Genomic DNA, 57,671 nt, shown 5'->3' with positions numbered 1-57,671 from the left:
TTTTGGCTGGCGTTTAACATCGCCGGTGTATCCTGTATGGGACTTTATCATTCCCTTATTTCAAAACTCACATCTCTCCTATCCCCAGGAGATGAGTTCAACCAGTTAACCCGGGCTCTCTCCTACAGTTTTCAGAATAAAACGCTGCTACGGCAGGCCTTAACCCATCCGTCAATGATACAGGAATCCTCCTCCGGGAGTGTATCATATGAACGCCTAGAATTCCTTGGAGACGCCGTTCTCGAGCTAGTCATCTCAGATTATCTCTACCATCGATTTCCCTATATTTCCGAGGGTGCCTTGACTCAAAAACGGGCGACATTGGTGAACCAGACTGCCCTTGAGCGGATAGGCCGGCGGCTCCACATCCCGGACTATATTTTGAGTCAGGATGTTCCTGACCGCCCAATTGAACAGTCTAGCGCAGTCATCAGCGACGTCGTGGAATCAATTCTTGGCGCAATTTACCTGGACGGTGGCTTACACGCCGCCGAACAAACCATCTATAAACAGTTTCCCCTGGCAGAAGCGGCGGAGGATCTCGACGACCAGATTAATTATAAGGGCAAACTCATAGAATACTGCCACATGGAAGGTTTGTCGGAACCGGTGTTCGAAACAATTGATAAATACGGCCCGGATCACTCCCGCCAATACAAAGTTGCGGTCAGATTGAATGAGGATATTGTGGCTGTCGGGGACGATTCTTCAAAGAAAAAGGCGGGACAAGGTGCGGCGAAGCAAGCCCTCTCCCGCCTTCAAAAGCGTACAATAAGCACTAATGCTCTAAACTAGTTTTTCTGTTCTTCTATCTGTTTAATTTTATCCCGTAATTTTGCCGCTTTTTCATACTCTTCGGCGTCTACAGCTTTTTTTAGCGCATCCTGAAGTTCGTCGATACTCTGATCGCCGGAAGAGGTTGCACTAATCCGCTCCTCCGTCAAACCTTCGCTCTCTTCTCCGACGGCATCCAGTTCGTCTGCAACTACGCCGGCTTCCTCCATAACTTCGCTCTCTACATAAACCGTCGCACCTACCCGGAGCGCAATTGCAATAGCATCGCTGGGGCGGGAATCAATTTCTTTATCGGAAAAGTCGTAGGAATCCAGGAAAATCTTTGCGTAAAACGTTCCATCTATTAAATCGGTAATAACGACTTCTTTGATGTCCGCGCCCAGGTCCTCCAGAATTGTGCTAATCAGATCGTGAGTCATAGGCCTCGGCATCTTCATCCCTTCCAGTGCCAGGGCGATTGCCTGTGCCTCAAATGCCCCGACAATCACTGGTAACTGTCGATCTCCGTGCACTTCACTCAAAAGGACAGCATACCCTTTGCTCGGCGGATAGAATGCGATTTTGGCAACTTCAACTTCAACCATATTCAAATATCACTTCCTTTATTCAGTTTGTGCAAAGTTACAAAGCCGTATTTTGTTGTGTCAAGGGGGATTCTATGGTATCTCACCCCAACACACAAGCGTTAATTGCTCTCTGCCAGCCTGGATTTTAATAGCGAAATCCGCTCCACGGGGGTTGGATCAACTTCCTGCAGCAGCGCCGCATACAAACTGATCCAGTCGCCCAAATGGATTAAGGAGATGAGCCGACTCATCCGGTTTGTCCCTTCCGTGGAAAATGTATGTTCTGACTGCGGGTAGTCCCGGAGCAGCTCGCTGGTGACTTCCCGCCGCCTGTTCACTTTTGGATGAGCCTCTTCGTCATATAACCATATCAATGACACAGTCTTCATAAACTCCGGCTGCTGATCCCATCCCATGATTTCGTTATGGTTCATTTCCGGCAGACGATTTTGAAACGCCAGCATCTGGGCATTTTCTGCCAATTGGCCCTTCCAACGTACACCGACCACCTCAAGTTCCGGCGTGGTATAAATAATTGGCACGGTGTTGATGAGTTTCGCCGCTGTTGCAAACGCTGTGTTCTCTTCCCCGGCACTTTGATACTTATTTGAGAGTGGTTTTACCGTTGCGATTGTCTCTGCGATATCCGTTTCGATATTACCCGGGAGTAGGCCGATCTGGTTGAACAATCGCACCATAGGAATAAATGAAAAGCCTAGGGCCGCGCGCGGTTGCATTCCGCCGGGTATGGAGATTAACGGATATCCCTGTGAGTTGAAGCGCTGCTCAACTTCTCCGTTTGAGGAGATACCGACGATTTGCGCTCCGGCTTCTTCGGCCATGTGAAGTGAGCTCAGCGTTTCTTCCGTATTCCCGGAGTAACTGCTAATTACAACCAGCGAATGCTCTCCCACAAATCCGGGTAACGTGTAATTCCGGTTGACGATCATTGGTACCGATAATTCACCGGCGGCGTAGGTTGCGATTAAATCACCACCGATTGCAGACCCTCCCATACCACAAAACACAATATTCTGAATCCGTTCAGAATCTATGGAAGAGGTATCCGGGAGCGATATTTCAGCGGCGTCCTGAATCTGATCGCCGAATCCGGCCACCGCCTCCCACATGTTTTGTGGATCAAGTTGCTCTCTGTTGTTCTCTATCTCTGCAAAATCCATCAAATCTCCTCTCAACAAGCGAATTTTTAGACCTGTTGCGTATTACAAAATTACTTATTCGCTTTTTGGTTAGATGATATTCTAAATATTGATCTGCTCCGGCAAATGTTCCTGGATGAATTGCCGGAGATACCGTTCGATATCTGCCTCCGTGCCGAAGTCCAGTACCGTCTCCGCGAGATGCCGACATTTTTCGAATTCCAGCCCCCGGACAATCTCCTTGATCTTTGGCAACACAACAGGCGAGACGGAAAGTTCGTCCAGCCCCATACCGATGAGCAAAGGAATTACCAGCGGATCTGCAGCCATCTCACCACACATGCCGACCCAAATATCGTGAGAATGGCCGGCTTCCAATGTCATCTTTATGAGTTTCAGGACACTTGGATGCAAACTTTTGTACAGGAACGAGACCCGGTCGTTGCCCCGGTCAACCGCAAGCGCATACTGGATCAAATCGTTCGTTCCGATACTGAAAAAATCCAGTTCCTCAGCCAGAGCATCGGCAATCAGCGCCGCAGACGGAATTTCGATTAAGGCTCCCAGATCGATATCCGGGTTATAATCCACTCCGGCGGCATTCAGTTCTTCATGGACTTCATTTATGTACTCTTTCACCTTAATAATCTCTTCCAGCGCCGAAATCATGGGAAACATCAGTTTGATGTTACCATACGCCCCTGCCCTGTAAATAGCCCGCAGTTGTGTTTTAAACAGCCCTGGATTATCCAGGCAGATCCGAATAGCACGGTATCCCAAAAATGGATTCGATTCCTTGAGACCTTCCATTTCCATGGAAGCGGAAATCTTGTCTCCTCCGAGATCAAAGCTCCGGAAGATCACGGGATCAGGTGCCACTTCTTCGGCGATCTGTCTGTATTCCTTGAACTGTTCTTCTTCGGTGGGAAACGTATTTTTCACTAGGTAGAGATACTCGGTACGATACAGACCGATGCCCTCTGAACCTGCCTTCAGCACATTTTCCAATTCGCCGGGTAGTCCGATATTTGAGGAAAGGATGATCCGGTAGCCATCGCTGGTTTCTGCAGGCAGGTCTTTCCTGGTGTAAAGATTCTCCTCAAATTCTTTGATATGTTCGAGCTCGCCACGGAATTGCTCGGTCGTCTCCTGATCCGGATTAATAAAGACTGTTCCGTGATACCCATCTGCAATAACCGTGTCGTCTTTCCCGATTTTATCGACGATATTCTCGACGCCGACCACAGCTGGAATCTGCATCGCCCGGGCAAGGATAGAAAGATGAGAGGTCCTCCCACCGGACTCAGAGACCAACCCAATCACCTTGGACTTATCCAGCATAATCATATCGCTGGGATTCATTTCCCGGGTGACGAGTATCGCCGGTTTATCCACGTTTTCCAACAGTCCACCGTCCCGGGTCATTAAATGTCTCAGAACCCGTTGTTTTACGTCGTAAATATCGCTGGCCCGGTCGCGGATATATACGTTATCCGCCAGTTCTAACTGTTCACGATAGGCGGTGAGTACCTGCTGAAATGCATACTCAGCGTTTTCCAGGCGTTCTTTTATTCTATCCTTTACCTCCCGGATAACCGATTCGTCATTCAGAGACATGATCTGTGCCTCGACGAGTTCGGCGTAATTCTCGCCGATTCGATTTGATATCATCTGTTGGATGGACTGAAGATCCCGGTGTGTTCTCCGCAAAGCCGTGTCCAGGCGATTGTATTCATTTGGCACATCTTCCGGTTCGATGTTTCGCTCGGTCACAACGATCCGCTCACGGGTAAACTTCACGACCGGCCCGATGGCAATACCTGGCGACGCGTTAATACCGTTATATCGCTGTTGCTCAGTCATGGATATTTATTCCGTTCCAAAATGGTTTTCCGCTAGTTCCAGGATTTGCTGCACCGCATCTTCAGCGTCCTCCCCTTCTGCTTCAACCTTCACCGTACTCCCGTTTTCGGCGGCTAACACCAGCACGCCCAATATGGATTTGGCGTTTACCTTGGTCTCATCTTTAATCAGGAAAATTTGTGAATTAAACTTACTCGTGAGCGAAACAAGGGCAGCTGCCGGTCTGGCGTGGAGGCCAAATTCATTTTTAATCACCATTTCCCCGGTTTTTTTCATGCTTTGCGATCCGAAAGCTGATCAGTCAAATAGCGTAAGTGCGCTACGTCGCCTTCCAAAAAACTGAGGAGTTCCTCCGCCTCGCTGATCTTTTCCTGAATAAATTCTTTGGTGGTCTCCAAGATACCTACTTCGGTAAAAATTTCTTTTAACCTGGCAATATCCTCATCGGAATGGGAGTTCATATCCAGGATATTTCGAATCTGATCACGTGTCGCCTGGTCCGCAAGTTCGAGCGCTTTCAATAAAATATAAGTCTTTTTTTGCTCCGTCAGATCGCTCCCGAGGCTTTTTCCCATTACATCCACCGTAGATGTCAATTCAAGTAGATCATCCTGCACCTGAAATGCTTCACCCAGCAGGAATCCGAATGTTCCCAATTTCTCTTGTTCGTCCTCCGTTACTCCCGCAACGATTCCACCCATAGTACAACAAATCGAAATCAGTCGGGCCGTTTTTTTTCCGATCATCATCATATAGTCATCGATGGTCACATCCGTTCGTTCCTCGAATTCCTTGTCATAAGCCTGGCCCTCACACACTTCGATAACGCCATCTGTGAAAACCCGAAGCAGCTGGGTATGATTTTGCGCCTCCGTATTCAACAGCACCCGATAGGCCAGCGCGAGCAATCCATCGCCGGACAAAATTGCAGTGCTGACATCCCATTTTTGGTGAACCGTCGGACGACCGCGTCGCTGGTCATCCCTGTCCATGATATCGTCGTGTACCAGGGTAAAATTGTGAAGGATCTCCAATGATGTGCCGACATCCAACGCGGTATTGATATCGCCACCGTAAGCATCGGCCACCAGCATTAACAACACAGGCCGTATTCGTTTACCTCCGGACTCCAAGACGTACTGCATCGGCTCGTACAGCGATTCCGGCATGGCATAAGACCGGGCAATTTCGATCAGTCGGGTATTCACCCGTTCGCGAAAACCCTGTACCAGTTCCATGGACTGCATTTGCGTTGTATCTGATCCCATACGCTTTTGTTATGGATTAGAATTTTTGTCCCGTATTAATCACATCGCATACAACTATAATTGCGACAGATTCGCCGGCGTTAATATTCCACCTTGAGTTCGCCAAAGTCCTGGAGTTTTTTAATTACCAGATCCCTGATTTCCTCAAGTCGCTCACTGGTTTTTGCTTCAAACCGGCATACTATCACCGGCTGGGTATTGGATGAACGGACCAACCCCCAACCATCACCAAATTTAATACGGATACCATCAACATCAATGTGATCATACCGTTTGGCGAAATACTCTTGTGCCTTCTGGGCGATTTCAAACTTTTCAGCATCACTGGGACATTCCATCCGGATTTCCGGCGTACTTTCGAAGTGCGGCAGATCCGCCATATGTTCAGAAATGCTGCGCTCACTCCGGCTCAGCGTCTGGAGTACTCTGGCAGATACGTAAATGGCATCATCATATCCATAATATTCGTCAGCAAAGAAGAGGTGGCCGCTCATTTCCCCTCCGAATGGCGCTGCGGTTTCTTTCATCTTCTGCTTAATCAGCGAATGACCCGTTTTCCACATCACCGGTTTGCCGCCCTTGTCGGCGATAGCTTGTTCCAACGCCTGCGAGCACTTGACGTCAAAGATAATTTCATCGTTATTCGTAACCACTTCGTCGAGAAAAAGCGTCATAAGATAATCCGCCCATACGATATTGCCCTGATCATCAATAATACCAACACGGTCGGCGTCTCCATCGTACGCGATACCGATGTCATAATCACCTTCCTGCACCGTTTTAATCAGTGCCGTCAAATTCTTTTTCACCGTGGGGTCCGGATGGTGATTCGGGAATGTAGGATCCACGTCGCAGAATAGTTCAGTGACCTCCACATTTTCCATCTTCTCAAATATTTCGGGAGCCGCCAGCGCGCCGGCTGCATTTCCACAGTCCAGGGCGATTTTCATCGGCTTTTCGATGGCAATTTTGCCCAGGACCATAGCGATATAATCATCCAGGATTTCCTGCTCAGTCAGCTCACCTGTACCGGTTTCATAATCCTCCGATTCAATGAACTTCAGGATCTGTTGAATCTGTTCCCCATAGACGGCACCACCGCTAAGCGTCATCTTGAAACCGTTATATTCAGGCGGATTATGGCTGCCGGTGACCTGCACGGCTCCGTCTATGGGAAGATGGTGCATGGAATAATAGTTCGCCGGCGTCGGCAGTATACCGATATCGATAACATCTACTCCTGTGCTCGTCACGCCATCGGCAAATTTGGATTTCAGGTGCGGAGAAGTATCCCGGACGTCACCACTCAATGCAATTATCTGTGCACCGCCACGTTTGGCCAACGTCCCAAAGCCCTTACCCAACTTCACAACCACATCATCTGTAAAATCTTCAGCCACTTTGCCCCGTATATCATATTCGCGAAAAATAAATGAATTCATGTCATCCCTTCCTTTGCCCTATACTGTCAATTTTCCCATTATCACAGATCGATTTGCGCCTGTCACACCCGGCATATTCGCCGGAATTTCCCGAATAAATGCCTTCGCAAACACAGCGAATCCAATTGCTTCCTTGGCCTCCGCCGGTACGCCGAAATTTTTAGTCGATACAATGTTTGCATTTGAAAAATGAGATGCAAGGCTTTGCATAAAAAATTGGTTTTTTATCCCGCCGCCGGAGACAATAATCCGGTCGACTTCCTCCGGGTTTTCCCAATACTGTTGGACGTTGGATGCGACAGCAGCAATTGTCCACTCCGATCCCGTTGCCAGCAGCCTGGGTTGTTCCCGGGATGATGTTGTTCGGGTGAGGGAAAAGTGCTCCCGGACATATTTGTCGGAATAGCGCTCCCGGCCGGTGGACTTCGGCGGCTCCGCTTGTATAAAATCATCTTCCATGAGATGCGACAGTAGTTCCGCATCAACCTGGCCCTGTAATGCCAATGTTCCGGCATCATCATAATGGGTACTACCATTACTCAGGATTTCCATCAGCGTATCGATAACCATATTTCCGGGCCCCGTATCCCAGCCGCGGACATCTTCTTGTTCAATACCTTGCCACAGGCAAGTTATATTCGCTATGCCTCCGAGATTCAATACCAGCGACTTCCCCGGTAAATTCCGGTATAGCAGCCAGTCCAGAAACGGGATGAGCGGCGCGCCGGTCCCACCGACGGCAATATCGTGTTCTCTGAAGTTGCTCACCACCGGGATACCGGTCTGTTTTGCTAACACTGCCGACTCTCCCAGTTGAAGGGTTGAGCGGCCCGAGTCATGCCAGAGGGTTTGCCCGTGGGAGCCAAGGCAGTTGATCAACTCGGCCGCGATACCGTTTTCTTCCAGGAAACGATTCACCAATTCCGCCCATTGGTAGCCCAACTGAAAATTCAAATCGCTAAGATCCCGGGCGGCTCCACGGGTACCCTCCATTATTCTATTACGAAACTCATTCGAATAATGGTACGTCTCAAATTTTTCGAGTTTGAAATCGTTCAGGTCATCAGAGTTCCACTTTACAAGCGCAATATCGAGGCCGTCGAGCGAGGTCCCGGACATAAGCCCCAAAATCCGGGGCGGTTTTTGCTCTAATCTTCTTTGGGAACTTTTCATGACTCCATCGCCGAATGGATTGCATCTCTCAACATCCCTTGTGCCTCCTCTAGCAGTATTTGGGACTTTTCATAGCCAACACCAACCAGTGCCATTAAAATTGCGTTTTTCACCCGGTATTCGGCGTTCTCGAGCAATCGTGCTGCTTCGCTCCGGGATACATCTGTCACTTCCATCACTATGCGTTGTGCGCGATCGATAAGTTTGTTGTTCACGGCAGTCAGATCTACCATGAGATTGCCATACACTTTGCCCAGCCGAATCATAGTCGTAGTCGTTATCATATTCAGCACTAATTTGGTTGCCGTACCGGCCTTCATCCTGGTGGAACCGGTGACAACTTCAGGTCCCACAACAGGGTTAATCACCACATCTGTCTTTACCTCGAGTTCCTCAGCGGGGATACAGATAACCGCGATTGTCGGGATCTCCTGAGATCCGGCGTGTTTCAGTGCACCTATGACAAACGGCGTACGTCCGCTTGTTGCAATACCGCACACAACATCGTTGGAGGTTACACCATGCGAATCCAGCGCATCCGCGCCATCTTGCTCGTTGTCCTCGGCACCCTCGATACTTCGGACCAATGCATCCGCACCGCCGGCAATAATCCCCTGCACCTGCTCCGGATCACTCCGGAATGTGGGCGGACATTCTGCCGCGTCCAGGACACCCAACCTGCCGCTGGTTCCGGCGCCAACATAAAATAACCGCCCTCCGTTCCGCAATCGTTTCGTTACGATTTCGACTGCCCTGGTAATCTCGGGAATGACCTTTTCAACAGCCTCAGGAACGCCCTTATCCTCTTCGTTAATTTGCCGGAGTATTTCTTCCGTCGATAACGTATCAATGTTATGTGTTCGGGGATTGCTTTGCTCCGTGACCAGATTTCTTGAACTGTCCATTCTATTTTTAATATCCGGTTTCTGCTCAAATTAACGGATTAGAACTTAGACTTGTCCTTATAAAATTACAACCGAAAACGCCGAATGGCAGGGCTCAGAGCGGTAATGAAAAATTCGTGAGCCACGGGAGGTAAATCTCTGTCTTCCCGGACTTAATTCTGGATTTTTGGTATCAGTCAACCAGAAATATCAATGGATAATTCAGGGCGATCCTGTTGATTTTTGATGCCTTTGGTGATATTATACTCTGCAATATAGAGGAGATATTATGATGCTCGAAATAGTGCTGGCTGTGATTGGGTTAATTCTTTCCGCGTTTTTCTCCGGAGCCGAGATCGCCTACGTCTCAGCCAACCCCATGCAAGTCGAAGTCTGGAAACGGCAGGATTTGCCTGGAGCCCGGGAGGCCAGCAAGCTATTGAACGAGCCCTCATCCTTTCTAAACATTACCCTGATAGGAACAAATATCGCCAATATCATGGCGACCTCGTTTGCCACTATCGTCCTCATCGAATATTTTAACGAAATTACCGTTATTGCTCTCACAGCTCTTGTTATACTCACCTTTGGGGAAATCTTACCCAAAACGATCTTTCGCGAGCGTGCCAACGTGCTGACACTGAAAATTACGCCGTTGCTCAGGGGACTCCGATACCCGCTATATCCATTCCTGGTGATCGCCGGCTGGTACAGCCGGTTGCTAACCAAGTGGACAAGCGCTGAAGAAAAGATTTCTGATGCCTTTTCGAAGGATGATCTCCGACTGCTGTTTACCCGGGTTGGTTCGGAGGATGTCATCGACAAGCACGAAAAACGGTTCATCACCAAGTTGTTTTCATTTGGAAATCAAACGGCCAGAGATGCCATGACCCCGCGGACCGACATCTCCGCCATCGATAAAAACCGCACGATTCAGGAGGCCAAAGAAGTCTTCCTGGAATCCGGGCATTCTAAATTACCGGTATATGAAGATACCATAGACAAAATCGTCGGCGTCATCTTCCTCTACGATATGTTCGAGGAACATGAGACGATCCAGGAAGTCATCAAGGACGCCACCTTTGTGCCGGAGTCGAAAAATATCGGTGAAATGCTCCGGGAGTTTCAGGAGAATAAAAACAGTATCGGGATTGTCATTGACGAGTATGGCGGCACGGCCGGGCTAATCACGGTGGAAGATATCGTGGAAGAACTCTTCGGTGAATTTGAGGATGAGTTCGACTTTGATGAAATGACCGTAAAGAAAATCGACAACGGCTTTGTGATTAGCGGGCGGGCTGAAATCGACTACCTGAACGAAACTCTCCACCTGGACCTGCCGGATGGTGAATACGAAACCATCAGCGGCTATCTGGAGGACCGGTTGGGGCGCATCCCGAGCTCTGGTGAAGAGATTGCTCTCGGCGCCCAAAAATTTATTATCACCAAGGCCACGCAGAAAAAGATCGAGCAGGTTAAACTCATACTGGACAACAACTCAGGCTCTTCCATGGGATCATTCAACACCGGGTTTCCATCGTGAGTCCTAAATAGCCGCCTTTGAATGAAATTCAAAGGATAGTAATTCACCTTATTAAATCTCAATATTTTCCCTGGCTTCTACCTGTTTTCCAATAAAAAGAATCACAGCAATGAGGCTCGCTAATCCCAGGCCAAAGAACAGCGGCCAGTTCCAGTGAAGTCCAGCCGGTAAATAACCAAACAGTATCGCAATGATTCCCACTGTCACGGCATACGGAATCTGAGTCCGCACATGATCGATATGATCGGAGCCCGAGGCCATACTGGAGAGGATGGTTGTATCTGATATCGGCGAGCAGTGATCACCAAAGACTGATCCGGAAAGTACCGCCGCAAAGGTCGCAAGAAAACTCTGGGCGTCGACCGTCGTTTCAATCCCCTCAGCCCTGAGCAGTTCTGCCATCAATGGGATTACAATCGGAATCAGGATCGCCATCGTTCCCCACGAGGTCCCGGTGGCAAAGCTGACAATGGCAGCAGTGATAAACGTCAACACCGGAATCAATTCCGGCCGGAGGAGCCCTTCGGTCATCTCGATGATATATTCCGCGGTTTGAATTTCCCCGCATATCCTGCTGAGTGCCCACGCCAGAATCAGTACCGCAACCGCAAGAATCATAGCCTTTGCTCCGCCTAACCAAGCCTCGATACTTTCGGAGATGGACATTATTCGCTGTCCGACTGAAAGTAGCATCGCGACAAAAGAGCCCCCGAATGAAGCCCAAATCAAGACCTGAAAAGAGTCCGCTTCACCGATAATCTCCCACAGTCTTACCGACATTGTCCCATCCATCGATTGCAGTCCGCTATAAAATAGCCCTGCAATCATGATGAAAATGACTGCCCCGATAGGAATAATCGCATTATACCAGCGATACGGAATGCCCGCCGGAATTTCCAGTTCGGACGTATCGGCAAGGGGAGTGGCCCCGTCGCTCAGGACGGCTCCTGTATGAATACTCCGTCGTTCAGCCTTGTACATCGGCCCGAAATCACGCCTGGTATATGCCACCAGAAAGACAAATACCAGCGCAAACAGACTATAAAATCGGTACTGAATCGTCTGAATAAATACGAAATAAATATTTTCCTGGATTCCGACGCTGGCGAATGCTTCCTGCATCAAACCGATTTCGAAGCCTACCCAGGTGCTGATGATAGCAATAGACGTGACCGGCGCGGCCGTGGAATCCACGATATATGCCAGTTTCTCCCGGGAAATTCGGAGTTTATCGGTGAGCACCCGCATGGTATTCCCGACCAGTAGAGTGTTTGCATAGTCATCGAAAAAAATGAGCAAACCCATCGCCATGGTGGAGAGCTGGCCACTGCGATTTCCGGAGGCCAATTTAGATATTTTGTCAACGATACCCTGCATTCCCCCATTCTTGGCGAGGACACCAACCATCCCTCCAAATGCCAAAGTGAACAGGATTATTGACGCGTGGGATGGCTCAGTCAAGGAGTCGACTAAATAGGTATCCAGCAGTCGCAGCAACCCGTCAAGAAGGGAGTAATCATAGACGAAGATCGCCCCAAGCCAAATTCCCGCAAATAAAGAGAGCAGAATTTGCCTGGTCAACAATGCCATCAGGATTGCCAGCAATGGTGGCAGCAGGCTGAGCACACCGGGCAGGACAGTAACTGATTGGGAATATCGGACATTATTCACGGTCCAATAAATTGTTTGCGAGCCGGTTTTAGTCAATTGTATCCCGCTAAGGGTATACTCATTATTGACTAAAATGGGGAACGACAATTCATCCGGTGTTTCAATCTGGTCTCCTGTAATCTTTAGTGCTGCGGTATCAGGCAAGTCAGAGAACGTCATTGAGAATTCGACATCTTTGAGAATAACCGGCGGTAATTCAAGGTTCTGCGCTCTACATTGCTTTCCTGCTCCGAAAAGCAGCAGGGCCACTATCAATATGGAAAGGACTTTTTTCAATTATGGTGGTTGGATTTTAATTCCAAACGAATCGGAAAATATGTTAGAGAAGTCCTCTGATAAAGTAAAGTGGTACTTGCTATCGCCGGGATTGCAGCCGGGAATCCCATGCAAAGTTTCGTTGTCTTTCAAAGGTGGGAATTGTAGTTTTCCGGGATGAAACTCCTGGACAAATACCTGTTACGCAAGTTTATTGCGCTATTCCTCTATTCGATGATCGCCTTTCTGACTATCTTTTTGATTGTTGATGTGGTTGAGAACGTTGATAAGTTCATCGATGCCGGCCTGAACCGTTCGCAGATTTTAACGTATTATGTACTCAACGTCCCGTTTTTCATCAGCACTGCACTGCCGATGTCGATGCTGATAGCCAGTATTTTTAGTATTGGGACCCTGTCCAGAAACAACGAACTCACGGCAATGAAAGCCTCAGGCGTAAGCCTGTATCGAATTACGGCCCCCCTTCTGATTTTTGCATTTTTCATGAGTTGTGGCTCGTTTGTCTTCGATGATCAGGTGAAGGTACATACGGACCGAAAACTGGAAGAGTACAAAGACCAGTATATTAATAAGCGGCCGCCGAAACAGAATTTGCAGCGTAACGATATATTTATTCAGGATACCCCGGAACGCAACCTGGTTATTGACCGATTCAATGGCAACAGTATGGTGGGGAATCAAACCTCTATTCAGTATCTGGAATCGGGGCGAATTACCAAACGCATTGATGCCGAAAAAATATTTTATATCGATTCGTCGTCGAGCTGGTTCGTGACGGATTACGTTGTCCGCACGTTTACAAAGCAGAATTCTGAACGAGTAGTGGAATCGAGCCCCGGGACGTTGAATGTCGCGCTTCAGGTCAAACCACAGGAGATCTTAAAGGAAGCCCTTGATCCGGCAAAGATGGATTACGGTGAGCTGTCTGAATTTATCGAACAGTTGCGTTCCCTGGGTATCGATCCACGGAAATGGGAAGTCAACCTATACTATAAAATTGCTTTTGCGTTTACCAATTTTGTCGTTGTCCTCTTTGGCTTACCGCTGGTTGCGACCCAGCGGAAGGGAGGGTTGGCGTTCGGCGCAGGGCTGAGCCTGTTTATCATTTTTACGTATTATGCGATTATCAAGGTGGGGCAGGTAATGGGATTTCAGGGATTACTGCCACCAATGCTCTCTGTCTGGATGGGCAATATCATTTTTATTATCGGCGGGATTATTCTGTTAATTCGAACCCCGAAATAAACAGCAAAGTACTAGTCAGGTAGTATTCTGTACGTCATCCCAAGGGAAAAGGTCATCCCCTTCAGTGTATGAATCCACATCCCCCGTTCGAAGGATAAACCGAGGTTCAGTTCCAGCAATTCGGTCTCAAAACCGAGACCTAATCCCCATTGGGTAAAACTGCTGCCGTCCCAGGCGATCCCGGTCCTGATTGGGAGCCACGGTTTTCTCCGCCATTCCAGGGCGGTACTCCAAACCCAACGATTCCGGGCAAAGAATCGATCTTCGAACCCTGTGCGGAAATCCATCATCACTTTCAGGTAATAGTCCGGAAGGGCATACGAGCCGCCGAAGCGAAACATTGTCGGATATTTTACGGTGAACTGTTCGGTGCCTTCCATGACAGAGACACTATCAATCACCAGGTCACTCATATCTTTCCGATAAAGCGATTCACCGTTCAGACTATCCAGTCCATAAAAATGATTGGTGGTCCGGGCGATCTCGTCGATGGGGAGCAATTGACTCAGCGTTCCTGAAACAAATCGGGCGGTCGGTGTCGCTTTTCCCCACTTCATCTTGCCACCGAGGTTATTAATCGCCATGCCGAACTGCCAGTCCTCCCGCTCCCGCGTTGTTACCCCAATATCCACAGCAACACCATTACCACCAACGGCCTCCTGCTCCTGATAATGCATCACTCCGGTAATTGCCTCCGGAGTGGTATACAAAGCCCCCTCCTGATAAGTCATTCCGCTATAATACAGACCATTCAGATATTTTAACGAAATTCCCAGAGAAAACGCCTGAAACGGCATCCCGAACGAGAAAGAATGCATCCCCAGGGCCAGCGTTTCCTGTGAAAAATCGAATACCAGGGAATCGTTCTCCGTATTCCCGGTGAAGAGAAATTTAAAGAGATCTTTGGGGATGCTGATGTCGTTGAGTACGATTAGATCGGAGGTAAATGCCCAGTTCGTTACTGAGAAAGAGATCCCCGGGACGGAGGTATGCATATCCATTGTCCAGCGCCATCCATCGCTGGAAATAGATTCCAGCAAATCTGTTTTACGATTCTCGTTTTCCAGATTCGCACCACTGAATCTGTTGTATTGTGCTATGGAGAAGGCGTTGTTATGGGCGGCGCCGTTAATATTTACCAGTGACCAGGAAAAGGGACGCTCTTCAGGGAACCCCAGATTTGCCGGATTCCATCCCACGGCATCCACTCCCCGGCTATGCGTCGTGTACGTGCCTGCCAGGCTGGTCACTACGGCGTTTTGACGTGCCTGCCCCGCCAGCAAGACCGGAAACAACACTCCTCCAAATACTATGAGTATGATTCGACGCATCATTCCTCTTGGGAAGGTTCGCCAATCTGGATGAGAAAAGTCACCCGCGAGTTAAATTCCAGGTAATCTGCCGGTCGAACGGAGATCGGCTCCGGCGTAGGATAGAATTCAATCAACGGTTTGATATAATAGATTTTATCGCTAGTCAAAATATTGACCTTTGTGGTATCGGCAGCCCGGAAAATCATGGTTGTGTCCGACGTCACCCCGCTCTCGACCACATAGTTATAATCGACACTGTCCCCAGGTTCGGGGTCAGAAAATCGCGAGATGGCCGGCAAGGTTACGGTAAACAACGTATCAATGTAGCTGAATGCTTTGCTGCTGTTGTTAATATACAGGGAATCATTTCTCACCTGGAAGGTTGAATCGGACTGGTTATCATCTCCCAGCAACGGGAACAACCCCTTATCTGAGACCAACAGCGACATCGCCCCCTGAAAACCCAGATGATTTGTTATCGTGGTACGGAGTTCGATGGCCTGTAGTGTCTCTCTCAGCTGGTCTCTGGTATCAGGTTGCAGCGTGTCTATTCTGGTGCTGTCCACGGGAATAAATCGCATGGTATCCTTAATTGAGACAAAGAATGGTGCTTCCATAGCGAAATTTCCCCACAGTGAATCGCCTGGCATGAGTGTGGCTTCCCCATTCATAGTAGCATTGGCCGTCACACTTATACTATCCGGAACATCATTGACCAAATCCTGGATTGCCAGGTTGGTCTGGCGTTCTGTGATAAAAACGCCGCCATGAAATACACGAACGACCGAGTCCGCCCCGAAGATAATCTCGGTACCGGCAAAGTCAGCCGAACCTGTTGGTGTATTGGAGGGTGTGGCCAGCGGAATATCTCTCACATCCAATTCCCGGAGCCCAGCTTCCGCGCTGTGGCCGGTAAAATTGATATTAAGCAGTACCGTATCAATCGGGATCTGGTCATAGAAATTGGTGATAAGCCGTACCTTCTGAAACCCCAGTCCGGAGAATCCTTCCGGGATTTTATCAATAGTCTGCTTGATCGGTGGAAAACTCTTGTAAATTGCGGCTACCATCCGGTCGAACTGCATCGGTTCCACTTCGACCTGGCCGGTAATTGTCTCTTCTATGGGAAATTTTAGCGTCACCTGCTCACCAACGCTGGACTGCGGTTGGTCCGAACCGATTTGATGCATCCGGACAATCACTTCCATGGAATCAAGAAAGCGGTTTCGCTGTTCCGCCCGGATGGTGTCACGACTCAGCGAAAACGGGTATTGTTCCTGAGCGGCAAGTCCGCTCGGGACCATTTGGTTCCCTGCAGGATCATACGTTCCCGCTAAAAGTGTATCATACAAAGTCACTGGTGTTTGTGGTGGATGATTAGGCTGGTAAATATTTTTAAACTCCAGTTCCATATTAAAGTCGGCGGGCACATAATTCATCCAGTTCCGGAGCGACATGGCATTGGAATCATGTTCGACCGGCGTACCGAGAAAATTATGCAACACCCCTCTTCTGAGACGCACACCGGGGTTCTGAAAGGGGAAATTCAGCGTATCAGTATAAGTGGTGTCTTTGGTTACACCGGTCACGTTTCGGATATTGGTGATATTTATACTCGGCTGTACAGTAATAGACGGGGAACTCCTGAGTACCTCATTGGTCACCGATTCATTCGTGAGGTAGATATGAACTCGAAGGACGTCCGTCATTTCTTTCCCGGAGAGGTCCATCACGACATTCGTAACTGTATACGGAGGTGTGCTGTTCAGCGACTGTTGAATCATTGTACCGTCGAGGCGTGAAAGCGTGATCTGAACGGTATCCAACGTAAGCGGTGTTTGGTTATCTATCTCAAAGGTAATCTCCCCTTCATCGACAGTATACCGGGTAATTGTTTTAAAAAACGGGACGTCCGGGGGTAAAGCGATATTCAGGGTATCTGTCTCATCGGCGAGCTGTGTCGCAGGAAAAAACCGGAGCGTGTCTCCTTCCTCGAGATCGGACATTGCATCCGGGGTCTGATCTATCTCGGATAAATTCTGAGTAACACCCAGATTACCCGAAGGTACATCCAGCGCCGGAACAGTGATGGGTGGACCGGCATCAAATTGTAGATCCTGACTGGAAATCCCAACACTTTCCATGGTATCGCTGAAGACAAATGTGAGATGTCCGAGGGAGGTATCGGTAACCGTAATTGTACTGTCATTCTGCAGATCCGTCAGGTCGTAGATCTTCTCCAACAGCGGAAAATTGAGCGGGGTTTGCCATGCTGGTAATTCGGGTGCAACCGGCTTCTTAAAACAGCCGGTAAAAAACAGAACAATGCCCACTATTAGAATGGGAAAAAGACGTGCTTTCACACAGGCTCCCGCTCAAGACTGATGTCAGGTTAGATTGGGTTAATTCCAGACCTATGTATAATAACTAAAGATCCGCCGAAAAAACAGCGTGAAAAAGCCTGTAGGTTCCAGAAATCATGTCCCCATTTGCCAGGATGCCAGATATTTTTCCTGCTCTTCCGTCAGGGTATCAATGTTGATATCCATTGCCGCAAGCTTCAGTCTGGCCACGTCTTTGTCAATCTGCTCCGGAACGGAATAGACTTTGGCTTCCATATCAGTCTGCTGGATAGCGTGCTCACTGGTCAGCGCCTGCACGGCGAAACTCATATCCATAACGCTGGCCGGATGACCTTCTGCCGCAGCAAGATTAATCAGGCGACCGTCGCCGAGTACATAAATCGACCGGCCGTCATCCATAATATATTCATCCACGTATTCGCGGACATCCTTCCGCACGGAGGAGGCGGATTCCTTCAGCGCATCCAGATCAATTTCCACATTGAAATGACCGGAATTCGCCACTATTGCGCCGTCCTTCATCAGATGGAAGTGCTCTTCAGCCACCACGTGAATATCGCCGGTCACAGTACAGAAAACGTCACCGATTTTAGCTGCATCATTCATTGGCATGACCATGTAGCCATCCATGGCAGCCTCAAGTGCCCGCAGGGGATCGACTTCAGTCACGATGATGTTGGCGCCCATACCCTTGGCGCGCATGGCAAGTCCACGGCCGCACCAGCCGTAACCGGCTACAACGAAATTTTTTCCAGCCAACAGGATATCTGTCGCACGGATAATTCCATCAATGGTCGACTGGCCAGTTCCGTACCTGTTATCGAACAAATGCTTCGTGTCCGCATCGTTGACTGCAATTACCGGAAATTTCAGCGCACCGTCTTTCGCCATAGCACGGAGCCGAATAACGCCCGTGGTCGTTTCTTCCATACTACACACAATCTGATCGGTCATTTCCGGATGATCGGAATGAATGGTCGAAACCAAATCGGCGCCGTCATCCATGGTTATCACCGGATCGTTGGCAATGGCGGCTTCAATATGTTCATAGTAGGTATCGTTATCTTCTCCCTTAATTGCATAAACGCGAATGCCGTAATCCTCCACCAGCGACGCCGCGACATCATCCTGCGTGGAGAGCGGATTCGACGCGCATAACACGAGATCGGCGCCACCCGCTTTCAGTGTTCGCATCAGGTTCGCCGTTTCTGCCGTCACGTGCAGGCAGGCTGACATCTTCTTCCCTTCAAGTGGTTTTTCCTTCTCAAAGCGTTCCCGGATAGAGGCCAGCACAGGCATCTGTTCCGACGCCCATTCAATCCGTTTTTTTCCTTCGGTTGCTAAATTTTTATCTTTGATATCGTGGTTCACTCTGATCTCCTTTACAGTAATTGTGCAAGTTCCTCTGCCTTGTCCGTTTTCTCCCAGGGAAATTCATCCCGGCCGAAATGCCCGTAGGCGGCCGTTTTTCGGTAAATCGGACGTAACAGATTTAAATGGGTAATTATATCGTGCGGCTTGAGCGGAAAATGTTCATGGACGGCTTCAGTCAGTTGTGCATTATCTACTTTCCCGGTGCCGTGAGTGTCAATCAGCACCGAGACCGGGTCCGCGACGCCGATTGCATAGGCCAGTTGCACGGTACAGCGATCGGCTAATCCAGCGGCGACAATATTTTTTGCCACGTACCGGGAAGCATAGGCGGCAGACCTATCGACTTTTGACGGGTCTTTTCCAGAAAAAGCTCCGCCGCCATGCGGTGCTGAACCACCATAGGTATCAACGATAATTTTTCGGCCGGTTAATCCGGCATCGCCCATGGGGCCACCAATGACAAACCGACCGGTGGGGTTGATGTGGGTCACCAGTTTATCATAGTCAGTCAGGTTCTCAGGAAGCACCGGTTTAATCACATGCTTTAGCAAATCTTTCTTGATCTGGTCAAGTCCCACCGCCTCATCATGCTGGGTGGAAAGAACAACTGTATCCACAGAGATCGGTTTGTGCGAATTTCCATCGTATCGGACGGATACCTGGGATTTGCCATCAGGTCTGAGATATGGCAGAGTTCCCTCATGTCGCACCACGGATAACTGCTTTGTCAGCTGATGCGCCAGCTGGATCGGGAGTGGCATTAATTCGTCCGTCTCATTGACGGCATATCCAAACATCATACCCTGATCGCCAGCACCCTGTTCTTTGTGAAGCCCCTCGTCTTCATCCACACCCTGAGCAATATCCGGGGATTGCTTCCCGATTGCGGTCAGCACAGAACAGGTCTGATAGTCGAATCCCATCGATGCGTCAATATACCCGATGCGCTTAATTGTGCCGCGAACCAGGTCCGGAATATCCACATAGATATCTGTGGTGATTTCGCCGCCAACCAGAACTAATCCAGTTGAAACAAACGTTTCACAAGCCACGCGGCCCCGGGGATCTTCATCGAGTATAGCGTCTAAAACGCTATCCGAAATCTGATCGGCGATTTTATCGGGATGTCCTTCCGTTACCGACTCTGAAGTAAACAGGTATGACGCCATTGGTGAAAGTACTCCTTGCTTATTAGTTTCGTAAAAAGGTTAAAAGATTAAGGATTTCCGGGTGAGTAATCAACCAAAATCAATTTCAGAATGGTCGCCGACATTCAGATGTTGAACCATACCATGAACCACGGCCGCTTCCCCAATCAAGGAGCCTGCCAGATTACAGCCTGATAATTTTGCCTGAGGACCGACAATGGAGTTACGGATAATTGACGCTTCTACCACAGAATTATCATCAATGGTCGTGTAGGGTCCGATTATACTACCTGATATTTCGCAATTTTCCCCAATATAAACTGGCGGAATAACGGTACACCCTTCTATAGAAATATCATTGTCCATTTTCTCAAGCAGATATCGGTTGGTTTCCAGGAGTGTCCCTTTTTTCCCGCAATCGTACCAGCCGGCGACCTTCGATACCCTGATTTTTTCTCCGTGATCAATCATGACCTGGAGGGCATCTGTCAGTTGGTATTCACCCTTGGTGGTAATGTTTTTTTCCACGATTTCATCAATGGCTGCTTTCAGCTGCCGCTGGCTGGCGATTTTGTAAATGCCGACCAGTGCGAGGTTCGATGGCGGATCGTCCGGCTTTTCTACCAGTCCGGACACATAATCATTTTCCACTTCCACTACACCAAATCGTCTCGGATCTTCCACTTCCGTTACGCCAATAGTGGTTCCGTCGACCTCGAGTATATCGGAAAAATCTGCGTCAAAAATGGTATCACCCAGTAGAATAAGTGCGGGTTCGTCAGAATCTTCAAGTCCCATTCCAACGGCATGTCCCAATCCCTTGCGTTCTTCTTGCCATACGTATTTCGTTGGGAGGTCAAACGTGGAATCAATGTAATCGGATACTTTGTTTCCCTGGTAGCCGATAATGACGGTTAACTCATCGATTCCGTCTTTCTGTAATCCTTCGATGATGTGTCCGATAATGGGTTTGCCTGCAACATTTAACAGGACCTTCGGTAAAGTATGAGTGTGAGGCCGAAGTCGCGTTCCTCTGCCGGCTGCCGGTATAATTGCGCGCATCCTTTAACTCCCCTATGTCTTCAATCGGTTAAAAAGGACTGACTTTAACATTCAGATATTTCTTTGGATTTTTCTTTATATCGATAATAAGTGAGTCTAATGAGACGACCGAATGGCTGAGTTGGCGGTACAATGAGTCATTTTGAACCAGTCGGCCAATACTCGTATTCGGATTATTCATTTTATCAATCAAAACCTGGGTGGAGTCAGATAAAGTACTAACTTTATTTGCGAGAGATTCACTGGTTGCCAAGAGAGTTTTGGCCCGGTCCTCTTCCGTCCCAAGGAAATTCCGAAGGATCCTCGAACTTTCCTCCAGATTTTCCACGGTGGTTTTAATCGCCCTGGCGTTGACCCGCATCAGTGTATCAACCTGCCCGGTGGTCGATGCGACGTTCTCCATCACGGATCGCAGATTTCTCTCGGAATCAGCAGTATCAGCTCCGAGAACCTCTTTTAAACTACGGACAGTCACAAGGAGATCGGATAACAGCGTATCAAAATCGTCCTCGCGATCTTCCAAAACTCCCGCCAAATCCATAATCCCCGGCACGTATTCACCGGTGATCACCTTTCCTTGGGGCAGTGCTCTTCTGGCCCGGCCCGGACTGAGATCGATCTTCTTTCCGCCCATTAATTCAGCATTCACAATTGCCGCACTTGCGTCTTCGCGTACCGAGATATTCTTATTCACACGAACCTTGACCAAGACGGAATCCTGGATAATCTCCAACGACTTGACCCGACCGACATTCACCCCGGATACACTGACAATATCGCTAGCCGTCAACCCACCTACCTGGGCAAATTTCATGGTAAGTTCCTGGGATTTACTGCTAAACAGTGCGCCTCGGCCCCACAAAATAACTGAGATGACTGCCACTACCCCAATGATGACTGTTGCCCCAACCAGGAGCTCCATTTTCCGCTGTTTATCCACTATTCAAAATCCCGGCTAAGATATTCTCGGAGATTTGATTGTTCTTCGAGTTTTTTCATTAACTCCGCCTGGAACTCTTTCGCAGGATTTTCACCATAGAGTTTCAGGAGTTGATTCAGCGCAATTACTTCGCTGATGACTGTAATATTCTTCCCGGGGAAAATCGGCAGTTTTATCAGTGGTATCTCCACACCAAGGATATCGGTAAACTCGTCATCGATCCCGAGATCCTGGTAATTTACATCGTCGTCCCACTCGGTCAGTTCGATTACCACTTCCAGCCGCTTTTGCGCCCGGATACTCCGGATACCAAAAAGCCGGCGGACATCAATAACGCCAACCCCCCGGACTTCCACATGATGCTCAAGCAATTCGTGTCCGCTGCCGATTAGTACTTGTGAGGCCTCTCTGCGCACCTTCACAAGGTCATCCGCGACCAATCGATGCCCCCGCTCTACAAGATCCAGGGCGACCTCGCTCTTGCCAATACCACTTTTGCCAGTAAAAATCACGCCAATACCATAGATATCCACCATGCTACCATGGATATTGGTGGAGGGCGCAAATCTGCTGCTCAGTACCTCATTCGCCTGACTCATAAAGTCCGTGGCGGACAGTGTGGTCTGGAGAATCGGGATGTTGTGTTCTTCGGCAAGGTCGATAACGACATCCGCTGGCTCAAGGCTGTTGGCAAAGATGACGCACGGAACATTCATCCGGAAAAACCGGGAGATCATATTGTGGACGTCCTCGTCCGGCAGCGTAGTCAGAAACGCCATTTCCTTATTGCCAAAGATCTGGATGCGATCCGGGACAAAGAAGTCCCAGTATCCCACCAGTTCCAGGCCGGGGCGGTTCATTTGAGCGGTTGTAATCTCCCGCTTCAGGCTCACATCGCCATTCAGGTGGGTCAGTGAGAGGGTTTCGCCCTGGTTTTCCAGGAATTCTGCGAGTGTGATTTTTTTACTCAATCGTTTCCTTAAGAATGACTGATTATTTTCCCTTTATATTTTTTCAACCGTCGCCGCATTTTATTTACGGCATCATCAATTGCTTTCATGACATCACCCTGTTGAGCGCTGACAGCCAGTGTTTTTCCGGATACGCGTAGTATGACCTCCACCATATAATCGTTGCCTTCCTGATCAAAGACAATCTGACCATCGACAATTCGATCCCAATACTGGGACAGGTTTTCAACTTCCTGTAAAGCATATTCTTTATAATTATCCGATAATTCAAAATGGCGTACGGTCAATTCTAATTGCATCACAGCCTCCTCATTCTTACCGGTTTACGCATATATAGTGAAAGGAATACTCCTACTCCGCTCTCGGGTGTGCCTGTTTATACACCTCCTTCATTTTTCCAACTTTTACATGAGTATAGATTTGAGTGGTCGACAGACTTTCGTGTCCCAGCAGATCCTTGACTGCCCGCAAATCTGCCCCATGGTCAAGCAGGTGTGTCGCGAAGGAATGGCGCAACGTATGGGGCGACACATTGTTCTGTTCGCTCACTTCGGTGAGATATTTCGTAACGCGATTACGAATTTGCCTGTCGGAAATCTGTCGGTTCCGATTGTTCACGAACACCGGCATGGCGTTCGTATATTTACGTATTTTAAATTTTCGTTTCCGCTTATCGAAGTAATGTTCAAGTGTTTCATCCGCAATATCGGAGTACGGGACAATGCGTTCCTTACTCCCTTTACCATGTACCCGAATTGTCTGCTTTCGCCGGTTAATCTGTTCCAGTGAAAGCTGCGCCAGCTCGCTGATTCGCATTCCGGTGCTATAAAACAATTCTAAAATGGCTCTGTCCCTGGCCCCAATGAATACGGACGTATCCGGACTTTCCATAATAGCGGTAATTTCCGTTTCGCCCAGGTATTTTGGCAGCGTTTTCTTTACCTTTGGCGTACTGATGGTCACCGTCGGATTTTTGTTCACGCGATCTGTTTTGACCGCCCAGCCATACATGGATTTCAGCGCGGCCAGTTTTCGGGCAATAGATTTCCGGCTGATTCCGTCTTCCACCAACTTTCCGAGGAAATGCCTCACGGTGGTTTTATCCACATCGCCTTGTTTCATCTTATCCACACCGAAATATTCCTGGCAAAATTCAAGAAACTGACTGAGGTCTTCCTTGTATGCTCGAATAGTATGGGGGGAGAATCGTTTCTCCTCCAAGGAAGTGAGAAAATCCGTTTTTAGATCCGTTAACAAATTCATGCCTGGAATAGAACGCGTTTGCGCTCCTCCATTAATTCGTGAGCCTTGATAAAATCTTCGGGCAATGGCGCCTCCAGCTCCATCCATTTGCCCGTCCATGGATGGTTAAACCCGATCCTGAATGCGTGCAGCGCCTGGCGATTCAGGATCTCCAGGAGCCGCGCCCCCCACTTCCGATCGGAGACGGCCAGCGACTTTAAACGCTTCGAACGACCGTTATACATTGAATCCCCGATAACCGGGTGTCCCATGCTGGTACAATGCACCCGGATCTGGTGTGTCCGTCCGGTTTCAATCCGAAGTTGGAGCAGGCTTGTAATGTCGTGATCTTCCAGCACTTCATAATGAGTCACCGCCCGCTTCCCCTGGGGTTGGGGCGCAAATTTTTTCCGATCTCTGGGATGCCTCCCGATGGCTTTCCGGATGGTCCCGGTTGACCGCTTCGGTCTACCCCACACCCATGCCCGATATTCTTTCTCCACCACACGATCCTCAAACTGCCGGGATAACCGCCGGTGCGTTTCCTCATCTTTGGCTACCAGTAACACGCCCGAGGTCTCCTTATCCAGGCGATGCACCAACCCTGGGCGGATTTCGCTATCGGTCTCTGCCAGTTTTTCGGTGTGGTGCAGCAATGCGTTCACAAGTGTACCGGTACTATTGCCGACGCCGGGATGCACCACAATATCCGGCTCTTTATTGACGGCAATCATCCTGGCATCTTCATAAATGATATCCAGCGGAATGGGTTCCGGCTCTATTTCCAATGATGGCTTTTCAGGAATGGTAACGCGAATTTCATCGCCTGGGGAAATACTGTAACTCTGCTTCACCGGGTTTTCGTTGACTAAAACCTGATGATCATCAATTAATTGCTGTAGTTGGGACCGGGAGACCTGATGAATTGCACGGGAGAGGTATTTATCGACGCGCTCCCCGTCCTTTCGTTTTGGCGGTACTGTGATATATATGGTCTCTGCTTCCGTGGTATTCTCGATATTGTCCTTCATAAATATAATTTCTCTTATGAAGACAATGTATCAGATAAATCACATATTTTCATTATAATTACCGGAATTCTACCGGTTTCCGCTGCTCACGAACCCTTCAGCGTGACCTGAGCTGAAGCAATTATTGAGTGATAACCACGAAGTTGTGCTGCTACAGCGGAATTATTAAGACAGGGGGGAAAATACAGGATTTATACACTCATTTTAAGAGTTGATCACCGCCGTTCGCGGTTTTTACATGCAACGCAATGGGTAGTATGCGGCACTTCTTCAAGACGTTCTTTTTTGATAGCTTCACCACAGGAGGCGCAATAACCGTACTCACCGCTCTCAATCCGCTCCAGTGCCGCATTCAGATGGGATAGGTATTTATTTTCGCGCGCTAACCAGAGGAATGCTTTCTCCCTTTCCTGGGCATCGGTACCGACATCGGCCATATGATATGCGTAGGTGGAATCGCTGGATCCGGTTGAAGAATCGCTCGTCGCATTCTCTCGAATAGCTTCCAGTTCTTCCTGCAATTTTTTCCTCTTTTTCAGGATAATATCCTTAAAATATTCCAGTTGCTTCTGCTCCATCCCTTATATACTCCTTTGCTCCTGTTAGACTCGCTCAATCGTTACTTGAATTTCATTATCTCCGACAGTAAAGGTTTCCGTATAATCCCCGACAATATTATTAGATGAAAGTTCGTCAGCCAGCACCTCATTTCCAAAGTATTCCGCATGTTCTTCCAATGCTTCTTTCAGATCCCCTGCCGCTTTATAGCCTACCCGGATATGATCTTCAACCTGGTATCCGGCCTCCTTCCGCATATTTTGGACATATCGTACCAGGTCCCGGACCATCCCTTCTTTTTTAAGTACTTCGGTGATCTCTGTATCAATGGCCACAAGATACCCGACGTCTTCAACAACGGCAAGGTCTTCCGGTTCTACCGTCTCCACATCAATCTCCTCAGGCAACAGGGCTACGGACTCCTGGTCCAGTTCCAACGTCACTGAACTGCCGTCCTCCACCTGTTTGGCGACGGCCTCCTGGTCCGTTTTTTCAAGCGCCGCTTTAATCTGTGGTACCAGATTGCCGTATTTTTTTCCGATAGCACTGAAATTTGGTGTGACTTTATACTCCACTAATTCGTCAATTTCTTCCACCACTTCCAGGGACTTAATATTCAGTTCCTGCAATATCTGTTTTTCAAGATTATGGATCGCATCGACCTCATAGCTATACCGCGGCTTAATCTGCATATTCTGCAATGGCTGACGCACCTTAATGTTCGCCTTATTCCGCGCTGCGCGACCAAGGCTGACCACCTTAATTACCGTATCGATTTCCCGGATGAGAACCTCGTCAATCAATGCCTCATCTGCATCAGGAAAAGCCGTCAGATGAATGCTTTCCGATGCATCATTGGCAATATCGGTTACCAGGTTTTGGTACATCTCTTCGGTGAAAAACGGGACAACCGGCGCCAACAATTTCGACAGCGTGACCAACGACTCGTACAGCGTATGATAAGCACTGTATTTATCCGTATCGTTCTCACTGCGCCAGAATCTACGGCGGCTCCGTCGCACGTACCAGTTACTCAAATCATCAATAAACCGCTCCGACTCACGCATAAACATCGCCACGTTGAACTCGGAATAGGCTTTGTGCGCCGTCTGAATTAACTGATGCAGTTTGGCGATTGCCCAGCGATCCAGTTCGGAGCGCTCTTCCACCGGAATAAAATTTTCTTCCGGATGGAATTCGTCGATATTGGCATAGGTCACAAAAAATGAATACGTATTCCAGAGCGTCAGGATACGTTTTCGGATTTCATCGGCAATGCTGTAGCCGAAATTGAGGTTTTGCACGGGATTCTGAGTGGCATAAATCCACCGCATCACGTCGACGCCCATGTGGTCGGCCGCTTCATCAAAGGGAATGGAGTTTCCACTGCTTTTGTGCATCTCTTCACCGTGCTCATCCTTGACAAGTGCATGCCCCAGCAGCGTCTTGAACGGTGGCTCATTTTCCAGTACCGTACTCATAGCCAGCAGGGAATAGAACCAGTTTCTGAACTGTCCAGGAAGGCTTTCGGTGACGAAATCCGCCGGGAACCACTTTTCCCAATACTCATGATTGGTCAAATAGTGCATGGTGGAATACGGAACAATTCCCGCATCCAGCCACGGATTCCCCACATCCGGTACCCGGGTCATTTGCCCGCCACACTCTTCGCACTCGATTTTCACCTTGTCAATATGCGGCTTATGCGGTGTGTGTCCCTCGAATTTATCCCAGCCTTCCACCGCCCTTTCATACAATTCACCTTTACTTCCGACGACGGAAAAGGTATCGCAATCATCACACTCCCAAATCGGCAGTGCCAGCCCCCAGTAACGCTTTTTGGAGATGTTCCAGTCATCCATGTTCCGGAGCCAATCCAGCTCGTGGTCAAGACCGTAGGACGGGATCCAGTTTATCTGCTTAGCCACCTCCATAATATCGTATCGGATTTCATCCATATCGATAAACCACTCGTCCACAAGCCGGAAAACCACTTCCGTACCGCAACGCCAGCACACCGGATATCTATGTGTGATCTGCTCCCGGTGAAAGAGCCGGCCTTTTTCCTTCAAATTCTTGAAAATATCTTTCGTAATGTCTGCTGCGGCCTGTCCCGACAACCAGTCGAACCCCTCGAGATACACTCCGGCTTCGTCCAATGGTGCAATTACAGCGAGGTCGAATTCTTTACTCAGCTGAAAGTCCTCACGACCGCAACCGGGAGCAATATGCACGATACCGGAACCGTCATCCTCGCTTACTTCCTCCCAGGGAATAACCTTATGCTCAATGCCCTCTTGTACCGGGAGTTCATCAAAGGGCCCCTCATACTGAAGACCGAGAAGCTCTTTGCCCTTCAGTTCCTCAACAATCTCCCACTTGTCATCAAGGATTTCCTGGCGTTCTTTGGCAAGATAAATCGCTTCCTCACCATCCGAGACTTTAATATAATCCAAATCTTCTTTAACCGCGGCTGCCACATTCGAGGACAACGTCCACGGAGTTGTTGTCCAGACCAGGAGCGATTCGTTCTCCCGATCCACCAGCGGAAACTTCACATAAATACTGGGATGGGTGATCTCTTTATATCCCTCGGTGGCAATCTCATGCTCAGAAAGCGCCGTTCCGCAACGCGGACACCATGGCATCACATCTTCCCCCTGGTACAGCATGTCCCGCTCGTTAATCTGTTTCAGGAAGTGCCAGATGGTGTAATTATTTTCTTCGGACATCGTATAGTACGAGTTATCCCAGTCCATCCAATATCCCAGGCGGATGGATTGCTCCGTCTGGACCTCGGAATACTTAATCACCCGTTCCTTGCACTTCTGGACAAAGCGATCAATCCCGTACTCTTCGATATCCCGCTTGTTTTCGAAGCCGAGTTCCTTTTCCACTTCCACTTCCACCCATAATCCCTGGCAATCGAATCCATTCTGATACCGGAGCTGGTGCCCGTTCATGGCATGATATCGCTGGTACAGATCCTTGTATGTCCGTCCCCAGGCATGGTGAACACCCATCGGATTATTTGCAGTAATGGGACCGTCCAGAAACGACCAGCGCGGTTTATCCTCGTTCTTTTTCACCAGTTTCTGGAAAATAGATTCGTTCTCCCAGAACCGGAGCATCCGGTGCTCCAGATCTATAAAATCGGTGTGACTATCAACTGCTTTAAACTGTCCCAATGCTGCCTAATCCTTCGTTTAATTACCGCTTAAATAACCATAAAATTCCGGTCAATATTAGACTAATTAAAATACTAGTGGTTAAAGGGAAATAAAAGGTAAAATTGTCCTTTTCAATACGGATATCTCCCGGTAATTGCCCAAGTTTTTGGAGCAACGGGACATCCCGTAAAACCCACAGCAGACCACCGATTACGACCAAAATGCCGCCAGCCTTCATTATCCATTTTCCGACTTCACCGAGCCCCTGATCCATATTACTCCTCTGGCAGATATTTCTCCAAAATTACACCCATATCCTGCCGCTTTTTCAATGGTATTGTGGCTGGGTCAGTGAGCAAGGCGTCCTCCAGTGCTGATTCACATTTGCACTCCCGGGGGAGAGTAAAATCCTGGAGCGCAGCGGCAACCACTTCTCTGGCCTTTACGACCGCTTTTTGGAAATTTTCGATGACAGCGGTGGTCGAAACGGCATCTAGCCCCTCGTGCCAGCTATCGTAATCGGTGACAATAGCCAATGTGGAGAAGCACATTTCCGCTTCTCTGGCCAGTTTGGCCTCTGCCAGACTGGTCATTCCGATCACATCCATCCCCCATGATTTGTAGAGTATCGACTCCGCACGGGTGGAAAACGCCGGTCCTTCAATATTCAAATATGTGCCTCCCTTATGAATATTGTCTGTCACCGATTTACCGGCATTATAAAAATGTGTGGCGAGTTCATCACAAATCGGATGCGAAAACCCGATATGCGCGATAACTCCATCACCAAAAAACGTGTGTCGGGCGCCGGTTTTCGTCCGGTCCACAAATTGATCTACCACGACCATATCCTGTGGTGGAAGATCTTCCCGGAAGCTCCCAACGGCGGACGTTGTCAGAATCCATTCCACTCCCAGCGATTTCATTCCATAGATATTTGCCTTCACATTGATCTCGGACGGCATAATATGATGCTGCCTCCCGTGCCGTGCCAGGAAGACAATCTTTAAATCATTAAATGTACCGAGACGATACGCGTCGGACGGGGCTCCAAAGGGCGTATCAATCTCAATATCCTCGTCCCACTTAATCCCTGGGATATCATAAAATCCGGTGCCGCCGATTATTCCGATAGTTCGCTGCTGTGCCATAAAACGATTCCTCGATTGCTAGACTTTCTAAATGAATGGAAAGTTAGATCCGCGGCATATACAAATCAAGCGAGTCCGTCAGTTTTCCCGCTAATTTTACGTACCTTCGAATTCACCAACACATGGATATAAAATAAATACGCCCCGACAGAAATCCGTCGGGGCGTATTTGCTTCTTGTAATGTGGACTAAGGTGTTATTCTTCAGGGATGGTAAATCCCGCGAAGAAGGAATTATCGCCTGCCTGCACTACCAGGAGAACCGACTCACCCGGTTCGTACTCTGAAATGGACTGCCGGTATTCTTCCACATTTTCTATAGGATTGTTCAATCCGACATGGGTTATTACGTGGCCCGGTCGAATATTCTTTTCTGCTGCAGGTGAACCCCGTTCGACTTCGGTGACAAGTACCCCGACGTCGACCGACAGTTCAAATCGTTGCGCCATCTGTGGAGTAATATTTTGGAGCGTCATTCCAAAGTCGGATATTTCATCTTCCTCCGGCGCTTCGCTCCTGCTGGCTAAATTTTCCGGTAGCTCGCCGAGTTCCACGGTGACCGTCTTTTCATTCCCTTCCCGTATAATAGTCAGCTTATGCTTGGTATCGGGTTCTCGGCTGGCAATCCGTGTCCGGAGATCACTACTGTTCCGGATTTGTTTACCATCCACAGCGGTAATCACATCGCCAACCTGGAGATCTGCGTTAGCCGCGGGACTATCCTCAACAATCTCAAGCACTGCGGCTCCGTTCGGCCGGTCCATGTCCATGGATTTCGCGATATCACTGTCGACGTCCTGAATCCGGACACCAAGCCATGCCCTGACAACGCGTCCTCTTTCAATTAGGTCGTTCATGATTCTCGTGGCCATGTTAATGGGAATTGCGAATCCGACTCCCTGATTACCGCCGCTTCTGGTGGCAATAGCAGTGTTGATACCTACTAGCTGTCCATACAGGTTAACCAGCGCACCACCGGAATTTCCGGGATTGATTGCGGCATCTGTCTGAATAAAATCTTCGTATAAATCCCGATTCCGCCGTCTCATCACGTCGGTGCGCCCTTTAGCCGAGACTATGCCGGCCGTGACTGTGTGCTGTAGTTGTTCGGAAAACGGACTTCCGATAGCCAGGACCCACTCTCCAACCTTCAACTCCTCTGAATTACCAATCTGGATAGCGGGGAGATCATCCGCGTCAATCTTCACGACGGCGATATCGGTCATGGGATCACTCTTGACCTCTTCGGCCTGGAATTCACGACCATCCTTGAGTTTGACCATAATTTCTTCACCCTGGGATATTACATGATGGTTGGTCAGAATATATCCATCGTCACTTACGATAACCCCGGATCCCAATGCCCGAGTTCTAAATTCTTCTCTGGGGCCAAACCGATCAAAGAACTCTTCGAACGGTGAATTTTTCAGTTGTGGATGCTCTACTACTTTTGTCGTCCGGATAGTCACGACTGATTTGGTTGTTTTCTCTGCAATATCGACAAATGCTTTATTCAGAGATAATACGGCATTCTGCGAATCCGAATCCAGCTCGGACTCGGACTTGGATACATTCATCACCGGTTCCGGTCCTGCTGCCTGGCCCTGCTGGGTCCACTCGAAATCAGATAGCAAAATTAACGCGACAATAAATCCAACACTAAACAGACTAATTCCCAGAAAAATACGCGAAAGTGTTTTTCTCATCTACGCCTCCTTGGTTCCAAAGGTCCTGCAGTAATTTTCATTTTAAGCATTTTCATTTAATGCGTTTGAAAATGAGAAGTTTCGAGAAATCTTACAGTAGTTTTTTATTTTTCTTTCCAATCGTAAAAAGGTAAAAACTGTGGAGGGCAATAACAATTCAGGAGGGAAAAGCCAGGAAGGACCTGGGCACGGTACCTTATTTAAACATCGCCTTGATAGTACCCCAGGTATGGTGGGTACTTGAGATCTTGGGTGAAACCTGAATATTCTCTGTGATGCTTGACGTTTTATCGGTAAAAACAATCCGAATCCGGTAGGTATAGACCCGCCCGGAAAGGAAGCTGCCGCCATCCGGCTTTTGAAACATATCAGAAGTATCAATGATTTCGTAGTAAGACGGTTCGCCTTTTGCCAGAACCACTCCATCATCCACAACATCAAACGAACTATTATTCACGCTACGCTCGACCTGAAATTGCTTCACACCATCCTCGTTCCCGGTTTCCCACGCAATGACGATCCCGTTTTCCTGTGCGGAATACTCTGCGGAATAGTTCGTGATATAGTCCTGCCCCATCAGCGGCATGGTAAGCAGGCAGAGATAAAAGACTATTAATAAATGATGGATTCGGATATGTGAGTCTAGGTCATTCATAGAATTTTGGTTAATATTACACGGCAGCCCCTTTGAAATCAAGGCTTTTTATCATCTATCCCATTGATGAGATGGACTTGTTGTACACATCACATCCCAGGGAGTTCCCTCCCAAACCTCTCATTTTCGCAGGAAATCCCTGACAAAGGTCACCCGCAACGAGAAACCAGTAAGCGGATTTTTTTCGGTGGCCAGTACGGTATCATCGTACCACCAATTGTCTGTTTCCTCAAAATCGTGAAAATACCCGAGTTCCACGCCAAACCGGTTATTGAGTCTGAGCCCTGCAAGGAATCCAAACCGGGTACTGTTCTCGCCGGAAATTCCGCTGGGAATATACATAATTCGCCAGCCAAAATACGGATGGGTATTCCCCTGTTTTCCCAGGGTAGCCACCTTATAATACGTAAAATCCAGGTTGGTATTGGGTGTCAAAAATGCCCCAAAATTTATGATATCCCCACCACTTCGCGGCTTCTCGCGAAGTTGATACGTATAATCAATACCTGTGCCATAGAGTGGAATCCCCAGATGGAACCCGAAGTCGCTCCGCTCACTTAGTCCCCGCCGCCAAGTAATCACCGGGAGAATTGTTTCGCTGCTTACGGTAACCGTCCGCATTTTTTCGCCTGGCTCAAGCACATCGGGTGAAATGGTAGAGTGTGCTGCACACCCTGTCATAAGCAGGGCTACAGCGGCCAGAATGATCAGATATTGTTTCATGTGGTAGTTTACATGATTCACAGAACGAGAAAGTAGGGGCATTGTGTAAAAAAGACAAGACGGTTTTAGATCCGCCCCTTAAAACTTATACCAATATTTTACATCCAGAATGCAAAAAAGATTTGCTGATACTTGCCGGATCGCATATCTTACCGACCGGTAAGTAAAGAAAGGAATTATACGTGACACCAGCAGAAAACGGGAACCAGGCCAATCGTGAAAAAATTCTCGAAGTGGCAGCAAACCTCTTTGCCAATCATGGATACAACGGCGTATCCGTCCGGGAAATCGCCGAAGCAGCTGACGTAACCAAACCGGTTATCTATTACTATTTTGAAAACAAAGAAGATCTTCATCGAACGCTAATCCAAACGGCCTTCAGACACGCAGCAGAAATCCATGAGCAGGTGTACCAGTCCAACCAGCCGGCGGATAAACAACTCCGAGACATCATGCGATCCCATTTCCGGTATTGTCTCGAGAATCCTGATGTAGTCAAAATTTTATACGATACAATCGGGAAGAACATCAATGAAAAAGGGTTGACCGCCGGTCGCCCGGCGATGCTGGATACCGGCCGGGAATTTCGAAAATTTTCGGATTTCGTACGCACCGGCCAGGAGCGGGGCCAATTTAACCCCGACCTGAATCCGATGAAGGTAGGAATGATGTTTCTCGGGATTATGAATATTTTCATCGTCACGCAGCTTCATTCCAAGCGTACCTTGCTTTCCGACGAGTTTGCCGATGAGCTCATGGATATTCTTTTATACGGAATTGCTAACAACCAGAAACTGGATGCATCCTCCAGGGAGGAGCACAATTGATGAAATTCGCAGGTCATTTCCTACTGGCGTGGTTCATGCTGATGCTGACTTTTAGTCCGGTACAAGCCCAGTCACCGCCAGACACGCTAACTATTACCCTGAACTCCGCCCAGCAGATTGCGCTGGAGAAAAATCCACGCCTGCAATCGGCGGAAAAAGACATTCGGAAAGCCTCCGCACAAGCTGCGCAGGCTCGTGGGAATTTACTCCCCCGGCTGAATGCCTATACGAACTATAACCACAATTTTGAGCTCCCGATTTTTACCATCGATTTTGGCGGACAGAAACAATCGTTCCGTGCCGGGAGCAAGGAGAATATCACGGCTGGTCTGCAATTACAACAGCCGCTGTTCCGCGGAGGCTCGATCTATTCCGGTTATCAAATGGCGCGGTTCGGCGAACAAGTATCGGAGAACCAGGCAAAGATCACCCGACAGCAGATTCTACTGGAAGTCCGGCAGGCGTATTATAACGCGTTGTTTACCAAAGAATTAATTGCGGTGGCCGAAGAAGCCCTGCAAAATGTCCAGCGGAACTACGAGCAGGTCCAAAAACAGAAGGATGTCGGCACAGCCAGCGGATTTGATCTACTCCGGGCACAGGTGCAGGTGTCCAACACCCGACCGCAGCTCATCGCCGCCCAACACCGGCACGATCAGGCGCTCACGGGACTCCGCACGACCATTGGACTGGACAGAGAGACTCCGATTACGGTGTCCGGCAGCCTGACCCAGAAACGGACGAATTGGGCCGACAGCTCTCTGGCTGCCCTGCAGCAGTTGGCGCTCGATCAACGCCTGGAAATGGTCAACGTCCGGCTACAACGATCGATGCAAAAGGAGAGTCTGGATATCGCCCGCGCCCAGTACATGCCGACGCTTGCTATGTCTGCCAACCTTCAGCACCAGATGCAGGAGGATGACCTGAACCTGGATAATGAGGATTTCATCCGGAGCGTGTCCGGCGGCTTGTCACTCTCCATTCCCCTGTTTTCAGGCGGCTCGAACTATGCCGGCGTCCAACAGGCAAAAGTTGAATTACGCAAGGTAAACGATACGGAACAGCAAGTCCGGAACATGATCGCGGCTGAAGTGGAATCGGCCTATTACTCCCTGGTGGACGCCCGGGAAAAGCTGGATTCCCAGACCCAGACAATCCAGCAGGCTGAAGAGAGTTTGCGCCTGGCAGAATTGATGTATCAGGAAGGGACTGCCACCCAGCTGGATGTCCTGAATGCTCAGCTGGCTCTTCAGCAGGCCCGATCAAACTATTCGCAATATTTGCTTCAATATAACGTGGCCGCCGATCAATTGCGGAAAGCCCTCAACGAATTAAATCCGCCAACGTTTTAATGAATAAATAAGGAAATTGTTATGTATTATCGAAAAACAGTACTCTTGCTCTCCCTTCTGCTCATGACCTTCATGGTTAATTGCTCGGAAGATACCTCCGGTGAGACGGCTGAAGAAGAGGTGGTCGCCGTCGAAGTCTTTCCTGTTCAGCGGATGGAGGTGCATCGCACGCTGAATCTCCTGGGAGATATTCACGCCAAACAGTCCGTCCGGGTATTCTCCAAGGTGCCGGACCGGATTATGAAATTCCACGTTGATATGGGCGATACGGTGACCCAGGATCAACTGATCGCTGAGATCCAAAACGAAAGTATCCGTTCCCGCGTGAAGCAGGTCGAGGCAAATCTGGCGCAGGCGCTATCCCAGCTGGATAACCTGGAGAACGAATTCCAGCGGATGCAGCGATTATATAAAGAAGATGCGGTGAGTCAGCAGCAATACGATGGCACAAAAACTCAGCTCGAGGCAACCCGGGCGCAGGTCAGGTCGCTGCAGGAAGGGCTGAACCAGGCAAAAACCCAGTTGGAAGAATCGTACATCCGGTCTCCCCTGAACGGGTTGATTGGCCAGCGATTCCTGGAAGTCGGGGACATGGCGTCCCAGACTCCGGTGGTATCGGTAGTTCAAATGGACACGGTGAAGGTGCTCGTGAATGTTATCGAACGCCACGCACCGGAGATCCGGGTTGGGCTGCAGGCACAGACCACAGTCAATGGGCTCCCGGATACCGTTTTCTACGGCACCGTCACTAAAGTTAGTCCGGTGATTGATCCGATGTCGCGTATGGTCCGCACCGAAATCGAGATCCCGAATTCCGACTATCTGCTTCGACCGGGGATGTTTGCGGAAGTGAAGATTCTGTTGGAGACCCGACCGAACGCGCTGGTTATTCCGAAATACGCCATCCTGCAGAAGACCGAAATGGCCAGAGGTGCCGACGGACAACAGCGGATTACCAGAGAAAACCATGTGTACACGATCCAGAACGATATGGCTCAATACCGCACTATTGAAATCGGTATCGAGGAAGAAGGCATGGTGGAAGTAACCTCCGGCCTCCGGGAAAACGATCCGGTGGTGCTGCTCGGCCAGAACAACCTCCAGGATTCAACTCGCGTCAGAGTCGTTGAGGAGGATCAGGTAATATGATACTTTCACGAATATCCATTAAACGGGGCATCACGTTTACGATGCTCTTCCTGATCATCATCGGGTTCGGGTTGTTTTCCCTGAGCCGGTTAAAGGTTGATCTCTTCCCCGATGTGACCTTTCCCATCATCGGGATCATTACCCAGTATGAAGGCGTTGGGCCCTACGATATGGAAAACGTGGTGACCCGCCCGCTGGAAGAAGCGGTCACCTCCGTGGAAAATGTGGAGACCATTAATTCCCGCTCCATGAGCGGGACCTCGATCCTGATCATCGAATTCGACTGGGGAACCGATATGGATCAGGCCGAGATCGACGTCCGGAAAAATATCGATTTGGTCAGAGAAATGCTTCCGGACGATGTTACTGAGCCAATCACCTTTGCGTTCGATCCGTCGATGCAACCCATCGCTTTCCTGGCTATGAACAGCGAACAACTCGGTCAGGCAGAATTACGACGCATTGCCAGGGAGCGTATCGAGCCACGCATCGAACGGATTCCGGGGGTAGCGTCTGCGGATGCCCAGGGTGGCCTGGAACGTCAAATCAACGTGATGGTTGATCCTCGGGAACTCGCTGCGAAAGGCGTGGATATCAACCAGATTACCAACGCCATCAGAATGGAAAATCTCCAGATCCCCGGCGGACAAATTGAAGAAGGCATGAGCGAGTTCAGCGTTCGGACCTACGGTGAGTTTCAGTCTGTGGATGATATCAGGAAGGTTGTCGTCGGACAAAAAAACGCGGCAGCCATCCACCTGGAGCAAGTCGCCGAGGTGACGGACGGGTTTAAAGAACGGACCAGCTATGTAAAAAATAACGGGAAAGAGAGCGTCGTTCTCGTTGTGATGAAACAGTCGGACGCCAATACGGTGAATGCCACAGAATCGGTGCTGGAAGCTATCCCATCTCTGGAAAATGTTGCCGGTTCGGACGTGCAAATTGAAGTGATTTACGATATGGCGAGTTTCATCGAGGAGTCCATTCAGAACCTGACCAATACCGCACTCCAGGCTTTTCTGCTGGCAGGCTTGGTTCTGCTGTTTTTCCTCCGGAATATTCGGAGTGCTATCATTGTCGCCGTCTCTATCCCGGTTTCGGTCATTGCCACCTTTTTTGTGATGGATATGGCTGGCGTTACGCTGAACATCATCTCGATGGCGGGGCTGGCACTCGCGATCGGGATGCTGGTGGATAATTCCATCGTGGTGCTGGAAAATATCTTCCGGCACCGGGAGCAGGGTGAAGAGATCCGTTCCGCGGCAGACGAAGGTACATCAGAAGTGAGTATGGCCATCGTGGCCTCCACGCTCACGACTCTTGCGGTTTTTGTCCCAATCCTGTTCGTGCCGGGCATTGCCGGTGTGCTGTTTAACGACATGGCCGTTACTATCGTATTTTCCCTGGCGGCCAGTCTGTTTGTTGCGCTGACTCTGATTCCGCTCATGGCCTCCCGGATGCTCCGGATGGACGACATCGCGCGAAAATCCGAATTTATTACGAAACTGACCGGTTGGGTAACCTCAAGTCTCAGGTGGCTGGACGATCGTTATTTTACAGCGCTGAAATATGCACTCAGTCACAGAAAGACAGTCGTCTTTACGTCCATCGGCCTGTTCGCAATTTCCCTGTTACTCTTCCCGATTATCGGGGCTGAGTTTATGTCGGACACCGACGAAGGTATGATCCAGTTATCCGTGGAGCGCGCTGTGGGAACGAATCTGGCAGAAACCCGGAAAACCTTCCAGGAGATGGAGCGGCTGGTTCAGCAAAAAGTGCCGGAAGCCGAAAACGTGTACGTCAATTACGGAACGGGGGAAGGATTCAGCGCCCTGTTCGGAACGGCCAGCGCCAATTCCGGTGAAATTATGGTGCGGCTGGTCGACCAGGACGAACGTGAACGGTCCCAGTTTGACATTCAGGATACTCTCAGGCATTACTTTGACAAGTTCCCTGGCGTTGAGATGTCCTTTAGCCAGGGCGGCGGCAATATGTTCGGCGGCAGGGATATTGAAGTCGTAATCAAAGGGCATGATCTGGATATCGGCCGGCAACTGGCTACCCGCGTTGAGGAACGGATGGCCAAGATCGACGGTATTGTGGATGTACAAAAATCGTTCGATGTCGGGAAACCGGAATACCAGGTGCGGTTCGATCGGAACAGGCTTTCGGCCTTCGGACTGAGTACGGCTGCCGTGTCGCGTTCTATTTCCAGCTATGTCGGCGGGACGATTGCTACGCAGTACCGGGATGGCGGAGAGGAATATAACGTCTTCGTCCAGTTGCAGCGTCCGTTCCGGAACAGCAAACAGGATCTCTCCAACCTGTTCATTTCAACGCCCACCGGACTTCAGATCCCGCTGGAACAGATTGCCACTATCTACCGGGATGAAAGCCCGGTAACCATCGAACGGGAAGACCAGGAACGCGTGGTCGCGGTCAGCGCAAACGTCACCGACCGGGATCTCCGAAGTGTCACGGCTGATGTGCAATCTATGCTCAACGATATGAGCTTTCCTGATGAATTCCGCTGGGAACTCGGTGGGGCCGCCGAGGATTTCCAGGAATCGTTTCAGGCGCTTGGTCTGGCGATTCTCGCAGCGATACTCCTGGTGTATATGGTGATGGCCAGCCAGTTTGAGTCGTTCCTGGATCCCTTCGTAATCCTGTTCACGATTCCCCTGGCCTTTATCGGCGTGCTGTGGGGACTCTTCGTCACGGGGACCACCCTGAGCGTTACTGCACTCATCGGTGGTATGCTTCTGGTCGGTATTGTGGTGAACAACGGAATTGTAATGATCGATTACATCAACCAGCTGCGGGAAAAACACGGGTATTCACTGACCGATGCCATTTTGGAAGGCGGACGCCGAAGACTTCGTCCCGTGCTAATGACTGCGGTAACGACTATCCTGGCCATGCTTCCGCTGGCATTCGGAGTGGGAGCCAGTGCGGAGACCTGGTCGCCGATGGCGCGTTCAGTCATTGGCGGTTTGACGGTGGCGACTGTGTTGACGCTGGTAGTTATCCCGACACTGTATAATATCTTTGAAGTCCGGATACTGAAACGGGCACAGAAGAAGGCGGCAAGGTAGTAGAGTAAAGTATTTTGACACATGCCTGCCCCTTCTCCGACAGGCTCAGGATGACACTTGTGCCATGTGGTTCTAAACAAGATCAACACAGCCTCATTTGCCCTCGTAAATGAGGCTGTGTTATTTACGGATGCGGTAACCCTTTTCCCGTTTCGCAATACATACGGAGGCTATACAGATAGCCAGCCCAGTCATAGCTACACATAGGATAAATGCCGTCTTTGGACTCCCAGTTTCGGTGGCTGAAAAGCACACTGGAACCTTTGTCTGATTCCGAAATATTAAACTCGATCCCGGTTCCCTTCCACTCCGGATGTCCTCCGAGACAGTGCCACCGCACGGTCGACGGAGAATCGAGCTCTTCGATTTCCATCCTGAATACGGTCTGACGCTCATTAAACCCAAATCGGGCAACAGTTCCCACTTCAGGCTTGGCTTCCGTATCCACTGCCCACCAGTTCGAGAGACCTTCCGTCGTGGTTACCGCCTCATAAATTTTTTCCGGTGGAGCGTCAATATCCAATTGATGTATAATGTCCGGCATGTCTTCCCTCCGGTTCTTTCCCTTGTTTAATCCGACCCACCAAAATCCATATCGAGTTCTCTCGCGTTCACGATACTCGGAGCAGCCTGTGGCGGTTTCGCTTCCAGGAACGGTGCGATTTCATCGCCATCCCAGACGGGGTAGCCTTCCAGTATCCCAGCGATGTTGCAAGCCGCCAGCGTAGCCATACCCTCTCGGGTCCAACGTGTGGCGGAAGCAATATGCGGTACGATGGTTACGTTCTCCAACTCCGCAAGTCCCGGTTTCATATCGGGTTCGTCCTCGAATACGTCCAGTCCGACACGGAAATTCGGATGACTATTACAGTGGTCCACCAGCGCAACTTCATCAATGACCGGTCCACGGCTCACGTTGACCAACACTGCGTCATCTTTCATCGCGGCCAACCGCTCTGAGGTCATGAGATGTCGCGTCTTCTCATTGAGAACCGGGTGGAGACTGACGACATCTGCCACATCCAGTAATTCCTCGATAGACTCAGCCCTGGTCACCGAAACCGGCTCTTCGCCCCGGGATTCGAGATAGGCACCGAAGTCACTGATTTCTTTCTCCAGCTGCTCATTCCGATGAATGTCATAATAGACAAGATCCATATGCTCTGCCTGAACCATCATCCGGGCATACGCGGAGCCGATTCTGCCGGCTCCGATCACGCCTAATGTTCCGCGCCAGAGACGCTGCCCCAAAAACAGATCCGGCAGCCAGCCGTTATATTTTCCACTACGCATAAATCCATCCGCTTCCACCACCCGCCGTGCAGTGGAATAGGTCAGCGCTACCGCCATTTCGGCGGTCGTTTCAGTTAATACGCCCGGCGTATTTCCCACCGGGATTCCAACCGCAGTAGCGGCGGAGACATCCACATTATCGTACCCAACGGCATAGTTCGAATACGCTTTCCCACCGGCCTGTTGCAGCGCCTGAAAAAGTTCGGCGTCCCATGATTCCGTCAACTGACCAATGGCGGCGTCACATTGTGATCCCATAGCCTGAATAATTTCTTCCCGGGGTACAATTTCCCGGGATTCACAGATATCAAGCCGATAATTATTTCCGACCAAAATATCTTTCCATTGCTCTCCCGGCAGCATCTTTGTAACAAGAATTCTCTGTGTACCTCCGGGATTGACTGTCTTCCATTGAAAACTCATGCTGACTCCCTCGCTGGATAAATTTGTCTTTTGGTAAAATTTAAGTATATGATAAATCTGGGAAAACCCGTATAGAAATTCCAACAAAATCCGCACAAACAAAAAAGGCAGGCTGGAAATATCACCAGCCCGCCGTTGTGAATCATAGGTATAATTTTGTGGCTAGAACTTGCCGAACTCGAACGTGAGTGTTGCCGACAGTCCGCTGAGATCGCCGTCAGTGAGCGAAGCGACATCGACGCCGTTCACCAGCCGATAGCCAACGCCGAGCGCCATATGGAAGTGCTCGGACACATTCGCCACCGCATTGACTTCAGGCGCCATAACAAAAACACCATCGGATCTCAGAAAGTCGGTGAGGTTGCCGTTGTCGGTCTGGCGCCTGATGTCTCCCCTGCCAACCAAAAGATATGCCGAGTAATGGAATAGGTCCATCGGCCGGCCGATGTATTCCATCTCCAGACCGGAGTAATCAAAATCGTAGTCGAGACCGTTGGAAGTAAATTCGTTAACCATGCTGTACGAACCGCCGCCGAGTACTAATGAATGATTCACAATCCAGCCGCCGCGTCCACCGGTCATGACTGCCCCGTCACCGTTGATTGCGGTCATTTTGATCACAGGTCCGCCAAAACCACCGTGTTCCAAATCTTCTCCCAGGAGGGTCTCCTCCTGTCCCATTAATGGTATTGCGATTACCAATAAACAAAAGAATACAATTACTTTTTTCATTGCTGAAATCTCCTGTGTTTTACATGTCCAGGTCACTATTTAGAAGCCACCGAATTTGAATTCCAGATTAGCCGCATAACCGCTGAGTTCGATCCCCATTGTGTCAAATCCATCCATGGCTTTCACGTAGCGATAACTCACACCGGCGCCAATTCGGAAAAAATTGGTCACGTTTAATTCAAGATTCACTTCCGGTTCAATCACCCAAAACGGATTGCCATCGTTATTGTTATGATCGTAATCTTCCCAGTCCTCAAGATCAGGACGCCGATCGATACCACCGGCCCCGAACATCGACCCCGCCGTTACGTGGATCATTTCATCCGACTGAAGAATAACCATACAATACAGGCCGCCGTAACCGAGTTCCAGGAGGGAATCCTCGCCTGCAGGATGGTTTGAGGCTAACCCGTATCCGCCACCGCCAAGGACAAAAGTGTGGTTGATAATCCAGCCGCCCCGGCCGCCAACCATCATCTCCGTGCTTCCGTCGATTTGGACGGCTTTCAGAACCGGCCCGCCGTATCCGCCGTGGTCAATGTCCCCCTGCAGTAACGTCTGCTGATTTTGCCCAAATACCGGCATTGTTAGCGCCATCATAACCACCATCGTCAAAAACTGTTTCATTATGCCTCCCTTGCAATTTGTGTTTCAATTCCACCGCATATTTACGCAAATCCGATGCCACAATATCAAAGGATGATGATTTTTATCAGGTGTATGAGAACGGTCACATATTCGGGAAAGTTTTCTGGCTATTTAAGAAAAGACAACCGGGTATTACCAAAACCGCCGTGAGCTCACAACTGTGAGAAATATCAATTTGATATACCCGATATCAACATGATATGCAAAAAGAACTACAAAACCATAGAACTTGTTAACTCTGGCTGATTATCCTGACAGTGATTCTCCTTGATTTTCGAGATCTGAGCGTTCAATCTCTGGCTGCGACCCTAATTCCGCCCGGACCTTTGGCAGACCTTCCGGATAATTGTTCTGCACAAAATCGATGAGTTTTTCACGGACTTCGCACCGGAGCTCCCACGCAGAGGGCGAATCTTTCGCGCTCATCAAAGCCCGTAGTTCCACCGATTTATCCGTGGCATTCGTTGTATGGAGTCGACAGACCTTGCCGTCCCAATATTCCGAATTTTCGAGCAATCGCTGGAGTTCCTGCCGGATTTCATCTATGGGAACAGTGTAGTCGACATAGAGAAAGACGGTACCCAGGATATCTGCGGATTCCCTGGTCCAGTTTTGGAACGGTTTGTCCAGAAAATTGCTAATTGGCACAACCAACCGACGCAAATCCCAGATCCGGACGATCACATAGGTCAGCGTAATTTCCTCTATCCAGCCCCATTCGCCCTCGACAATGACCACATCATCGAGACGGATCGGCTGGGTAATCGCAATCTGAATTCCGGCCAATAGATTCGCCAGGGTCTTCTGTGCAGAAAAGCCGATGATAATCCCCGCCAGCCCTGCGGACGCCAGAATTCCGGTCCCCAGTTCCCGGAATCGCTCAAAGTTCATCAAAATAGTCGCCAGCGCCAGGATACCGACCAGTACGGTTACGATTTTCTTTACTAGCTGCATCTGGGTGTGGATTTTCCGCGCCTTTAAATTATCCTGTACATCCACGCGAAACTCGGAAAGCAGGACTTCTTCCAGCACGTATACTGCTTTCACAAGTACCCAGGCAATACCGATGGTGAACAGGATATTCGCCAGCACAGATATCCCACCGGCTATCGCCTCAGGGATACTGGTGCGATAAACAGGAATGACAAAATGCAGGAACAGCATAGGAAGGACCAGGAGCAGCGGGCGACGAAAATGCTTCAGCATGGCATTGTCGATGATGGTTTCCGTCCTGCTGCTCAGGCGGTTTCCAATGCGATACAACACAAAATGCACCAGCAATCCGATGAGTATGGCGCCTAAAATAGCCACCCCGAATTTTGTCAGGATTTCCCAGTGATTGGTGATCAGTTCCATCTCCTGCGGCCCCGGTTAGATTCCAGTCATTTCAGAACAACTTACAAATCAGGACGGTTTATTCCAGGGGAGAATCCCTTCCGGAACGATAACCTCGGTTCCGGAAGAAGTCTTGCCGAAAGGCATCCCCTCATCAGAGATCCCAATGGGACTGATGCGGCTGTTGAGAGATGACATGTCGAAGAGTGGAAGAGTCTGTAGACAACTGAATTGTGGCGCCTTCAGGAAGAGATTCAAACTGTAAAATGGAGCCCTCCGGCTCTACAGCCGTGGTTCCTGCTTTGACTCCGTCTAATGGCGGAGTCTGGGCGGAATCCCACCCAGAGAACCATTCATCCCCATATTTACACATGTGGTTTTCTGGATGACGGTATAAAAAAAATACTAATTCCGGTATTGCGGAAATTGTATTTCAGACAACTTCGAATTTCCGAATAGGTCAATAATGTATCAGCGAATACAGATTATAATCGTCTAATGCCTCCCGGCCGCCAAGGGCATCCAGTTCGACAACGACTCCGATTCCGCCAACTGCGCCGCCGGCGTCTTCGATGAGCCGAACCGCCGCACTCATGGTCCCGCTCGTTGCAAGCAAGTCATCAATGAGAATGACATTATCGGATTCACCGATGGCATCCTTGTGCAATTCCAGTGTATCGGTGCCATATTCCAGGTCGTACGATTCCTCGTGCACATCACCCGGGAGCTTTCCTGATTTGCGAATGAGGACAAGACCGAGATTCATCCTGTCAGCCAAAGCTGCGGCAAAGATAAATCCCCGGGATTCGATCCCGGCAATCTTGGTAGCGTCCAGATCTTTGAAATGATCCTCCAGCGCATCCAGGACCGTTTTTACGGCTTCCGGCTCCAGTAAGAGGGTGCTGATATCCCGGAACATAATGCCGGGTCGCGGAAAATCAGGGATGTTTCGGATATGCTGCTTCAGATCTTCAACGTTCATGTCCGTTCCTCTTCACGATAATGGTTGACAATCGGCATCCGGCGCCCGCTTCCAAAGGATTTTCGGGTGACTTTGAGCCCCGGGGCTGCCTGACGTCGTTTATACTCTGCAATTCTGATTTTTTTTATGACATCCTTTGCTAATTCCCGGTCATACCCCATATCTACCAGAGACTGGACACTACGGTGGTTTTCCACTACTTCATCCACCAACGGGCTGACCACATTGTAATCGAACGGATCGACCTGGCCTTCTTTCAGTTCCGCCGACGGTGGTTTGGTCAGAATATTCTCCGGGATGATCTCCGCATCATTGGAAAAATTATACCATTCACACAGGCTGTAGACGTCCATTTTATTCACGTCACTTATCACGGCCAGGCCGCCAGCCATGTCGCCGTACAATGTACAATAGCCTAGCGCCAGTTCCGTTTTGTTTCCCGTGGAAAGCACCAAGTGCCCGAATTTGTTGGAGTACGCCATCAGGATGTTTCCACGGATTCGAGCCTGGATGTTCTCCTCAGTGGTATCCGGTTCCGTCCCGGCAAGCGGTTCTTTCAGCATCTCAAGATAAGCGTTGTATGTATCGGCAATGGGAATAGAGGTGAAATTAATCCCCAGATTTTGGGCGAGCTGTCGGGCATCACTCTTGGAGTGGTCGGACGACACATGGGACGGCATGCTAATGCCATATACATTATCCGATCCGAGCGCTTCTTTTGCGATGACTGCCACCAGCGAGGAATCGATGCCGCCGCTCAACCCGATAACCGCTGAATCAAAACCGGATTTCCGGAAATAATCCCGCAGCCCAAGTTGCAACGCCCTGAACATCTCCTCTTCCCTGGAAATGCGGGGCACGTCGACTGGTTGGGTATCTGAGCCGCCCAGCGCGATGTCCACACCGAGCAGTTCCTCCTGAAATGCATTGCCCCAGGCGATGGAATTGCCCTCGCCATCAATGACAAAACTGTTCCCGTCAAAAACCAGTTCATCCTGACCGCCGACCAGGTTACAGTAGACAAACGGCTTTCCGAAGGCTTCTACCTTTTTCATGGCTAAATTGTAGCGTTCACGGAATTTCCCGGAAAAAAATGGCGAGGCGGAGAGATTAATAAAGAGATCGGCACCGTCGGAGGCCAGTTCATCCACCACTTTTAGCGAATGGTAATTATCCCAAAGATCCTCACAGATATGGACGCCGAGACTGACCTCTGTTCCATTCAGGGAGAGGGTGACCGGCGAACACTCATCGGCCCGCTGAAAATAACGATCCTCATCAAAAACATCATATGTCGGGAGCAGGCATTTATGCACAACTTCTTGAATTTGCCCATTCCGAATCACAGCTCCGGCGGAATACATCTGTTCGTTTTCAAAATCCACGAAGCCCACAATCGCCGGTACCCGACCAATTTCTGCGGCTACTTCATCGATGGCCTCAAGATTTTCCTCGATAAACTGGTTGACGAGCAGCAGATCCTGCGGCGGATACCCAGTGACTGCCAGTTCGGGAAAAATGACACATTCACTGCCATCCTTTACCGCCTCCTGATAATAGCGGGTGATTTTTTTGATATTCCCCCGGAAATCCCCGACCGTTGGATTTATTTGCGCTAAATGGACTCGCAGCTGTTTTGACATTAATAATCCACGCTGAAGTCGTTGTATTCGCCAGAGTAGGTTTCCCAACTAATGCTGACATCATTGACTACCGCAGCTCTCGGCCCGACTTTCACGGCTTCGATCAATTCCTCCACTTCGGCCCGATCGCCCTCGGCTTCGATTTCCACCGTACCGTCCGGTAAGTTCTTCACGTAGCCTGTCACACCAATCTCACGGGCGCGCTTAAAGGTATAATATCTAAAGCCAACGCCCTGAACATGACCGATAACGACAATGTGAACCCTCACTGCCATGTACAAACCTCCCACAATTTCTCTATCGCTTCAGCAGCATCCTTCGCCGGGATAACCCCCTCGATATCCCAGGTATTAATGCCAATGATCGGTTTATTAAAGTCAATACCGTATGCAATTTCCGACAGCGTACCGTACCGCCCGTCAATAGCAATTCCGCCATGGACAGATCGGGCGATGATGCTGTTTCTCGCAGTCCCGATCCCGGTCACCACTGGAATGGAGATATACGGATTCGCATGGTCTGTATCCCCTGTCGGCAAGATGCCTACCACATCTCCGCCGGATTCTCTGGCCCCTTTTGAGGCAGCTTCCATCACGCCTCCCATTCCTCCGCAATACAAGAGGCCACCCCGCCCGGCAATTAAACGACCGACTTCGAAAGCCTCATCCAACAATTGATCGGAGGAAACCCGGCCACCGAAGACGGCAATCCGGGGTGTGGTTTGAGAGCTGTGTGTGTCTGCGCTCATTTATTCCGTATGGATTATCTTTGGAATTACGGTTCCAGCCTGGAGATAGTCCTGGGAAACGGGATCGTTTCTCTGAGATGGTGCACGCCGGAAATCCATGCAATAGCGCGCTCAATGCCCATGCCGAAACCGGAATGTGGCACTGAACCGTACCGCCGGAGATCCAGGTACCACTCGAAGGGATCCTGCGGCAGTCCGTGTTCTTCGATTCGCTTGACCAGCGTATCGTAATCGTCTTCACGCTGGCCACCGCCGATGATTTCGCCATAGCCCTCCGGCGCAAGCATATCCACGCCGAGCGCCAGCTTTTCATCCTCCGGATCACGCTTCATATAGAAGGCTTTCACATCTGCGGGATATCGGTGCACCATCACCGGCTTATCATACTGTTCCGCAATGAGTTGTTCGTCCGGCGCCCCGAAATCGCCGCCCCACTCAAAATCGTGATCGTGTTCGTGGAGCAACTCTACCGCTTCAGTGTAGGTGATCCGCGGGAACGGTCGATGGATATTTTCCAGTTTGGAGACGTCCCGCTCCAGTTCCCTGAGTTCATCCCGGCACTCTTCCAGGGTTCGCTGGACGACGTATTCAACAAATTCTTCTGCGAGATCCATATTGTCGTTCAGATCATAGTAGGCCATTTCCGGTTCCACCATCCAGAATTCCGTCAAATGGCGGCGGGTCTTGGACTTTTCTGCCCGGAACGTCGGACCGAAGACATAGACCTTGCCGAACGCCATCGCTCCGGCTTCGCCGTAGAGCTGGCCGCTTTGGGTCAGGTACGCCTTTTCGCCAAAATATTCGGTCTCGAACAAGGTTGTAGTGCCTTCCACAGCATTCGGTGTGAACATGGGTGCATCAAACAGCAGGAAGTCCCGGCTGTTAAAAAAATCTCTGCAGGCATTGATCACCTCATGCCGGATTTTCAGCAGCGCATGCTGTTGGGAGGACCGTATCCAGAGATGCCGGTGATCCTGCAGAAAAGTCACCCCGTGTTCCTTTGGGGTAATCGGATAGTCAACCGCCTGGTTCACCATCTGCACATCCTTCAGGAGCAGTTCATATCCGCCGGGAGCCCGGTCGTCTTTCTGGACTTCTCCCTTTACAATCACGGATGACTCTTGCGACAGATCGCTGTACAGGTCGAACACCTCATCCTCTAGTTCATTCGCCAGCGCGACTCCCTGCACGATGCCTGTTCCATCTCTGGTAAGCAGAAACCAGATTTTCCCACTGGATCGCGTATTGTATACCCAACCCTTGATTGTAACGACGTCCCCTACGTGATTCTTTAAATCTTTGATGTAAACGTGATCCACTGTTTCTCCCTCTTCTGTTTACCAATTTGCCGTAATTGAATTAATTATATCGTCTGCAATTTTATCGATGGCCTCCCGGATGCCATCCTGCCGGGTCGTAGCGGCCTGCTGCGCATCATATACGCCCCAGCCGCTCACAGTCTGATCCAGGCGCACCTTGTCCTGCTCCACATCGTACCATGTCACCTTCAGCGAGATCGATACCCGGTAATCCTGGACCTGCTCGGCTTCGTCATATGTGTATGGTGAATCGCTGATGCTGGTCACTGTCCCCTCCAGGATGGAGTCGGCGGTCTCTTCGTCTTCCACCCGGAGAACGTTTTCCTCCAGGAATTGCTGAGTCAGCAGGTCGGTAATCGTTTCATTAATTTGATACTCGGCAGTCTGGTTTTCAAAGAGCGGGATAGCGATGCTCCTAATATGCGGAGGCAGCGATCCCTTGAATGAGTACATACATCCACTCAACAACAGCCCCGCTGTTATTAGCGTACCGAATATCAGCCTTTTTTTAAAGGTCATATTCCTTGATCTTCCTGTAGAGTGTCCGCTCGCTCAGATCTAAATCCTTGGCTGTCTTCCGCCGGTTGTTATCGTTTTTCTCCAGCGTTTTCAGAATGAGTTCCTTTTCCACATCTTTGATGGTCACTTCCCCGACTAACGTCTCGTTTATCAGCGTCGGTTCCTCTTCATATTGGTCTTCCTGAACCGGCTCAGCTTCCTCAGCCTGTTCAAATTCTCTGGGATGCACGACCTCGCGAAATTCATCCACCACCTTCGCCGGCAGGTTCCGGCTGAGATGCTCCGGCAACTGATATCTCGCCGGGCTTGCGGTATCTGATTTTCCACTCAACACCGATTTGATCTCGGCAAGATCCCGCCGCATTAGAAAGAGCTGCTGGAGAATCAGTTCCCGTTCGGCCTCCTCCACCGATTTATCCATTTTCACCGGCAGATTTTCACTGCGATATTCCGAGCTGTCAGCGTCGCCATTCTCGCCAAAGGCTTTATCCTTGTGGAGATATCGTCGGATATGATCCCCTTCAATTCGATTTCCTTTTTCCAGGATGACGATACTCTCTACAAAATTCCGGAGTTCCCGGACGTTGCCGGGCCAGTCATACCGCTTCAGTTCCGTAAAGGCGTCTTCGGTAAATCCCTTGTTCGGAATGTTGTTCCGTTTACAAAATTCAGTGGCAAAATTCTCCACCAGCAACGGGATATCCTCTTTCCGTTTCCTGAGAGGCGGTACTTCCACCGTAATCGCCTTTAACCGGTAGTACAGATCTTTCCGAAACTCATTTTTTCGAACCTGCTTTGAGAGATCCTTGTTGGAGGCGGCAATAACCCGGACATCCGCATAGATGTTCTCCGAGCCGCCGACCTTCATAAATTCGCCCTGCTCAATAACACGCAGGAGACGCACCTGGGTTTCCAGCGGAGTTTCGCCGATTTCGTCCAGGAAGATGGTCCCGCCATCTGCCGTTTCGAAATAGCCCTTTCGCTCTTCGGATGCGCCGGTAAATGACCCTTTTTTGTGGCCAAAGAGTTCGCTTTCAAGGATTCCCGGAGGAATAGCTCCGCAGTTCACCGTTACCAGCGGCTCATGCCGACGCTTGCTGTGATTATGAATGGCTTTGGCGATCAATTCCTTGCCAGAGCCGGATTCGCCGACCACCAGCACCGCGATATCGGTCTTCGCCACCTGATCGATCGTCTCGATGACCTCGAAAATCGCTTCCGAGCGACCGATAATCCCAAATTGATCTTGTAATTCCAGTAACCGTTCCCGGTTGCTCATTGTTTTACCAGTGTTAGAGTGTTCAAGTGTTCAAGTGTTCGAGTGCTCAGGTAATAATGGCGCGAGTCCAGTATTAGAAGAGCACTCTCTGCGGATTTCATTCTTCAACAATACAACTCCATCCCCTGTCCCCTTCCTCTTCTCAAGAGGAAGGGGAATATTGCTCCATTTCTTCCATCTTACGTCTCTCCCTCTCTTCGAAGAGAGGGAGAACAAGAGGGTGAGTTGTGTCTGAAAAATATTCATACAGTGCTCCGATTCTCCCGCGAATACCAATCCCCTCAAATCAAGTATCGAGTTTCAGATTTCAGTTTTTACGTAATACGCAATATTACCTTTCGCTTTCTTTCCGCTTAAACCCGCTTCGCGGACTTTAAGCGGGTTGCCAATCTCTTTTCTTTTACCTTATACCCTATTCCATTATACCTTTATACCCTTATACCCATTTTTAATAGTACCGCAACCCTTTCCGGCCGATATCCGACCGGAACTGCATCCCATTGAATTTGATCTTATCCAGTTCCTCGTATACCCGGTCGATGGATTTCTGCAGCGTTTCTCCTCTGCAGGTGACGCCAAATACCCGGCCGCCGTCTGTGACGATTTTGCCTTTCCGCTCTTTGGTTCCGGCATGAAAAACTTCCGCGTAGTCAGCGTCCACGTCGGATAAACCTGTGATTTCCTTTCCCTTTGAATACTTGCCGGGATATCCTCCGGAGGCGGCTACCACGCAGGTTGCAAAATCGTCGGACAATTCCACCGGCTCTTCAGCAAAGCCACCTTCGATAACGGACTCCAACACATCCAGCAGGTCGCTCTCGAGCAGGGGCAGAATTACTTGTGTTTCCGGGTCGCCGAGGCGACAGTTATATTCCAGGACTTTGGGCCCATCTCTGGTAATCATTAATCCGCAATAGAGAAAACCGGTATATTGGTGTCCTTCCTCTTTCATGCCAGTCAATGTCGGTTCGATGATATCTTTCCGTACGATTTCGACGACTTCCTCCGAGGCCACCGGCGCTGGTGCATAGGCGCCCATTCCGCCGGTATTGGGACCGCGGCCGCCGTCATAGGCCGGTTTGTGATCCTGGGACGGCAGGAGCATTTTGTAGTTTTCTCCATCCGTGATCGCGATTATGGAGACCTCTTCGCCCTGTAGAAATTCCTCGATGACCACCTTATCACCCGCCTCACCAAAGGCGTGGCGTTTCATTATATCTTCTAACGCATCCAGGGCTTCGCCAATGGATTGACATATGATGACCCCTTTCCCGGCGGCCAGACCGCTTGCCTTCACAATCACCGGCAGGCTTACAGTCTTCAGATATTCCTTGGCGGGCCGAAAATTATTGAATGTTTTATAGCTCGCAGTCGGGATGTTGTGCCGCGCCATAAAATCTTTGGAAAACGCTTTGCTTCCTTCCAGCTGAGCCGCGGCCTTATCCGGGCCGAAGATAGCCAACTCCGCTTCCTGGAATGCATCAACCACGCCGTCCACCAGTGGCTGTTCCGGCCCGACTATGGTCAAATCGATCTCGTTTTCTTTGGCGAATTCTACCAATTCATCGATATCCGATGCGCCGATATCCACATTTTCTCCGAGCGATGCGGTGCCCGCGTTGCCCGGCGCAATGTAGAGTTTCGACAACCGCGGACTCTGTGCGACCTTCCAGGCGATTGTGTGCTCACGCCCTCCCGATCCGATAACAAGTACTTTCATGTTCATCCTTCCCTGCTAAAAATTGATTCCTTTTCGGATATACCTAATTCTTCTTCCAGTTTTTCCACTTCGTCCCGCAACTTCGCCGCTTTTTCGAACTCCCGGTTTTCCGCGGCTTCGGTCATTTCCTGCCGGAGCATCTCCAGCAGGTTCAAATCATCCATATCCTGCGAATATTTTTCCGTGATATCCGCGACTTTGGACGACTCCGTTTCCATTCGGGAGTTTGCGATGAAGGTCGACCCCATCACGTCATCAACCGATTTAATAATGGATTCCGGCTCGATGCCGTGTTCTTTGTTATACTCTTCCTGGATCTTCCGGCGGCGTTCCGTCTCATCGATGACCTTCTGCATGGAATCGGTCACCTTATCGGCATAGAAGATTACTTTGCCCTTCTTATGCCGCGCTGCGCGGCCGGCTGTCTGCATCAGCGACCGTTCTGATCTAAGAAAGCCTTCCTTGTCCGCATCCAGGATGGCCACCAGGGATACTTCCGGCAGATCAAGTCCCTCGCGTAAGAGATTGATCCCGACAAGGACATCGAATTCTCCCAGACGCAGATCCCGGAGTATGCTCACCCGCTCTACGCTGTCAATTTCCGAGTGGAGATACCGAACTCTGAGATTCATGTTTCGGAGATAATCAGTCAGATCTTCGGACATGCGCTTTGTCAGGGTGGTGACCAGGATGCGGGCGCCATCTTCCGTCCGGTTTGTAATTTCCTCTATGAGATCGTCAATTTGCCCCTTGGTTGGCCGGACGTCCACTTCGGGGTCCATAAGTCCGGTAGGCCGGATGACCTGTTCCACCACCACACCATCGCACTGTTCCAGCTCGTACGGGCCGGGAGTCGCCGAAACGTAGACACGTTTTTCGATAGTCTCTTCGAACTCCTCGAATTGCATGGGGCGATTATCCAGTGCAGACGGCAGACGGAAGCCATGTTCTACAAGAGTCTCTTTTCGCGCCCGATCGCCGTTGTACATCCCACGTATCTGCGGAATAGTGACGTGTGACTCATCAATGATGGTCAGGAAATCGTCTGGAAAGAAGTCGATAAGCGTGTATGGCCGTTCACCCGGTTCCCGGTTGGCGATATGCCGCGAGTAATTTTCGATACCGCTGCAGTAGCCCAGTTCCTGCATCATCTCGATGTCGAAGTTGGTGCGCTGTTCCAGTCGCTGGGCTTCCAGCAGTTTATTGTTATCCCGAAGCTCAATGAGGCGTTCCTCAAGTTCCTCCCGGATATCCTTGACGGCGCGCTTCATGTTCTCCTCTGTAGTCACGAAATGCTTGGCAGGATAAATGACCGCGGTATCTCTGGACTCCAGAATTTCCCCGGTCATGGGATCGATGATGCTGATATCTTCCAGCGTATCGCCCCAGAATTCCAGCCGAATCGGGTTTTCCGCGTACGCAGGATAGATCTCCACTGAGTCGCCCCGGACCCGGAAGGTTCCCGGCTCAAACGAGAAATCGTTTCGCGCATAGTGAATATCCACAAATTTATAGAACAGCGCTTTCCGGGCGTATTCCTGGCCCTTTTTCAGCAGGACCATCAAATCCCGGTATTCTTTCGGTGAACCGATGCCGTAGATACACGAGACACTCGCCACCACGATGACGTCGTCTCTGGCCATGAGCGAGCTGGTGGCCTTGAGCCGCAACTTATCGATCTCCTCGTTTACGGAGGAGTCTTTTTCGATGAAGGTATCCGTCACCGGCAAGTAGGCTTCCGGCTGATAGTAATCGTAATAGGAAATGAAGTATTCCACGGCATTCTCCGGAAAAAATGACCGGAGTTCACCATAGAGTTGGGCCGCCAGCGTTTTGTTGTGGGAGATAACCAACGTGGGTCGGCCGTAATTTTTAATCACATGGGCCATAGAGAAGGTTTTGCCGCTGCCGGTTACGCCGAGGAGTGTCTGGTGTTTATCTCCTCGGTCTAATCCTTCGGTCAGCTCCTCTATAGCCTGTGGTTGGTCTCCCCGTGGCTCGTAACTGGATACTAAGTTGAATTCTGCCATATTGGCATAAATTTAGGGCTCAATTAGGTACCAAGCAAGAGTTGGTTTGAAAAAAATAGAGCGGGAATTGATGGTAAATCTCATGGTTTTCCGAGATTGGGGCTAAAGCCCCATTGGATTTTGGGGTTCTTTAATCCCCGGGATAAATCCCGGGGCTAGTCATTTGAGTAAATTGTTTCAATGGCTTCTATCAAACTGGCCCCGGCATTCATGCCGGGGATTGATATGCTTCTGGCATGATTGAGGCTTTATTCTCTGGTTTCCGGGCTAAGGTTCAATCTATATTAATTCCTTGACCCCGTGTAAAAAGGCAGGACTATTCATATTATGCCCGAATGCCCTCGAAAGCCTTTCTCTGAATAGCCCCGCCATTTATGGCGGGGGTTCAATTGCTATGATACAATGGGAGGCTTGAGCCTCATTTCAGATTCCTCTCGTCTTCCAATTATTCTCCCAGGGGCTGAAGCCCCATTCTATTCTGATGTCTCTTTTCCCCGGGATAAATCTCGGGGCTAATCAAAAAGTGCTCCAGAACCAATTGATTTTTATCTGACTAGCCCCGGCCTTCAGGCCGGGGATTAATGCATCCAACAAAATCGGGGCTTTAGCCCCTCACTGTTCAAAATTGTAATGCTCCAGGAATTGCTGATATTCTTCTGCAAAAGTCACCGTCCGATGGTGATCCACCTGGCTCTTAATATACTCCCGAATCCTATCGACATGGGACTCGCTTACCGATAAGGCCATATAATCGGTTTGCCATCCAAAACGGATTTTAGTCAATTTGTTCTTGTTCACCCACCGTGAAGATTCACCCTTAAGGGACTGGACAACGTCAGCTATTGTTTGGGATGCCAGGAGGGATACAAGCGCATGTACATGGTCCTCTACACCGTTGATAAAATCCAGATGGATACTCTTCTGGATAGCATTCTCGCGGATATGGTTTAGAAGCTTTGGCTTTAGTTCTTTGGATATCAATGGTTGGCGGTTTTTCGTAGCCCAGATGAGATGGAGCCAGAAATGGATATACGGCATTGGATTCTCCCTGGGGCTGAAGCCCCATCTTTTAAGGTTTTCCGTTCCCCGGCCTAAAGGCCGGGGCTAGTCAGCTGTGTAATTAACTTCCTAGGCCTGTTTCTGAATAGCCCCGCCATTTATGGCGGGGGAAAATATGCCAAAAGATATTGGGGCTTTAGCCTCTCCGCATTCTCGGGCTGAATCTTGGGATTACAGGGGCTGAAGCCCCATTCTATTCTGATGTCTCTTTTCCCCGGGATAAATCCCGGGGCTAATCAAAAAGTGCTCCAGAACCAATTGATTATCAGATGACTCACCCCGCCTTCGGGACGGGGGATTGAAGCGCTTCTAGCAAGATTACGGCTTGAGCCTTCGAGTTCCGGGCTGAAGCTCATTCTAGTATTATTCCGCGATCCCCGCGCTAAAGCGCAGGGCTAATCATATTATGCCCGAATTCCCTCGATGGTCCTTTTCTGAATAGCCCCGGCCTTCAGGCCGGGGAAAATACGCCAAATACTATTGGGGCTTTAGCCCCTAAAACTTATACTGTTACCTGCTGCGCCCGCTTCTTCTCCACCGCTCCGGATTCAAAGCACGAGCTCTCAATGGTTCCGAATAGTTCATACTCATTGGCATCGGTGATGGATACGTTGTAAAACTCACCAATGTCGGCATCACCGGATTGGGCGGGGATACGGACGATACCGTCAACATCCGGGCTGTCGTATTCTGTCCGGCCGACGAATTCATTCTGAACCCTGTCATATTCATCGATGAGCACTTTCATGGTTGTGTCGACGTGCCGGTGGTTTTTCTTGAGCATGATGTCCTGCTGCATGAGCATGATTTCGTCTTTACGATCGTATTTGACCTGCTCGGGAACGTCATCCTCAAAATCATGGGCAATTGTTCCGGGCTCATGGGAGTAGGTAAACACACCAAGCCGATCAAATTCCACCTCTTGAACGAATTCGTACAACTCCCGGAAATCCTCTTCGGTCTCGGTGGGATACCCGACGATCAGGGAGGTCCGCAGGGCGAGATTTGGAATTGCTTCCCGCACCATCCGGATGCGCTTCAATATGCCTTCCCGATCCAGGCCCCGCCGCATATGCTTCAGCAATCTTGATGAGCCATGCTGTACCGGCATGTCCAGATAGGCGCAGATGTTCTCAGCGTCTGCCATCACCGGGATATTCTTTCGGGAGAAGTGTGCCGGATGCGCATAATGCAGGCGAATCCACTCCAGATCTTCAATTGTGGACAATTCCCGCATCAAATCATGAAGGTACACTTTTTCGTCCAGATCCCAACCGTATGAGGTAGTGTCCTGGCCGATGATCATGATCTCCTTCACGCCGTTGCTGACGAGTCGCTCGGCTTCTTTCATTAGCGACGGGATCGTCCGGCTCTGCTGTTTTCCGCGCATGATCGGTATGGAGCAGAAACTACAGCCGTTGTCGCAGCCCTCGGTGATTTTCAGGTACGCGTAATGGTTTGGTGTCAGGAGCGATCGCCAGTAGGTGGGATCGAATTCCATATACGGCTTGCCGCTGAGGTACTGGACGACCTCCGCCATCTTGCCCTGTTCAAAAAATTTGTCGACCTCCGGGAGCGCTTCTTCCAGCTCTTCCGTGGCAAACCGGGACGGCAGACAGCCCATAACAAGCAGCTGCTTCGAGGGATCGGATTTCTTGAGTTCCGCGGCTTCCAGGATAGTATCCACCGATTCCTGGCGGGCTTCCTCCAGGAATCCGCAGGTATTTACCACAATGGCGTCCGCGGCTTCCGGTTTATCAATGGACTGAATATCCAGTTCACCCAGTCCGCCGAGTAGCACCTCAGAATCCACCAACGCCTTGGCGCAACCGAGACTGATTAAATGTATTTTCTTTTGACTCATATATATTCTTATCGTTTTTATTCTTTTATTCTTCCATAGTCAGGAAATGTAAGTGATAAAGGGTGGGACAACAAGGGGGAAAGCAGTGTTACAGTGTTCGAGTGTTCAGGTGTTCGGGAGAAAAGCGTGTATCCGTCGCGGCGGGGACGCCGACAGTTATGCTGTCGTGGAAAGAGACATCGATAAAGACGAATGGTGTTTCATTGAATCATCAAACATGTTTATAAAGAAATTCCTCAAAATTGACTATCCTCGCAGCAGAGCAACGAGGTATTGAGCCAATTTTGTGGTTTTACCACCGGAATTTCTTTGGCAACAACTACCAACAATCACCCGCGACGCAAGCGTCGGGGAATTCTTTG

General features: G+C 49.7%; 50 protein-coding genes (1 of these 50 running past the window's edge). 8 read left to right on the top strand and 42 right to left on the bottom strand.

The window, feature by feature from the left end; genetic code table 11:
• Nucleotides 1–17 carry the end of a beta-ketoacyl-ACP synthase II gene (gene fabF / locus K9N57_15825; protein MCF7805654.1) on the top strand. The gene continues 1,222 nt to the left of window position 1, outside the view, so 17 of the gene's 1,239 nt are visible here — the last part of the coding sequence; its start codon lies off the left edge, out of view; it ends in the stop codon at nt 15–17.
• 19 nt (nt 18–36) lie between these two features.
• Nucleotides 37–795: a ribonuclease III gene (rnc, locus tag K9N57_15820; protein MCF7805653.1), complete on the top strand. Its 759-nt coding sequence runs from the start codon at nt 37–39 to the stop codon at nt 793–795.
• Here rnc and K9N57_15815 read toward each other — a convergent pair.
• The 8 genes from K9N57_15815 to murQ form a co-directional block, all read right to left on the bottom strand.
• The gene (locus K9N57_15815) at nt 792–1,379 is read right to left on the bottom strand and encodes a DUF151 domain-containing protein (GenBank protein MCF7805652.1); all 588 of its coding nucleotides are present in this window, start codon (nt 1,377–1,379) and stop codon (nt 792–794) included. The genes rnc and K9N57_15815 overlap by 4 nt on opposite strands.
• A gap of 101 nt (nt 1,380–1,480) precedes the next feature.
• Nucleotides 1,481–2,542, bottom strand: coding sequence for a bifunctional phosphoglucose/phosphomannose isomerase (locus K9N57_15810; GenBank protein ID MCF7805651.1), 1,062 nt, complete (start codon nt 2,540–2,542; stop codon nt 1,481–1,483).
• 81 nt (nt 2,543–2,623) lie between these two features.
• The gene (gene ptsP, locus K9N57_15805) at nt 2,624–4,384 is read right to left on the bottom strand and encodes a phosphoenolpyruvate--protein phosphotransferase (GenBank protein MCF7805650.1); all 1,761 of its coding nucleotides are present in this window, start codon (nt 4,382–4,384) and stop codon (nt 2,624–2,626) included.
• A gap of 6 nt (nt 4,385–4,390) precedes the next feature.
• Nucleotides 4,391–4,660: an HPr family phosphocarrier protein gene (locus K9N57_15800; GenBank protein ID MCF7805649.1), complete on the bottom strand. Its 270-nt coding sequence runs from the start codon at nt 4,658–4,660 to the stop codon at nt 4,391–4,393.
• Nucleotides 4,657–5,652, bottom strand: a complete 996-nt coding sequence (locus K9N57_15795) for a polyprenyl synthetase family protein (protein MCF7805648.1) — start codon at nt 5,650–5,652, stop codon at nt 4,657–4,659. Before K9N57_15795 ends, K9N57_15800 begins: the two co-directional genes overlap by 4 nt.
• Nucleotides 5,653–5,732: 80 nt before the next feature.
• Nucleotides 5,733–7,094: a phosphomannomutase/phosphoglucomutase gene (locus tag K9N57_15790; GenBank protein ID MCF7805647.1), complete on the bottom strand. Its 1,362-nt coding sequence runs from the start codon at nt 7,092–7,094 to the stop codon at nt 5,733–5,735.
• Between the two features lie 18 nt (nt 7,095–7,112).
• Nucleotides 7,113–8,267 carry an anhydro-N-acetylmuramic acid kinase gene (locus K9N57_15785; protein MCF7805646.1) on the bottom strand — a complete coding sequence of 385 codons (1,155 nt, stop codon included), beginning with the start codon at nt 8,265–8,267 and terminating at the stop codon, nt 7,113–7,115.
• Nucleotides 8,264–9,172 carry an N-acetylmuramic acid 6-phosphate etherase gene (gene murQ / locus K9N57_15780; GenBank protein ID MCF7805645.1) on the bottom strand — a complete coding sequence of 303 codons (909 nt, stop codon included), beginning with the start codon at nt 9,170–9,172 and terminating at the stop codon, nt 8,264–8,266. The genes K9N57_15785 and murQ overlap by 4 nt, the downstream gene beginning before the upstream one ends.
• Before the next feature lie 268 nt (nt 9,173–9,440).
• Between murQ and K9N57_15775 the strand changes: the two genes are divergently transcribed.
• A complete protein-coding gene (locus K9N57_15775) occupies nt 9,441–10,694 on the top strand; it encodes a hemolysin family protein (protein MCF7805644.1) in 1,254 nt (417 codons plus the stop codon).
• Nucleotides 10,695–10,745: 51 nt separating this feature from the next.
• On the opposite strand, the gene K9N57_15770 is transcribed toward K9N57_15775, so the two are convergent.
• Entirely contained in the window at nt 10,746–12,284 is a 1,539-nt protein-coding gene (locus tag K9N57_15770) for a Na+/H+ antiporter NhaC family protein (protein ID MCF7805643.1), read from the bottom strand.
• A gap of 513 nt (nt 12,285–12,797) precedes the next feature.
• Here K9N57_15770 and K9N57_15765 point away from each other — a divergent pair.
• Nucleotides 12,798–13,886 (top strand): LptF/LptG family permease, encoded by a 1,089-nt coding sequence (locus tag K9N57_15765; GenBank protein ID MCF7805642.1) that lies wholly within the window; start codon nt 12,798–12,800, stop codon nt 13,884–13,886.
• A gap of 11 nt (nt 13,887–13,897) precedes the next feature.
• Here K9N57_15765 and K9N57_15760 read toward each other — a convergent pair whose 3' ends face one another.
• From K9N57_15760 to K9N57_15680, 17 genes are all read right to left on the bottom strand, one after another.
• Nucleotides 13,898–15,220: a DUF5723 family protein gene (locus tag K9N57_15760; protein MCF7805641.1), complete on the bottom strand. Its 1,323-nt coding sequence runs from the start codon at nt 15,218–15,220 to the stop codon at nt 13,898–13,900.
• On the bottom strand, nt 15,217–17,562 hold the full coding sequence (locus K9N57_15755) for a hypothetical protein (GenBank protein MCF7805640.1): 2,346 nt from the start codon (nt 17,560–17,562) through the stop codon (nt 15,217–15,219). Before K9N57_15755 ends, K9N57_15760 begins: the two co-directional genes overlap by 4 nt.
• A 114-nt stretch (nt 17,563–17,676) precedes the next feature.
• The gene (gene ahcY / locus K9N57_15750; GenBank protein ID MCF7805639.1) at nt 17,677–18,933 is read right to left on the bottom strand and encodes an adenosylhomocysteinase; all 1,257 of its coding nucleotides are present in this window, start codon (nt 18,931–18,933) and stop codon (nt 17,677–17,679) included.
• 11 nt (nt 18,934–18,944) lie between these two features.
• Nucleotides 18,945–20,105 carry a methionine adenosyltransferase gene (metK, locus tag K9N57_15745; GenBank protein MCF7805638.1) on the bottom strand — a complete coding sequence of 387 codons (1,161 nt, stop codon included), beginning with the start codon at nt 20,103–20,105 and terminating at the stop codon, nt 18,945–18,947.
• A gap of 69 nt (nt 20,106–20,174) precedes the next feature.
• A complete protein-coding gene (locus tag K9N57_15740; GenBank protein ID MCF7805637.1) occupies nt 20,175–21,146 on the bottom strand; it encodes an NTP transferase domain-containing protein in 972 nt (323 codons plus the stop codon).
• A gap of 28 nt (nt 21,147–21,174) precedes the next feature.
• Nucleotides 21,175–22,086, bottom strand: a complete 912-nt coding sequence (locus tag K9N57_15735; GenBank protein MCF7805636.1) for an MlaD family protein — start codon at nt 22,084–22,086, stop codon at nt 21,175–21,177.
• Entirely contained in the window at nt 22,086–23,057 is a 972-nt protein-coding gene (gene hprK, locus K9N57_15730; protein ID MCF7805635.1) for an HPr(Ser) kinase/phosphatase, read from the bottom strand. Before hprK ends, K9N57_15735 begins: the two co-directional genes overlap by 1 nt.
• 8 nt (nt 23,058–23,065) lie before the next feature.
• The gene (gene raiA / locus K9N57_15725; GenBank protein MCF7805634.1) at nt 23,066–23,356 is read right to left on the bottom strand and encodes a ribosome-associated translation inhibitor RaiA; all 291 of its coding nucleotides are present in this window, start codon (nt 23,354–23,356) and stop codon (nt 23,066–23,068) included.
• Between the two features lie 52 nt (nt 23,357–23,408).
• Complete coding sequence (locus tag K9N57_15720; GenBank protein MCF7805633.1) at nt 23,409–24,278, bottom strand: tyrosine recombinase XerC; 870 nt, start codon at nt 24,276–24,278, stop codon at nt 23,409–23,411.
• Nucleotides 24,279–24,316: 38 nt separating this feature from the next.
• Nucleotides 24,317–25,330 (bottom strand): RluA family pseudouridine synthase, encoded by a 1,014-nt coding sequence (locus tag K9N57_15715; GenBank protein ID MCF7805632.1) that lies wholly within the window; start codon nt 25,328–25,330, stop codon nt 24,317–24,319.
• Between the two features lie 215 nt (nt 25,331–25,545).
• Nucleotides 25,546–25,908, bottom strand: a complete 363-nt coding sequence (locus K9N57_15710; protein MCF7805631.1) for a TraR/DksA family transcriptional regulator — start codon at nt 25,906–25,908, stop codon at nt 25,546–25,548.
• A 24-nt stretch (nt 25,909–25,932) separates the two neighbouring features.
• A complete protein-coding gene (gene ileS, locus K9N57_15705; GenBank protein MCF7805630.1) occupies nt 25,933–29,019 on the bottom strand; it encodes an isoleucine--tRNA ligase in 3,087 nt (1,028 codons plus the stop codon).
• Between the two features lie 79 nt (nt 29,020–29,098).
• Complete coding sequence (locus K9N57_15700) at nt 29,099–29,332, bottom strand: DUF2905 domain-containing protein (GenBank protein MCF7805629.1); 234 nt, start codon at nt 29,330–29,332, stop codon at nt 29,099–29,101.
• Between the two features lies 1 nt (nt 29,333).
• Entirely contained in the window at nt 29,334–30,209 is an 876-nt protein-coding gene (gene mtnP / locus K9N57_15695) for an S-methyl-5'-thioadenosine phosphorylase (protein MCF7805628.1), read from the bottom strand.
• A gap of 196 nt (nt 30,210–30,405) precedes the next feature.
• Nucleotides 30,406–31,914: a DegQ family serine endoprotease gene (locus K9N57_15690; GenBank protein MCF7805627.1), complete on the bottom strand. Its 1,509-nt coding sequence runs from the start codon at nt 31,912–31,914 to the stop codon at nt 30,406–30,408.
• 196 nt (nt 31,915–32,110) lie between these two features.
• Nucleotides 32,111–32,569, bottom strand: coding sequence for a hypothetical protein (locus K9N57_15685; GenBank protein ID MCF7805626.1), 459 nt, complete (start codon nt 32,567–32,569; stop codon nt 32,111–32,113).
• Between the two features lie 120 nt (nt 32,570–32,689).
• Nucleotides 32,690–33,292, bottom strand: coding sequence for a hypothetical protein (locus K9N57_15680; protein MCF7805625.1), 603 nt, complete (start codon nt 33,290–33,292; stop codon nt 32,690–32,692).
• Between the two features lie 182 nt (nt 33,293–33,474).
• Here K9N57_15680 and K9N57_15675 point away from each other — a divergent pair, with 182 nt between their 5' ends.
• From K9N57_15675 to K9N57_15660, 4 genes are read left to right on the top strand one after another with little or no spacing between them, the layout of a single operon-like run.
• Nucleotides 33,475–34,119: a TetR/AcrR family transcriptional regulator gene (locus K9N57_15675; protein MCF7805624.1), complete on the top strand. Its 645-nt coding sequence runs from the start codon at nt 33,475–33,477 to the stop codon at nt 34,117–34,119.
• On the top strand, nt 34,119–35,471 hold the full coding sequence (locus K9N57_15670) for a TolC family protein (GenBank protein MCF7805623.1): 1,353 nt from the start codon (nt 34,119–34,121) through the stop codon (nt 35,469–35,471). The genes K9N57_15675 and K9N57_15670 overlap by 1 nt, the downstream gene beginning before the upstream one ends.
• 21 nt (nt 35,472–35,492) lie before the next feature.
• Complete coding sequence (locus K9N57_15665; GenBank protein ID MCF7805622.1) at nt 35,493–36,620, top strand: efflux RND transporter periplasmic adaptor subunit; 1,128 nt, start codon at nt 35,493–35,495, stop codon at nt 36,618–36,620.
• Nucleotides 36,617–39,715: an efflux RND transporter permease subunit gene (locus tag K9N57_15660; protein MCF7805621.1), complete on the top strand. Its 3,099-nt coding sequence runs from the start codon at nt 36,617–36,619 to the stop codon at nt 39,713–39,715. The genes K9N57_15665 and K9N57_15660 overlap by 4 nt, the downstream gene beginning before the upstream one ends.
• Nucleotides 39,716–39,839: 124 nt before the next feature.
• Here the strand turns inward: K9N57_15660 and K9N57_15655 are convergent, their stop codons facing one another.
• From K9N57_15655 to rimO, 16 genes are all read right to left on the bottom strand, one after another.
• A complete protein-coding gene (locus K9N57_15655) occupies nt 39,840–40,259 on the bottom strand; it encodes an SRPBCC domain-containing protein (protein MCF7805620.1) in 420 nt (139 codons plus the stop codon).
• 26 nt (nt 40,260–40,285) lie between these two features.
• Nucleotides 40,286–41,431, bottom strand: a complete 1,146-nt coding sequence (locus K9N57_15650) for a D-glycerate dehydrogenase (GenBank protein MCF7805619.1) — start codon at nt 41,429–41,431, stop codon at nt 40,286–40,288.
• Between the two features lie 162 nt (nt 41,432–41,593).
• Nucleotides 41,594–42,163 (bottom strand): hypothetical protein, encoded by a 570-nt coding sequence (locus K9N57_15645; GenBank protein ID MCF7805618.1) that lies wholly within the window; start codon nt 42,161–42,163, stop codon nt 41,594–41,596.
• 39 nt (nt 42,164–42,202) lie between these two features.
• Entirely contained in the window at nt 42,203–42,790 is a 588-nt protein-coding gene (locus K9N57_15640; protein MCF7805617.1) for a hypothetical protein, read from the bottom strand.
• A 267-nt stretch (nt 42,791–43,057) separates the two neighbouring features.
• Nucleotides 43,058–44,167 (bottom strand): mechanosensitive ion channel family protein, encoded by a 1,110-nt coding sequence (locus K9N57_15635; GenBank protein MCF7805616.1) that lies wholly within the window; start codon nt 44,165–44,167, stop codon nt 43,058–43,060.
• 439 nt (nt 44,168–44,606) lie between these two features.
• Entirely contained in the window at nt 44,607–45,128 is a 522-nt protein-coding gene (locus K9N57_15630; GenBank protein MCF7805615.1) for an adenine phosphoribosyltransferase, read from the bottom strand.
• Nucleotides 45,125–46,759 carry an NAD+ synthase gene (locus K9N57_15625; GenBank protein MCF7805614.1) on the bottom strand — a complete coding sequence of 545 codons (1,635 nt, stop codon included), beginning with the start codon at nt 46,757–46,759 and terminating at the stop codon, nt 45,125–45,127. Before K9N57_15625 ends, K9N57_15630 begins: the two co-directional genes overlap by 4 nt.
• A gap of 11 nt (nt 46,760–46,770) precedes the next feature.
• Nucleotides 46,771–47,052 (bottom strand): acylphosphatase, encoded by a 282-nt coding sequence (locus tag K9N57_15620; protein ID MCF7805613.1) that lies wholly within the window; start codon nt 47,050–47,052, stop codon nt 46,771–46,773.
• A complete protein-coding gene (locus K9N57_15615) occupies nt 47,037–47,519 on the bottom strand; it encodes a TIGR00725 family protein (GenBank protein ID MCF7805612.1) in 483 nt (160 codons plus the stop codon). The genes K9N57_15620 and K9N57_15615 overlap by 16 nt, the downstream gene beginning before the upstream one ends.
• A gap of 26 nt (nt 47,520–47,545) precedes the next feature.
• Nucleotides 47,546–48,838, bottom strand: a complete 1,293-nt coding sequence (gene asnS, locus K9N57_15610; protein ID MCF7805611.1) for an asparagine--tRNA ligase — start codon at nt 48,836–48,838, stop codon at nt 47,546–47,548.
• Between the two features lie 18 nt (nt 48,839–48,856).
• Complete coding sequence (locus tag K9N57_15605) at nt 48,857–49,357, bottom strand: hypothetical protein (protein ID MCF7805610.1); 501 nt, start codon at nt 49,355–49,357, stop codon at nt 48,857–48,859.
• A complete protein-coding gene (locus tag K9N57_15600) occupies nt 49,347–50,636 on the bottom strand; it encodes a sigma 54-interacting transcriptional regulator (GenBank protein ID MCF7805609.1) in 1,290 nt (429 codons plus the stop codon). The genes K9N57_15605 and K9N57_15600 overlap by 11 nt, the downstream gene beginning before the upstream one ends.
• 448 nt (nt 50,637–51,084) lie before the next feature.
• Entirely contained in the window at nt 51,085–52,356 is a 1,272-nt protein-coding gene (purD, locus tag K9N57_15595; protein MCF7805608.1) for a phosphoribosylamine--glycine ligase, read from the bottom strand.
• Nucleotides 52,357–52,358: 2 nt separating this feature from the next.
• Entirely contained in the window at nt 52,359–54,386 is a 2,028-nt protein-coding gene (gene uvrB, locus K9N57_15590) for an excinuclease ABC subunit UvrB (GenBank protein MCF7805607.1), read from the bottom strand.
• Between the two features lie 612 nt (nt 54,387–54,998).
• A complete protein-coding gene (gene tnpA / locus K9N57_15585; GenBank protein ID MCF7805606.1) occupies nt 54,999–55,424 on the bottom strand; it encodes an IS200/IS605 family transposase in 426 nt (141 codons plus the stop codon).
• Between the two features lie 523 nt (nt 55,425–55,947).
• The gene (rimO, locus tag K9N57_15580) at nt 55,948–57,309 is read right to left on the bottom strand and encodes a 30S ribosomal protein S12 methylthiotransferase RimO (protein ID MCF7805605.1); all 1,362 of its coding nucleotides are present in this window, start codon (nt 57,307–57,309) and stop codon (nt 55,948–55,950) included.
• Between the last annotated feature and the right edge of the window lie 362 nt (nt 57,310–57,671).

Source organism: Candidatus Neomarinimicrobiota bacterium, from assembly GCA_021734025.1.
Lineage (GTDB): Bacteria > Fidelibacterota > JAANXI01 > JAANXI01 > JAANXI01 > JAANXI01.
This window is presented reverse-complemented; position numbering and strand designations above follow the sequence as displayed.

Bases quoted from the DNA above. Each gene is read 5' to 3' on its own strand.
- K9N57_15680 (MCF7805625.1), bottom strand. From the start codon at position 33,292: ATGAAACAATATCTGATCATTCTGGCCGCTGTAGCCCTGCTTATGACA.
- K9N57_15615 (MCF7805612.1), bottom strand. From the start codon at position 47,519: ATGAGCGCAGACACACACAGCTCTCAAACCACACCCCGGATTGCCGTC.
- K9N57_15645 (MCF7805618.1), bottom strand. From the start codon at position 42,163: ATGAAAAAAGTAATTGTATTCTTTTGTTTATTGGTAATCGCAATACCA.
- K9N57_15690 (MCF7805627.1), bottom strand. From the start codon at position 31,914: ATGAGAAAAACACTTTCGCGTATTTTTCTGGGAATTAGTCTGTTTAGT.
- K9N57_15660 (MCF7805621.1), top strand. From the start codon at position 36,617: ATGATACTTTCACGAATATCCATTAAACGGGGCATCACGTTTACGATG.
- K9N57_15775 (MCF7805644.1), top strand. From the start codon at position 9,441: ATGATGCTCGAAATAGTGCTGGCTGTGATTGGGTTAATTCTTTCCGCG.
- K9N57_15770 (MCF7805643.1), bottom strand. From the start codon at position 12,284: ATGGCATTGTTGACCAGGCAAATTCTGCTCTCTTTATTTGCGGGAATT.
- K9N57_15665 (MCF7805622.1), top strand. From the start codon at position 35,493: ATGTATTATCGAAAAACAGTACTCTTGCTCTCCCTTCTGCTCATGACC.
- K9N57_15655 (MCF7805620.1), bottom strand. From the start codon at position 40,259: ATGCCGGACATTATACATCAATTGGATATTGACGCTCCACCGGAAAAA.
- K9N57_15650 (MCF7805619.1), bottom strand. From the start codon at position 41,431: ATGAGTTTTCAATGGAAGACAGTCAATCCCGGAGGTACACAGAGAATT.
- K9N57_15635 (MCF7805616.1), bottom strand. From the start codon at position 44,167: ATGGAACTGATCACCAATCACTGGGAAATCCTGACAAAATTCGGGGTG.
- K9N57_15605 (MCF7805610.1), bottom strand. From the start codon at position 49,357: ATGACCTTTAAAAAAAGGCTGATATTCGGTACGCTAATAACAGCGGGG.
- tnpA (MCF7805606.1), bottom strand. From the start codon at position 55,424: ATGCCGTATATCCATTTCTGGCTCCATCTCATCTGGGCTACGAAAAAC.
- ptsP (MCF7805650.1), bottom strand. From the start codon at position 4,384: ATGACTGAGCAACAGCGATATAACGGTATTAACGCGTCGCCAGGTATT.
- K9N57_15640 (MCF7805617.1), bottom strand. From the start codon at position 42,790: ATGAAACAGTTTTTGACGATGGTGGTTATGATGGCGCTAACAATGCCG.
- rimO (MCF7805605.1), bottom strand. From the start codon at position 57,309: ATGAGTCAAAAGAAAATACATTTAATCAGTCTCGGTTGCGCCAAGGCG.
- murQ (MCF7805645.1), bottom strand. From the start codon at position 9,172: ATGGACAGTTCAAGAAATCTGGTCACGGAGCAAAGCAATCCCCGAACA.
- K9N57_15685 (MCF7805626.1), bottom strand. From the start codon at position 32,569: ATGAATGACCTAGACTCACATATCCGAATCCATCATTTATTAATAGTC.
- K9N57_15740 (MCF7805637.1), bottom strand. From the start codon at position 21,146: ATGCGCGCAATTATACCGGCAGCCGGCAGAGGAACGCGACTTCGGCCT.
- ileS (MCF7805630.1), bottom strand. From the start codon at position 29,019: ATGCTCCGGTTCTGGGAGAACGAATCTATTTTCCAGAAACTGGTGAAA.
- K9N57_15715 (MCF7805632.1), bottom strand. From the start codon at position 25,330: ATGAAGGACAATATCGAGAATACCACGGAAGCAGAGACCATATATATC.
- K9N57_15760 (MCF7805641.1), bottom strand. From the start codon at position 15,220: ATGATGCGTCGAATCATACTCATAGTATTTGGAGGAGTGTTGTTTCCG.
- mtnP (MCF7805628.1), bottom strand. From the start codon at position 30,209: ATGGCACAGCAGCGAACTATCGGAATAATCGGCGGCACCGGATTTTAT.
- K9N57_15670 (MCF7805623.1), top strand. From the start codon at position 34,119: ATGAAATTCGCAGGTCATTTCCTACTGGCGTGGTTCATGCTGATGCTG.
- K9N57_15815 (MCF7805652.1), bottom strand. From the start codon at position 1,379: ATGGTTGAAGTTGAAGTTGCCAAAATCGCATTCTATCCGCCGAGCAAA.
- uvrB (MCF7805607.1), bottom strand. From the start codon at position 54,386: ATGGCAGAATTCAACTTAGTATCCAGTTACGAGCCACGGGGAGACCAA.
- K9N57_15630 (MCF7805615.1), bottom strand. From the start codon at position 45,128: ATGAACGTTGAAGATCTGAAGCAGCATATCCGAAACATCCCTGATTTT.
- K9N57_15785 (MCF7805646.1), bottom strand. From the start codon at position 8,267: ATGAAAAGTTCCCAAAGAAGATTAGAGCAAAAACCGCCCCGGATTTTG.
- rnc (MCF7805653.1), top strand. From the start codon at position 37: ATGGGACTTTATCATTCCCTTATTTCAAAACTCACATCTCTCCTATCC.
- K9N57_15790 (MCF7805647.1), bottom strand. From the start codon at position 7,094: ATGAATTCATTTATTTTTCGCGAATATGATATACGGGGCAAAGTGGCT.
- metK (MCF7805638.1), bottom strand. From the start codon at position 20,105: ATGGCGTCATACCTGTTTACTTCAGAGTCGGTAACGGAAGGACATCCC.
- K9N57_15600 (MCF7805609.1), bottom strand. From the start codon at position 50,636: ATGAGCAACCGGGAACGGTTACTGGAATTACAAGATCAATTTGGGATT.
- K9N57_15810 (MCF7805651.1), bottom strand. From the start codon at position 2,542: ATGGATTTTGCAGAGATAGAGAACAACAGAGAGCAACTTGATCCACAA.
- K9N57_15710 (MCF7805631.1), bottom strand. From the start codon at position 25,908: ATGGAGCAGAAGCAACTGGAATATTTTAAGGATATTATCCTGAAAAAG.
- K9N57_15700 (MCF7805629.1), bottom strand. From the start codon at position 29,332: ATGGATCAGGGGCTCGGTGAAGTCGGAAAATGGATAATGAAGGCTGGC.
- raiA (MCF7805634.1), bottom strand. From the start codon at position 23,356: ATGCAATTAGAATTGACCGTACGCCATTTTGAATTATCGGATAATTAT.
- K9N57_15765 (MCF7805642.1), top strand. From the start codon at position 12,798: ATGAAACTCCTGGACAAATACCTGTTACGCAAGTTTATTGCGCTATTC.
- K9N57_15800 (MCF7805649.1), bottom strand. From the start codon at position 4,660: ATGAAAAAAACCGGGGAAATGGTGATTAAAAATGAATTTGGCCTCCAC.
- purD (MCF7805608.1), bottom strand. From the start codon at position 52,356: ATGAAAGTACTTGTTATCGGATCGGGAGGGCGTGAGCACACAATCGCC.
- K9N57_15795 (MCF7805648.1), bottom strand. From the start codon at position 5,652: ATGGGATCAGATACAACGCAAATGCAGTCCATGGAACTGGTACAGGGT.